Genomic DNA, 57671 nt, shown 5'->3' with positions numbered 1-57671 from the left:
GCCCGGGTCATGGCGTTGGGGTATGGCAGTTGGGCGGCCAGCGACGATTAACTCATGTTCTTGCGCATGAAGTTCTGGATCTCACCCACAATACCCGAGCGGAAGGCCATCACCGTCAGCACGAAGATACCGCCAAGAATGGGATCTACCCAGTCACCCAGCGGCCCCTGGGCCAGCTGATATTCCAGGTTCACCACGAAAGTGGCACCGACCACCGGGCCCAGCAACGTGCCGGTACCACCCAACAGAGTCATCAGGATGACTTCGCCGGACATGTGCCAATGAGCGTCGTTGAGAGACGCAAGCTGGAACACCACGGTTTTCACCGATCCGGCCAGGCCGGCCAGGCCTGCAGAGATCACGAATGCGAGGAGCTTGTAGCGATCCACGTTGTAGCCAAGGGACACCGCCCTGGGCTCGTTCTGCTTGATCGCCTTGAGCACCTGCCCGAAGGGCGAGCCGACAATGCGCTGCACCGCCAGATAGCCTCCGAGGAAGACCGCCAGCACGAAATAGTACATGGCGTAGTTGTTACTCAGGTCAACAAAGCCGAACAGGTGGCCGCGGGGTACGCCGTGCATACCGTCCTCACCACCGGTAAACGGGGCCTGTACGAAGAAGAAGTAGACCAGTTGCGCCAACGCCAGGGTGATCATCGCGAAATAGATTCCCTGGCGGCGAATGGCCACAACCCCGAAGCCGAGCCCCAACACCGTTGCCGCCGCTGTGCCCACCAGAATCCCCATTTCGGTCGTCAGACCGGAGAAATTCGAGAGCAGGTAACCGGTGGTGTATGAGCCCGCCGCCAGGAACGCAGCGTGCCCGAAAGACAGCAGGCCGGTGTAACCCAGCAGGAGGTTGAACGCCACTGCGAACAGGGCGAAGCACAGGATTTTCATCAGGAACACGGGGTACATCACCGCCGGTGCCAATAGGAGCAGCGCCAGCAGCACAAGATTCAAAATCTGCTTCTTGCGTTGCTCGGATTTCTGCTGCTGAATAATGCTTTGCTGGATATCTGTCTGCGTGGTTGCGTTCGCCATGACTATGCCTCCTTACCAAACAGGCCCGACGGGCGAATCAACAGAACAACCACCATCACCAGGAAGATCACGGCTGCCGACCCTTCCGGGTAGAACACTTTGGTGAACCCTTCTACTACCCCCATCATCAGGCCGGTAACGACGGCTCCGGCGATAGAACCCATGCCGCCGATGACGACCACAGCAAACACCACGATGAGTATGTTGGAGCCCATTACCGGCGATACCGAATATATGGGTGCGGCAAGCGCACCGGCGAAGGCGGCGAGCATGACACCAAAACCGTAAGTGAGGCTGATCAGCAGTGGCACATTGATGCCAAACCCCTGCATCAGCTGGGAATCTTCCGTGCCGGCCCGCAGGTAGGAGCCAAGCCGGGTTTTCTCAATCATGAACCAGGTTGCGAAGCACACCAGCAAGGCAGCGACGATCACCCAGGCTCGATAGTAGGGAAGGAACATGAACCCGAGGTTCATACCACCTCTGAACACCTCCGGCATGGAATAACGCAGGCCAGAAACGCCGTAAATATTGGTCAGAACACCTTGAAGGATCAGTGCAATCCCGAAGGTCAACAACAGGCTGTAGATGTGATCCTGGCCCGCGATGCGGCGCAACAGGAAGTACTCCAGCAGAATGCCGAAACAGCCAACAATCACGGGTGCGACGAAAAGCGCTACCCAGTAGTTGACTCCGAAGGCATCAAAAATCAGTACGGTACACATCGCACCGAGCATGTACATGGCACCGTGGGCGAAGTTGATGATTTTCAGCAGGCCAAATATTACCGCCAGGCCGAGGCTCAGCAGAGCGTAAAAGGCACCATTGATCACCCCGAGCATCAACTGGCCAGACAGCACGGCCACGGGGACTCCCAGAATCTCGGTCATGTTACAAACTCCAAAAGCAGCGCAACGGATCATTCACAAGTTGCGTGTCTGCAGGTCAGTGGCCGCCCCGCCAGCACTGCTGGATAGCGCGGGACGGCCCAGTCGGTCAGAACATCAGTTTTTGGTTACGAGCTTGCACTTGCTCTCAGACAGCGGGCGATAGGCCTCGTCCCCCGGGATGGTGCGTACGATGTCGTACAGGTCCCACTCGCTCTTGGACTCCTCGGGCGTTTTCACTTCCGCCAGGTACATGTCGTGAACCATACGGCCGTCCTCACGAATGATGCCGTTCTTGGCAAACATGTCGTTGATCGGCGTATCCATCATCTGCTTGCGTACCGTTTGGGCGGCATCCGAACCGGTGGCCTTCACAGCGTTCAGGTACTGCATGGTGCTGGAGTAGATACCGGCGTGAACCATGGTGGGACGAACGCCGGTTTTTTCCATGAAACGGTCAGACCAGGCACGGGTTTCGTCGTTCATGTCCCAGTACCAGCCGGTGGTGAGCTGGATACCCTGGGCAGACTGAGCACCCAGTGCGTGAACGTCGGTCAGGAACAACAACAGCGCCGCCAGGGTCTGGCCGGACTGGGTCAGGCCGAATTCACCGGCGGTAGTGATGGCATTGGTGGTGTCTGCACCGGCGTTTGCCAGGGCCACCACGTCAGCGCCTGAGGACTGCGCCTGCAGGATAAAGGACGAGAAGTCAGAGGTTGGGAAGGGATGACGCACTGCCTGCATCACTTCGCCGCCATTCTCTTCCACCACACGGGTTACGTCGCCTTCCAGGGCGTGACCGAAGGCATAGTCAGCGGTCAGGATAAACCAGCTCTTGCCACCTTCTTTAACCACCGCGCTTGCCGTACCGTTGGCCAGCGGATAGGTGTCATACACGTAGTGGATGTGGTTCGGCGTGCAGTGCTCGTTGGTAATACTGGACGCGGCAGAACCGGAGACGATACCCAGTTTGTCGTTTTCTTCCAGGATGTTGCTGACGGCAATGGTGACCGAGGAAGCAACCAGGCCGGCGATCAAATCAACGTTCTCGTTCTCCACCCAGCGCCGGGCAGTACTGGAGGCGGAATCCGGGCTGTTACGATCATCCGCGCTGACCACTTCGATCTTGGCGCCATTGACCGTGCCACCGAAGTCCGCGATGGCCATTTCCAGGGCTGTCTGGCCATTGGGGCCGGCCAGGTCACGATAGGTGCCGGACATGTCGGCCAGGTAACCGATTTTAACGGTGTTGTCGGATATCTCAGCCTGGGCAGCACCCACAAACATGGCTGATGCAATCGCTGATGTCAGAAGCTTTTTGGTGATTGTCATTGTTGTTTCTCCGCTACTGTCTTTGCGTTGGTTTTCGGGTTTCGTTCTTATTGCTCTTGTTGCACTCTTTATTTCACTCTCATCCCCAGGCCTTACACACCCAGGTACTTGTCCAGCATCGACTGCTTGGCCTCAAGCTCGTCGGCGCTGATCTCCTCCACAATCTGGCCGTGTTCCATCACATAGTGACGGTCCGCCAGGGGTGCGGCGAAATGGAAATTTTGCTCAACCAGGACAATGGTCAGGCCTTTTTCCTTCAGCTTGACCAACACCTCGCCCAGTGTTTCAACGATGACCGGAGCCAGGCCTTCGGTGATTTCATCCAGCAACAGCATGTTGGCGCCCGTTCTCAGAATCCGGGCCATGGCCAGCATCTGCTGCTCACCACCCGATAGTTTGGTGCCAGGGCTGGTACGGCGCTCGTACAGGTTGGGGAACATGGAGAAAATTTCCTCCAACCCCATGCCGCCACTTCGGACGACCGGCGGAAGCGTCAGGTTTTCCATGACATTGAGTCCGGAAAAAATGCCCCGGTGTTCGGGGCAATACCCTACTCCCAACCTTGCAATGTGGTGAGGCGCACACGTCATGGTCTCCTCACCGTTAATCATGATCGAGCCGGTGCGGCGGCCCACCATATTCATAATCGCTTTCAGGGTGGTGCTACGCCCGGCCCCGTTGCGGCCCAGAAGGGTGACCAGTTCCCCGCGCTGAACCTCCAGATCAATGCCATGGAGAATGTGGGACTCGCCATAGAACGCGTGAAGCCCGGAGATTCGTAGCTGTTCGTAATCTTTCGAGTGGGCCTGGGTCATTCCGCCGCCTCCTGCTTCTTGGTGGCCGTGCCACCCATATACACCTCACGCACACGGGGGTCATCGGACACCTGTTGGTAGTCGCCTTCGGTGAGCACGGCCCCCTGTGCCAGCACGGTGACCCGGTCGCACAGTTTGCTGACCACACCCAGGTTGTGTTCCACCATCAGCACCGTGCGGCCTTGAGCGGCCTTGCGCACCAGTTCAACGACCCGCTCCACGTCTTCACTGCCCATTCCCTGTGTGGGCTCATCCAGCAACAGCAGCTCCGGCTCCATGGCCAGAGTGGTGGCCAGTTCCAGGGCGCGTTTACGACCGTAGGCGAGTTCGACGGTGGTGGTATTGGCGAATTCAGTCAGCCCCACACTGTCCAGCAGTTCCATGCAACGCTCATTGAGCTTGTTCAGGGACTCGCCGGATTTCCAGAAGCGGAAGGAGTTTCCTTCAAAGCTCTGCAGAGCGACGCGAATGTTCTCGAGCGCCGTCATATGGGGGAAAACCGCAGAAATCTGAAAGGAACGGACCACCCCTTTGCGGGCAATGGCCGCCGATTTCATTGAAGTGATGTCCTCACCCTTGAACAGGATTTTGCCTCGGGTAGGAATCAGGAATTTGGTGAGCAGGTTGAATACCGTGGTCTTGCCCGCGCCATTAGGGCCGATCAGGGCATGTATGTGGCCACGCTGCACCTTCAGGTTAACGTCATCGACCGCCACAAAGCCCTTGAACTCTTTGACGAGGCTTTGGGTCTCCAGAACGAACGGGTCACTCATGAGCCATTCTACCTTTGTTATTGTTGTGCGTTTATACTGTGTACAGAGTAGATTGACGTCTACGTAAACGTCAACCGAAAATCGTACTTTTTTGGCCAATCGCCATTCGCAAAAAATCACTGACCAACGTCAGCGCCTGGGCAGGCTGCTGCAAGTGGGGCGAATGCCCCGTGCCAGCCATGAACACCGGTTCAGCCCGATGCCCGATACCCTCCACAATCCGGGTCACCTGCTCTGGAACGCCATATTCATCATCGTCCCCTTGAATGATCATAGCCGGGCAACGAATGGCGTCCAGCCAAGGGCCAAAGTCCATGGACTCTTGAAATCCCTCATCCAGCCAGACGTCCTGCCAGGCGTAGAACAACGCATCAGTGCGTTCGCCGTGATGGCGCAGTAACTTCTCGCGAATACCTTCTTCCAGGTAGCGACGGCGCATGTCGCGGATACCAGCCAGGGTGAGGTGATCGGCCCAGGTATGGGCGGCCATGGTGACCAACCCTTTTACCCGCCCTTCCAACGCTGCTGCGGCAATCAGGGCAATGGAGCCGCCATCGCTGTGGCCCACCAGAATCACCTCATCAATCGCCAGCGCATCCAGCAGCCGGGGCAACCACACGGTGCCTTCCTGCTCCAGATAATCGTAGGGACGGGGCAACGGCTCGTCACTGGAGGCACCGTAACCACGGCGCTCATAAATCAGCGCATCGAGGCCCGTGACCTCCGCCAACTGGCGCGGGAACTGCTTCCACAAGGCAATGTTGCCCAGGGATTCATGCAGGAACACCAACACAGGCCCGGTACGGTCACCGTGGCTCAGGCGCTGGGCCTGAACCCTGACGCCCTCCCCCAGGGAAACCGAAAGATTGCTGACGTTCATGCCGTCACCGCTGCGCCGGAATCGCGTAGGTGATGGTGGCATGGGCAACCGGGTCTTCCAGGCCATCGGAGAGAATATAGACTTCACCCACCCCACTGGTCTTGCCGATTCTCAGCATGCTGGCCCGCGCCCGGATCGGGCTGTGGGCCACGGGCTTGCGCAGGAAGTTGATGTTGAGGTTACTGGTCACCGCCAGCGGCACCAGGCCGATTTTTCCCAGCAGGGCGGCATACAGGGCCACGTCCGCCAACGCCATCATGGCGGGGCCGGACACCGTGCCGCCGGGGCGCAGATGCTCTTCAGCAACCTCCAGCTTCATTTCGGCCCAACCGTCGCCCAGTTCCTGCAGGGTGCCGTAGCGGGCACCCTGGGGAAACTGCTCGGCGAGGAAGGCCTGCAGCTCCTCGAAGGTGACAATCATCCCTGTTTCTCTTCCTTCGCCTGGTTACGCAGAACAAAGCGCTGGATCTTGCCACTGGGGGTTTTCGGCAGCTCATCCACGAATTCAATTTCACGGGGATAGGCGTGAGCGGAAAGGCGATGGCGAACCAGCTCCTGCAGCTCGTCCTTCAGGGCATCTTCGCTTTCAGGCTCCTGGTCACCCTTGATAACCACATAAGCCTTGATAATAGAGCCCCGCTTTTCGTCGGGCTTCGCCACCACACCAGACTCGGCCACCGCCTTGTGCTCCAGCAGGGTGCTTTCCACATCGGCCGGGCCCACACGGTAACCAGCAGTGGTGATAATGTCATCGTCACGGCCGCTGAATGAGAAGCAGCCACCGCCATGATTCACCACCATATCGCCGGTGAGGTAGTAGCCATTCACGAACGGGTCTTTTTCGCCCCAGGTGTAGCCGTCGAAATGGAACAATGGCGAGGCGTTCACATCCACTGCCAACTGGCCGATCTCACCTTCGCCCACAACTTCATTCTTTTCATTGAGGGCAACGACTTTGTGGCCAGGAGAGGAATAGCCCATGGAGCCCTGGCGCACTGGATGATCAAGGCCATGGAAGTTACAGCAGGTCATGCCGGTTTCGGTCTGGCCATAGTGGTCCTTGACCGGGCAGAAATGACGCCGCTCAATCCAGCTCACCACTTCCGGGTTCAGCGGCTCACCGGCACTGCTGGCCACCCGAAGGCCAAGATTCTCTCCTTCCGGAAGAACGTGGTCATTGGCTTTCAGCAACCGATAAGCAGTCGGGGCCGCCGCCAGGTTGGTGATCTTGTACTTGCGGATCATGTCGTAGGTGGTTTCCGGGGTAAACGCGCCCGGGTTGAAATGGGTGGCATGCCCCATCAGCAACGGGCCCACCACGGCGTAGTAAAGACCGTAGGCCCAGCCCGGATCAGCCACGTTCCAGAACACATCATCGTCCCGCAGGTCGATGGCATATTTCATGTACACGTAAAACGCCAGCAACGCCTTGGCAGGAACCGCAACACCCTTGGACTTACCAACCGTACCCGAGGTAAACATCTGCAGGAACGGATCACCACCCTTGATCAGTACCGGTTCAAACTGGCCAGACTGCTCTGCCAGTGTCTTTTCAAAGTCCGGGATATCGCCACTGACTTCGGCCGCGCTCACGCACACCACAGGTGCGCAGTCCTTGACCTCGGTAAGTTTCGGGTAGTTGACGGGGTCAGTGACCACCAGTTTGGTGCTGGCGCGCTCGAAACGATACTCGATGGCACCAGGGCCAAAGGCGGTGAACAGCGGCTGGTAAACGGCGCCAGCGCGAAGGGCGCCCGCGATGACAATCAACAACTCAGGGCTGCGAGGCAGCAGGGCGGCAACCCGGTCGCCCTTGCCGATACCGCGGGAGGTCAGGTAGTTCGCAAAACGGGCGGATTGTTCTTTCAGCTCGGCGAAGGTCAGCTTGCCGGAACCGCCGTCAGCTTTTTCGTAATAAAGCGCAACCCGTTGGGGGTCGTCTGCCCATTTGTCACAGATTTCCGTACAGACGTTCAGGCCATCGTTCAGGTTACCCTCCAGAATCTCGGCTTCGAGGCTGGCGGGGTCGAAATTGTCATAGACCGATTGGTAATCCGGGAGGCTCATAATCCAGTCCTTTTATTGTTGTGGCAAATTCTGAACTCAATGTGTATCACAGGCTATAGTTTACGTAAAGGTAAACTTAAAGCTAAAAATAAGCGCCTTCAAAACCCATCAGCATGAACGAAAAGCTCGGCCCAGATGGCCCTGAAGGCGCTGCCTGTTCAGCCCTGCTCGCGGTAATAGAACTTCTGTATGCTGGAGAAATCCAGCCCGCCATTACCCTCGTTGGCATGGAGCGCAAACAGGTTACGGGCCAACGACCCCATGGGGATGGGGGCCTGATTCTTGACCGCATTGTCGAAGGCCAGCCCCAGGTCCTTGTTCATCAGGTTCACCAGGAAACCGCCTTCGTAGTCACGGGACGCCGGAACACCCTCCATGACACCCGGCCAGGGGTTGTAGACGTTCAGCGCCCAGTTACCACCGGAACTCTGTTTCATGATTTCCGACAGTACCGCAGGGTCCAGGCCGTTCTTCACGCCCAGTGCCAATGCTTCGCTGGTACCGCTCATCAGGATGGCCAGCAGCATGTTGTTGCAGATCTTGGCAACCTGCCCGGAACCGTGGGGGCCAGCGTGGAAGATGTTCTTCCCCATACCTTCAAGAATGGGTTTGGCGCGCTCGAACGCGTCCGCCTCACCACCACAGATAAAGGTCAGCGTGCCCGCCTTGGCGCCACCAACACCGCCGGAGACCGGCGCATCCATAAAGGTGATACCGGCCGCCACAGCTGTTTCGGCCACACCTTTCGCGGTTTCCGGTGCGATGGTGGAGGAGTCGATCACCAATGTGGTGGACGGCAGGTTTTTCAGCAGGCCGTTGTCGCCCAGATAAACCGCTTCCACGTGCTGGCCCGCAGGCAGCATGGAAATCACCACCTCGGCACCCTCCACTGCTTCCTGAATCGTCGCTGCAGATTTCGCACCTTCGCTGGTGAGCGCCTTGACCGCCTCGGAAGACAGATCAAACACCGTCAGGTCGTGTCCCGCCTTAACGAGGTTGGCGGCCATGGGGCCACCCATGTTGCCAAGACCGATAAATGTGATAGTCGCCATATTGTTGTTCTCCATTTTTGATCAGTGTTGGTCTGTTCGGTTTTGTTCAGGGCTCGATAAAGAATCGGTCGATCCATTCCGGGTCCACGCTCTTCAGTGTCGGGAAATGCCAGCGTGGCTTCAGGTCCTTGTCGATCAACAGTGCCCGGACGCCCTCGGCAAACTCACCCATCTTCAGGCAGCGTTTCGATATTTGAAGCTCCTTGTCGAAAACCTGGGACAGGCTGTCGTGCAAGGTGTCGTGATAGTGTTGCCAGGTCAGAGTCAGGGACGCCGGCGACGCCGCCGCGACCGTCTTGACCGCCTTGATCAGCCAGGGATCTTCGCCGGCGTACTGGCTCAGGTTATCCACCACGTCCACCAGCGAATCGCCGTCGGTAAGGACCTGGATCACATCAAAGTGCTCGCGTACCACGGCCTGTGGCATTGCCTCGCGGGAGCCCTCCTCGAATCTGCGCAACACTTTGCTAACAGCGGCATGGGCGCCACCCTCAAGGCCGGCAAAGCCCGACTGCTGCAAGGCCTGCTTGACCTCCTCGCGCATGTCGTGGCGAATAAACCGATCGGCCAACCCGGTAAACAGCGCATCAGCGCCGTTCATCCGCGCCCCGGTCAGCCCCAGGAACAAACCGATCCGGCCCGGCATTTTGTTGAGGAACCAGCCAGCGCCGACATCCGGGTACAGGCCGATACTCACTTCCGGCATCGCCACACGTGAATGCTCCGTCACCACGCGGTGGGAGCCGCCAGACATCAGGCCGATGCCGCCGCCCATCACCACGCCATTGCCCCAGACAATAAAAGGCTTGGGATAGGTGTGAATCTGGTAGTCCAGTTCGTATTCGTCGGTGAAGAATCTATCCCCTTCACTGACGGCACGACTGTCAGAGCGCGGCTCTGTCATGTCGCGATACAGCGCCACAATGTCCCCGCCGGCGCACAGGGCCTTGTCGCCCTCGCCTTCCAGCCACACGGCGCCGATGGTGTCGTCCGCGGCCCACTGGTCCAGCTTTGCCTTCAACAGGTGGATCATCTCCAGCGACAATGCGTTCATGGCGCGCGGAGCGTTCAGCCGTGCCACACCAATGCGGCTACCGCCAGCGGCTTCCAGTTCCTCAAAAATGACTACTTGATCGCTCATACCATTCACTCAGTAATCCGGCCCGATTTATCGATGCTTTTAACGGTTTTTCCATTCCGGCGTGCGCTTTTCAAGGAACGCATTCACGCCTTCGCGCTGGTCTTCGGTGCTGAACAGTTCGATAAACAGTTCCCGCTCCATTCTCCAGCCATCGTCGTGACTGCGACCGTCACGGGCGCTCATCACCAGGGTCTTGCAGCGGGCAACAGACGACGGGCTCTGCTTGCCGGCCATCTCCGCCAGCTCCAGCGCCTTGTCGAGGGCTGCGCCCTGCGGCACCACTTCCTCCACCAGCCCGATGCTCAGGGCCTTGTCGGCCTTGATACGCTCACCACACAGGATCATGCGCTTGGCCCAGCCTTCGCCGACCAGCCAAGGCAGGTTCTGGGTGCCACCGGCACAGGGCAACAGGCCAACGGTGGCCTCTGGCAATGCCATCTGGGCATGCTCCTCGGCAATGCGGATGTCACAGGCCAGGGCACACTCCAGGCCACCCCCCATGGCATAGCCGTTCACGGCCGCAATTGACACGCCACGGAAGCGAACCAGGGCATCGAATGCCTGACCAAACGCCTGCGCCATGACACTGGCGTTACCAATGTCGCCATCGGCGAAGGCCTTGAGGTCGGCACCGGCAGAGAAAAACTTCTCGCCCTGGCCAGTGACCACCAGCGCAAAGATATTGCGATCAGCGTTGAGCGCCTCAATCGTCTCTTCCAGCGCCTTCAAAGACGCCTTGGTCCAGGTATTGGCCGGGGGGTTGTTAATGGTGATGATCGCGGTGTGGCCGCGCTTTTCCAGCTGAATCAGTTCGCTCATGTGAATTCTCGCCTTTTGTTAGTTGGCAGAAGCGTTTATTGAATAGCTTCAGCGACACCAGGCTCCAGTAGCCGGCGGGCTACGATCAGCCGCATGATTTCGTTGGTGCCTTCCAAAATCTGATGCACCCGCAGGTCGCGTACGTAGCGCTCCAGCGGATACTCGCGGATATAGCCGTAACCACCGTGGAGCTGAAGTGCTTCGTTGCACACCTCGAAACACGCATCGGTGGCGAAGCGTTTGGCCATGGCGCAATGCAGCGTGGCTTCGGTATCGCCCTGATCCAGCCGGTAGGCTGCCAGGCGAACCATCTGCCGTGCGGCTACCAGGTTGGTTGCCATGTCCGCCAGCTTGAACTGCAATGCCTGGAAGCCCGCCAGGGCCTGGCCGAACTGCTCGCGTTCGTGCATGTAATTGCGCGCGCGCAGCAGCGCCGCCTGGGCACCACCCATGGAGCAGGTGGCAATGTTAAGGCGCCCACCGTCCAGGCCTTTCATGGCGATCATGAAGCCCTGACCTTCTTCACCCAGCCGGTTATTGGCCGGCACGCGTACGTTCTCGAAGGTAATCTGGCGGGTGGGCTGGCTGTTCCAGCCCATTTTTTCCTCGGCCTTGCCGTAGTGGATGCCATCACTGTCAGCGGGCACCACAAACGCACTAATGCCCTTGGGACCACTGCCCGGCTCACCGGTACGAGCCATCACCACCAGCATCTGAGTGGCGCCAGCGCCGGAAATAAACACCTTGCTGCCATTCAGTACATAGCTGTCGCCGTCCCGTGTGGCCTTGGTGCGCAGGTTACCGGCGTCAGAGCCGGCACCCGGTTCCGTCAGGCAGTAGGAACCCAACCATTCACCACTGGCCATTTTCGGGGCGATCTGTTTCTGGATATCGGCATTGCCAAACTGCGCCACCATCCAGGTCGCCATGTTGTGGATGGTGATGTAGGCGGCCGTGGAAGGACAGGCAGCCGCCAGCTCTTCCACGATCACGCTGGTATCCAGCCGCGACAGCCCCATGCCGCCCTGGGCTTCCGGCGTGTAAATACCGCAAAAGCCCATCTCACCGGCCTCGCGAATCACTTCCACCGGGAACACATGCTCGGCATCCCATTTGGCAGCGTGAGGCGCCATGGCCTTCTCCGCGAAGGCCCTGGCGGCCTCGCGGAAGGCCAGCTGATCTTCAGTCAGATCAAAGTTCATGGGCTCCCCTTACCGCATGCGGATGGAGAAGTTGGTTTCAGCCACCGCATCGCTGCTGAACCAGCGACAGGTAATGGTCTTGGTCTCGGTGTAGAACTTCACCGCCTGCTTGCCGTAGGCGTGCTGGTCACCGTAGAAGGAGCCTTTCCAGCCAGTGAAGGAGAAGAACGGCAGGGGCACCGGAATGGGCACGTTGATACCCACCTGACCCACTTCGATCTCATGCTGATAGCGACGTGCTGCACCACCGGAGCTGGTGAAGATGGAAGTACCGTTACCGTAAGGACTGTCGTTTACCAGGTTGATGGCATCTTCCAGGGTGTCCACTTCCATGCAGGCCAGAACCGGGCCAAAGATCTCTTCCTTGTAGACATCCATCTCCGGCTTGACCCCGGCGAACAGCGTCGGCCCTACCCAGTTGCCGTCAGGCAGACCATCAACGGTGCAGTTGCGGCCATCCAGCAGCAGCTTGGCGCCTTCTTCCTCACCGCGGGTAATCAGCGATTCCACGCGCTGCTTCGCCTGCTTGCTGATAATCGGCCCATAATTGGCTCCCTTGTCGTTCCAGGCACCGGGTCTGACCGCAGCCAGGGCTTCCTTCACTTCCGGAATCCACTCCTGGGCCTCGCCCACGAACACGGCCACGGAAATCGCCATGCAACGCTGGCCGGCAGCACCAACCGATGCGCCTACCAGAGCTTTGACCACCTGATTCTTGTCCGCGTCCGGCAAGATCACCATGTGGTTCTTGGCGCCGGCGAAACTCTGTACACGCTTCATGTTACGGGTGCCGGTTTCGTAGATGTAACGGCCCACCGGTACGGAGCCAACGAAGGACACAGCCTTGATGGCCGGATCGGTCAGCAGCACGTCTACCTGTTCTTTACCGCCGTGGACAACCTGCAACACACCCTTGGGGGCGCCTGCTTCTTCAAACAGCTCCGCCAGACGCATCGGGGTCAGCGGGTCCTGCTCGGACGGCTTGAGAATGAAGGTGTTACCGGAGGCAATGGCCATCGGGAACATCCACAGCGGGATCATGGCCGGGAAGTTGAACGGCGTGATACCGGCACAGACACCCAGCGGCTGGGTGTAGGAATAGGTGTCGATCTCGCGGGCGACGTTCTCAACGGTTTCACCCATCATCAGCGAGGGGATGTTGGCTGCGTGCTCCACAACCTCGATACCACGCCATACGTCGCCTTTGGCATCCTCGAAGGTTTTGCCGGTTTCGCTGGACAGGATCTCGGCGATTTCATCATGGTGTTCTTTCAGCAGGGCCTGGTAACGCATCATCACCCGGGCGCGCTCGGAGACCGGGACCTCTTTCCAGGTCTTGAACACTTCGCCTGCGTTGTCGATAGCGCGACGCATCTCGGCGTCGGTGGTGCAGGGTGCACGGGCAATCACTTCATTGGTAGCTGGGTCAGTAACGTCAATCCACTGCTCAGTCTGGCTTTGGACGAACTCACCACCGATATAAAGGGGTACGTTTTTCATAGCAATATTCCCTGTCATTGTTGTAGGTCTTTGGGCCTGTGCCCTATGGTTGTCATCGATCCTAGCACAGCCTTCTGCCGCTTAATGATTGACTAAGTTTCGACCATGATGGACTATCTTTCGAATCCATCATGAAACAGGCGCCTACGATGACCAAAACATCACAGTGGCCCGTACCGCCGGACAGCATTCGTTATGTCATCCCTGACCCGGTCATACGCGGCCTGTCACGACATCCGCTGACCCGCGACCTGTACCCGCTCGCCTTCGGTCACTATCGCCGCGCCGCAGGCCACCACATGCACCGGGAGCACCACAATGACGATCTTTTGATCCATTGCACGGAGGGGGAAGCCTACCTGAATGTCGAAGACGAACCCTGCCTGATACGGGCGGGCGACCTGGTGCTGATACCGGCCGGCGCCGCCCACCGATACACCGCCGCACCGGAGAACCCATGGACAATTCATTGGGTGCACTATGCAGGCCCATTGGCGGAACACTTTCGGGAACACATGGGATTTACCGACGGCATCCGCGTTCAGCACATCGGTCGGCAACCCCGATTGCTGGTGGACTTCAACGGCCTGCTTTCGGTACGGCAGACCGGTTTCCGCACCCCCGGCCTGGTCCATGTGGCCAACCGGCTACGCCAGTTGCTGGCGGCCGTTCCGCTGAGCGTCGGCGAGGCCGGCCAGGCGCAGCAGCCAGACCTGGACATCATTCATAACTTCATGCGCGAGCATCTGGATGAGCGCATCACGCTCAATCAACTGGCGGACCTGACGGGGCTCTCACCCGCACACTTTGCCACCCGCTACCGGGCCCTGACCGGCGTCTCCCCGATCCAGCATTTCCTGCACCTGAAAGTGGAACAGGCCTGCCAGTTACTGGACACCACGGACCACTCCTTTACCCAGATCAGTAGCCTTCTGGGCTATGACGACAACTATTATTTTTCGCGACTGTTCAAGAAGGTCATGGGCCAGTCCCCCACCGACTACCGCCACACCCATCGTCATTAACCCTTGATGATATTCCTTTCATAAAAGGAACTTGCGGTTGAAAAACTGACTCACACCCGGAGTTACTGCGTATAGGTTTGAACATTTACCGACAAAGAAGGAACACGGACCATGGCGACTGCAAAAGGCTACGCAGCTGAATCAGCCGACTCAAAGCTGGCCCCCATCAGCTTCGAACGGCGCGAACCGCGCCCGGACGATGTCTCCATTGAGATTGACTACTGCGGGGTCTGCCACACCGATATCCACTTCGCCCAGAACGATTGGGGCGTCACGCAGTTTCCGGTAATTCCCGGCCACGAGATCATTGGCCGTGTCACTGCTGTTGGCTCCGACGTGACAGACTATAAGGTGGGCGATACGGTCGGCGTAGGCTGCATGGTGGATTCCTGCCGTAGCTGTTCCGCCTGCGAATCCGGCCTCGAACAGTATTGCCTGGAAGGCATGACCGCCACCTACAATGGCGAGGACCGTTATGACGGCTCCATCACCTACGGCGGTTATTCCGACCGGGTTGTGGTCAGCGAGCGCTTTGTGGTGAAAGTCCCGGAAAAGCTGGACCCAGCCTCCGCCGCCCCCATTCTCTGCGCAGGCATTACCACCTACTCCCCACTACGCCACTACGGCGTTCGACCTGGCGACAAAGTGGGCGTTATCGGCATGGGCGGCCTCGGCCATATGGGCGTGAAATTCGCCAAGGCCCTGGGCGCGGAGGTCACCATCTTCACTCGCTCCGAAAGCAAGGTGGCCGAGGCGAAGAAACAGGGCGCCGACCATGTTGTCGTCTCCACCGACGACAGCCAGATGGAAGCGGCCGCCGAATCCTTCGATTTCATGCTGGATACCGTGCCGGTACAGCATGACCTGAATCCGTACCTGAACTGCCTGACGTTCGACGGCACCCACATCCTCGTGGGCTTACTGGAACCGGTCGATCCGCCCCTGGAAGCCGGCGGCCTGGTATTCAAGCGCCGCGTGCTGGCAGGCTCTCTCATCGGCGGTATGCCCGAAACCCAGGAAGTGCTGGATTTCTGCGCCGATCACGGCATCACCTGTGACGTGGAAATGCTCGACATCAAAAACATCAACGAAGCCTACGAGCGCATGAAGAAAGGCGATGTGAAGTACCGTTTCGTGATCGACATGAAGACACTGAAAGCCGCATAACCAAACGGCCAGCCGCCAGCCACGCTCTGCCGGCGCTGGCGGCTGCGGCTGCTCCCTGTTAGCTTATGCACTAAGAAACGACACACAAAGCTTACTGATCGTAACGTCCCTGGGGGCGTACTCTGTGAAACTGCGAAAATCCGTCACCAGGGATGACTATGGGATTTACCGTTCACCTGCCGACTTTGCTGCTGCTTTCTGTCGCGATCAATCTATTGATCGGTGGGTTATTGTGGGCCATTTTCCGGCTGCGTTCCCGCCAGCATTGTTTCCGGTTGTGGGCACTGGCGTGTATGACCTTCGCGGTGGGTACCCTGTTCGCAGGTACACGCGCCTTTATCGATACGCCCTGGATCACCGTGTTCCTGGCTCACCTGTTTCTCGGCCTTTCCCCGTTGCTGGTATTGGCGGGCCTGCAGCGCTTCTCCGGCAGTGCATCGCGTAAAACCCGCCGCTCCCGCCATGCTCTGCGCTTATCCGCGGCCTGTTATCTGCTGATCCTGCTGCTCACCTTCCAAGGCGATCCGCTGAATGCCCGCCTGCTAACAGCCCTGTTCTCGGCCGCCATTTTCATTTTTGCGGTCTACACCCTGTCGAAACTGGATACCACACCGTCACTGCCCGTCAGGATTCTGAAAGTGCTGTTTACCATGCATGGGGTACTGATGATGTCCCAGGCACTGGTGATCGGCATGGACTGGCTTGGCCTGAACCAGGCCAATACCGGTTTCGTGCTGCAGTTAATCCTCGTCAACCATATTCTGCTGGCTACCGCGACGACCCTGGCACTGCCATTGCTGGCCTTTACCCATTCCGAACAGCGCCTGAGAGTGATGGCGGAGCGCGACGGCCTGACCGGGCTATACAACCGCCGCTCCCTGTTCCGGGAAGGCATCCGGGCCTTTGACCAGGCGACACAGTCCCAGACGCAGTTGGCCGTACTGATGTTGGACCTGGATCACTTCAAACAAGTCAACGACCGCTGGGGACATGCAGCCGGAGATGACGCCCTCCGCCTGGTCGCACGCACGCTGAAAAACGAACTCAGGGATGACGACATCATTGGCCGTGTCGGGGGAGAAGAGTTTGCGATGGTGCTTCGCATCACCGGTGATGACGACGTGCGCATCATCACCCGCCGTCTGCTGGACACCATCGCCACCAACGGCCAGGAAATAGACGGGTTGCCACTGTACATCTCCGCCAGCATAGGGGGTGTTGAAAAAGCCGGCCATCACAAAACCTTCGCAGATATGATGATCGAAGCCGACGCGGCGCTATACAATGCCAAGGACAAGGGCCGGAACCGGGCAGAATTCGGAAGACTGACGCCGGAGACCAGCGTTAGCTGAAACGGCCCGACAACAATAATTCGTTGGAGGCCATGTGACACCCCCACCCGTATACACTCAAGCCAGCGGTCATGTGCTGACCATTGTTCTCGCCCGCCCGGAGAAACGAAACGCCGTCGACCGCGAAACTGCCAACGCCCTGCGCCAGGCGTTCAGCGACTTTGAGGCTGATGACACCCTCAAGGTGGCTGTGCTCTGGGGCGAGGGTGCAACTTTTGCGCCGGCGCCGATCTGGAAGCCGTCGGCGATCCGGAGCGCCGCAACGAGATCGAGGCAACCGGAACAGCCCACGGCCCAATGGGCCCTTCCCGCATGTCATTGTCGAAGCCGGTGATCGCTGCCGTATCCGGCTACGCCGTGGCCGGGGGGCTGGAGCTGGCACTGATGTGTGACCTGCGAGTCATAGAGGAATCCGCCACCTTCGGCGTGTTCTGCCGCCGCTGGGGGGTACCGCTGATCGATGGAGGCACCGTGCGCCTGCCACGCATTGTTGGCCACGGCAACGCCATGGATATGATTCTGACCGGTCGACCGGTTAATGCGGAAGAAGCCAAGGCGATGGGGCTTGCAAATCGGGTGGTGCCTGATGGACAGGCGCGATCCGCAGCAGAAGCTCTTGCCGCCGACATTGCAGCGTTCCCGCAGAAGTGCCTGCGCGCCGACCGACACTCCGCCATTCACCAGTGGGACCTGGAACTGCCCGAAGCCTTGGCGGCGGAAGGCGCTGGCGGCTATCCTGTGGTGTTCGAGGAAGCCATCGAGGGCGCCGGCCGGTTTTCCGCTGGTGCCGGACGCCATGGTGTTTTCCGCGATGGTGTTTTTTATAGTCCCGACGAACCCGGCGAGCCATCATGAGACTGGTCTGCATATCCGATACCCACAGCATGCACCGCCAGGTGGTGGTGCCCGATGGCGACGTGCTGATCCACGCCGGCGACTGCCTGGGAGTGGGCACCCTTGAGGAACTCGAGGACCTGGACAACTGGTTTTCCGAACAGCCCCACCGCCACAAGATCCTGATTGCCGGCAACCACGACTGGTGCCTGCAGGATGAGCCTGCGGACGCCGAAGCACTGATCAGGAACGCCGTTTACCTTCGGGACAGAAGTATCGACATCGAAGGACTGAAATTCTGGGGCAGCCCCTGGACACCGATCTTTTTCGACTGGGCATTCAACCTCGAGCGTGGAGCGCCCATTGCCGAGCGCTGGGCACAGATACCGTCAGACACTGACGTTCTTATCACCCATGGTCCGCCAGCAGGCATCCTCGATAAGGTGAACGAGTCTCTGGCGGTAGGCTGTAACGATCTGGCCAGGGAGCTGGAACGGCTCACGCTCAAACTCCACATCTTCGGGCATATCCACGAAAGCTATGGCCAGCAAATGCTGAATGACTGCCTGCATGTCAACGCCAGCACCTGCACCGGCCAGTTCAAGCCGCTGAACCCACCGATTGTCGTGGATATCTGACGCCCAGCCATGCCCCTCGCATCAGACCAGCAGACTCACATTCCCGGCACCGCGGACCTGGACAATCCGCTGTACTATCTCGAGAACTTCGAGACAGTGGTGCGCTGGGTCCGGCGTTTTCACAGCGATCTGCTGACCGCCGATGAAATCGGAAAGGTAGATGGCCTGCTGAGCCTGGATCAGCCGGCAAGGGCACTGCTGGCTCGTATGGTCATGCGCACCGGCGACCTGTTCCGGGTGGAGAAGTTCAACTACCCGGAGATCGGTGTACCGGTGAATGACGCCGTGAGCGCGCTCGCCACCAAGGGCTGGATTGAGGACAATCCGAGCGTTCCCCTTGCCGAGCTGTTTCGCCTGTTCACGCTCGGCGAGCTTCGCACTGCCCTCGCTAACCAGATCTCAGCGGCCGGCCTGCCAGCGACGGCCGCCAAGGGTCTTCTGAAAGACACCCTGATTCCACTGCATCCCGACATCGCTCCTGTGGACCTCTGGCTACCAGACGTCTCCACACAGGTAATCCGCCTGAACCACATGACCCTGTTTGACCGACTGCGGCTGATGTTTTTCGGCAACCTGCGCCAGAGCTGGTCCGATTTCGTACTGGTGGAGCTGGGCCACCAGCAGTATGAACAGGTACCGCTTTCTGCCGAGTCCCGGGCTTTTGACGAACGTGACGACGTGGATCGTTATCTGGTGATGCACCACTGCCGGGAACGCCTGGATCAGGGCGAGGCGCCAGAAACGGTATGGCAGGACATCCCCACGGCCGATGAGAATGCCTGGTTGGAAAGCCGGCGCGGCCGCTTGCTGTTCGAACTGGGCAAGCTGGCGGAGCGCGGCGGTAACACCGAGCTGGCGTTGAAGGCCTATCGCCTCAGTGGGCACCGCGAATCACGGCTGCGCCAGCTACGCCTTCTGGAACGGCTGAAGCAACACCACGAGGCCTGGAAGATTGCCCAGGCCGCCACCGACGAACCCAGGTTTGGCGCCGAGGAACGCGGACTCGAACGCATCCTGACGCGGTTGGCGAAGAAACTGGGAGAGGCGCTACCCCAGCAAAGCGAACGCCCGCAACTGACGGCGTTCACCCTGGAACTGGACAATCCGGACGGCCAATCGGTGGAGTGGGCGGCCATGCAACACCTGAGCGAACCCGACACCCCCGTTGCCTATGTGGAAAACACCCTCATCAATGGCCTGTTTGGCCTGCTCTGCTGGCCCGCCCTGTTCGAACCATTGCCCGGCGCATTCTTCCATCCCTTTCACACCGGGCCGGTGGACCTGTACCGGGAGGATTTTGTAGAACGTCGTCAGGCACTGTTTGACGACTGCCTCGGCACGCTGGCCTCTGACAATTACAAAACCCGAATCCGCGATACCTGGCAGGAAAAACAGGGCATCGCGTCGCCGTTTGTGATCTGGCCAATACTCTCTGAGGAATTGCTTGAAATGGCGCTGACGTGCATCCCCGCCCAACACCTGGAGCGAATGTTCCGGCGCCTGCTGGGCAACCTGCGCGAACACCGCAGCGGCTTTCCGGACCTGATCCGCTTTCGGCCCGACCACAACGATCCAAACCGGCGCTATGAAATGATCGAGGTCAAAGGCCCTGGCGACCGCCTGCAGGATCATCAGACCCGATGGCTTGAGTTCTGCGTTGACCACGGCATTCCCGTCTCCGTCTGCTATGTGCGCTGGACCGACCGATGACCGACCTCAACGTCGCGGTACGAACGCTGTGTGAATTCGCCGCCCGCAAGGGCGATCTGGACCTGCGCTACACCCCGGCGCCCACGTCGGAAGAAGGCATTGCCGGCCACGGTGCGGTGCAGGCCCGTCGCGGGCCGAGGTATCAAAGCGAAGTGGCGCTGGACGGCCAATGCGGCAAACTGATGGTCAGCGGGCGGGCCGACGGTTATGACCCGATCGCCGGCCGACTGGAGGAAATCAAGACCCACCGCGGTGACCTGTCCCGGGTACGGGAAGCCCAGCGCAATCTACACCGTGCACAATTGCGGGCCTATGGAGCACTACTGTGCCGACAGGAAAAGTTGAGCCAGATCGACCTCGCCCTGATCTACTACGATGTCGGCAAGGACAAGGAAACCCCCATCACCGAAACGGCCTTCGCAGAGGAATTGTGGCAGGAGCTGGAACATCTCTGTGAACACTACAGCGACTGGGCTGAACAGGAAGCCAATCACCGGCATGAGCGCGATCTGGCGCTGAAAAACCTGACCTTTCCCTTCCCGGACTTCCGACCTCAGCAGCGCGCCCTGGCGGAAACCGTCTACAGGAACAGCGTCCGTCAACAGACATTGTTGCTGGAAGCACCCACCGGCCTAGGCAAGACGCTTGGCACCCTTTTCCCGGCCCTGATGGCGATGCCCACGGCCAGACAGGACCGCCTGTTCTACCTGACCAGCCGCAATACCGCCCGGCAACTGGCCGTCGATGCCGTTCACCTGTTGCGGGAAAAGCAACCCGGCCCGTTGCCCCTGCGAACCCTGGAACTGGTGGCCAAGGATCATGCCTGCGAGCACCCGGACAAGGCGTGCCATGGGGACGCCTGCCCGCTGGCGAAGGGCTTCTTCGACCGGTTGCCGGCGGCCCGTAAGGACGCCGCCAATCACAGCGGCGCCCTGACCCAGGCGGTACTGGCAGGCATCGCCCGCCAACACGGCATCTGCCCCTATTTTCTGGCGCAGGAAATGGCCCGCTGGTGCGATGTGGTGGTAGCCGATGTAAACCGAATGTTCGACCAGTCCGCCCTGCTCCATGCCCTGGTTCGGCAGAACGACTGGAAAGCCAGCCTGCTGGTCGACGAGGCTCACAACCTGGTGGACCGCGCCCGCGGCATGTACTCCGTGGAGCTGAGCCAGGCACATCTGCTGCGGGTTCGGAAACAGTCGCCCAAGGCTTTGAAATCAAAACTCGATGGCGTGTCCCGGGCGTGGCAATCGGTGATCCGCGACCATTGCCCCGACATCAGCCGTGAGCCGGTGATACTGGACAATCTTCCAGGTTCACTGACCGGCGCTCTGAATCGACTGGTCTCCGCCATTACCGACTACCTGGCGGACCATCCGCCGGACCTTATCCTGCAGGAACTGATGTTCGAAAGCCTGGCCTTTACCAAGCTGGCGGAGGTGTTTGGCGATCATTCCCTGTGCGAGCTGATCAGGCCGGCGAGAGGAAAGGCCAGACTCACCATCCAGAACCTGATCCCGGCGGACTTCCTGGCCCCGCGCTTCGAAGCCGCCGACAGTACGCTGATGTTTTCCGCGACCCTGTCGCCTGGTGTCTATTACCGGGACCTGCTGGGCATGCCGGAGGACACCTGCTTCCGCTCCCTGCCAGGCCCCTTTACCCGCGACCAGCTTGAGGTGAATTTCACCCCGGACATCAGCACCCGGCAGCCGGACCGGGAACGCTCGCTGACGCCCATCGCGGAACTGATCCACCGGCAGTACCAGCAGCGGCCCGGCAACTACCTGGCGTTTTTCAGCAGCTTTTCCTATCTCAATCGGGTACAGGACACTCTTCTGCAACAGGCTCCCGACCTGCCGCTTCGAGCCCAGCGCCCCGGCATGTCCACCGATGAGCGCACGGCGTTCCTCAAGGCCTTCCATGAGGACAATACCGGCGTCGCACTGGCCGTACTCGGAGGCGTGTTCAGTGAAGGCATCGACCTGCCCGGCGACCGACTCATCGGCGCCTTCGTCGCCACCCTGGGCCTGCCGCCCTTCGACAAGTGGCATGAAATCCTGCGCCAGCGGCTGGAGCAGCGCTTCGGTGCCGGCCACGCCTACACCTATCTGATTCCCGGCCTGCAGAAAGTCGCCCAGGCCGCCGGCCGCGTCATCCGCACGCCGGAGGACCGGGGCGTGATCTGGCTGATCGACGACCGCTTCCTACAACCGCAGATCCGCAACCTGCTACCGGCCTGGTGGGCTTAGGTCGGTTCCACGGAGATCTTCTTCTGGCACATCATCAAGGCAATGGTCAGCAGGCAAAATGCGGCACCGGCATAAAACGTCAGCGCAGGGCCGGCCCAGGTCCATAACATTCCCGCAACCGCACTGGCCAGAAACAGAGCAACACCGCCAACCAGATTGAAAAAGCCAAACGCGGTACCACGCAGGGCTTTGGGTGCGGTATGGGCAACCATGGTAGCCAGCAGTCCCTGAGTCATTCCCATGTGCAGCCCCCAGATAACGGAACCAACGAGCGTCCACAGCCAGTGGTTGCCCAGCGCCAGGACCAGGTCCGCGATGAGCAAGACCACCAGGCCCGTAACCAGTAGCTGGCGATGGTCCATACGATCAGACAACTTGCCGAACGGGTAGGCCGATAGGGAATAGGCAATGTTCATAACGACCAGAACGACCGGCAGCCAGGCAACACCCAGCCCTCCGTCTTCCGCTCGCAACAGTAGGAAGGCTTCGCTGAATCGGGCCAGGGTGAACAAGGCGCCGGTGGCCACCACTGCCCAATAGGCTCGGCTCAGTTGCTTCAGACTCTCACGGCTTATGGGATTGGCCCGCCGCTCAGTAAGCGGCTGTTCCGGCTCGCGAATTCCAACGATCAATAGCAACACGGCCAGAGCTGCGGGCACCACCGCCACCCAGAACACCGCCTGATAGTCGTTTTGCCAAAGCAGCATCAAGCCGATCGCCAGCAGGGGACCGATAAACGCCCCCACGGTATCCAGGGACTGACGCAGACCGTAGGCAGCGCCTCGCATTTCAGGGGGTGCGAGATCCGCCACCAAGGCGTCGCGCGGCGCACCTCTGATGCCTTTTCCGACACGATCGGTAAGCCGGGCCGCCAGAATCCACCCCAACCCCGGTGCGAGGGCAAACACCGGTTTGGTCAGTGCGCCCAGACCATACCCCAAAACCGCCAGCCCCTTGCGCTTACCCAGATAGTCACTCAGGGCGCCCGAAAACACCTTGACGATCGGCGCGGTCGCTTCCGCCGCGCCCTCAATCAGCCCGACCATTAGCGCGCTCGCGCCGAGGACGGAAACCAAATAGATCGGCAACAGGCTGTGAATGATCTCCGAAGAAATATCCATCAGAAGACTGACAAATCCGAGTATCCAGATGCCTGTTGGTAGCTGGCGTTTGGCAAGCGTGGATGTCGTCACACGTGTTCCTTGATGCTGCGATGAGGCTTTTCCGAAAGCGGATCATTGTGCCTCAAATGCAAATGGATATCGATATCATTAATAACTGATTCATAAAACCAACATCCCCTCGTCACAGTCCGTTCCCAGACTGGAACAGGCGGCGCCGATCGCCCCCGACAACTTCAATGACCACTCAGGGAAAGAACCATGACGATAAAACAATCCGTACTGGCTGCAGCCATTGCCAGTACCCTCACCGCCCCCGCCTTTGCGGAGCTGGTGATCAGTGAATACGTGGAAGGTTCCAGCAACAACAAAGCCATTGAACTGCTCAACACCGGCACCAGCGCCGTTGATCTCACCGCCTGGGAACTGCAGGTTTTCTACAACGGCAGCAACGCAACTGGCCTGACCATCAACCTCGACGGCACGGTTGCCCCCGATGGCACTTTCGTTTTCGCCCACAGCCAGTCCGACCCCGCCATCCTCGCGGTCGCCGACCAGACCACCGGTGCCGGGCTTTTCAATGGCGACGACGCGGTGCTGTTGCTGAACGGTGGCGTGGTTGCCGACAGCATCGGACAGGTCGGTGTCGATCCCGGCAGCTACTGGGGCGACACGGTGCGCACCCAGAACCAGACCCTGCGACGTCGTGACGGCACCAACGCAGACAACAACCCCGACGATGCGTACGATCCCGCTGTCGTCTTTGACAGTTTTGCAGTGGACAGCTTCGATGACCTCGGCAACGGTGCGGGCGACGGTGGCGAAGAACCGACAGATCCCGGCCTTCCCGATATGGCGTGCGGTAATCCCGCGAGCCTGATCTCGGACATTCAGGGCGCCGGTGATGTCAGCCCGCTTGCCGGTGAAAATCTGGTTGTGGAAGCCGTCGTGACCGCCGCATTTAACGGCGACGATGGCCTTGGCGGTTTCTATATTGAAGCTGAGGCCGACCAGCGCGACAGCAACCCAAACACCTCGGAAGGTCTGTTTGTCTATGCGCCGGGCGAGAGCGTCACGGTCGGCCAGCGCCTGAGGATCGCTGGCGAAGTGACCGAGTTCGGCAACCTGACCGAACTCACCAATGTGACGAACCTGGCCGACTGTGGCACCGCAACACTTCCGGCACCCGTCAGCATCACACTGCCCTGGGCCTCCGCTGGTGCCCCGGAAGCCTTCGAGTCCATGCGTGTCCAGTTTGACGAGCCGTTGACCGTCAATGACAACTACGACCTGGCCCGCTATGGCAGCCTGACACTCGGCAGTGGCCGGCACTTCATTCCGACCAGCATCGCCGAGCCCGGGGAAGACGCCGCCATTGTGGAAGAACTCAACACCCTGGATCGCCTGATCCTGGACGACGGCAGCAATCGCCAGAACCCGGCGGTGGTCCCCTACCCATCCCCGGAACTGAGCGCAACCGCCACCGTTCGCGCCGGTGACACTGTGAACGACCTCGTCGGTATACTTAACTATCGGTTCTCCGAATGGCGCCTGCAGCCGCTGTCGGCCCCCAGCTTCACTCAGAGCAACCCGCGCAACCCCAGCCCCGAACTGGAAGACAGCGGCAACCTGATCGTTGCCTCCTTCAACGTACTGAACTATTTCAACGGTGATGGCATGGGCGGTGGCTTCCCCACCGCTCGCGGCGCCGACGATGCTGAAGAGCTGAGCCGCCAGACCGCCAAACTCGTCAGTGCCATTACGGCACTGAACGCAGACATCGTGGGCGTGATGGAAATTGAAAACGACGGTTACGGCGACAGCAGTGCGATTGCACAACTGGCGGACAGCCTCGGTGGTAATTGGTCCTACGTCGACCCCGGCCTGCCACAACTCGGTGGCGACGCCATCGCAGTGGGCTTTCTCTACAACGCCGACCGGGTGGAAACCGTTGGCGACGCGGCAACACTGGCCACCGCACCGTTCGACGACCTTAACCGCCAGCCTCTGGCCCAGACCTTCCGTGCCATCGACAGCGATGATGCGTTGACCATTGCCGTTAACCACTTCAAGTCCAAGGGCTGCGGCAGCGCTGAGGGGACCAATGCCGAACAGGGTGACGGCCAGGGCTGCTGGAACCCGGTTCGCACCCAGGCGTCAAACGCGCTGGCGAGCTGGCTGGCCTCGGACCCCACCGGTACCGCCGAGGAAGACGTACTGATCATCGGTGACCTGAATGCCTACGCCAAGGAAGACCCGATCCGCGCACTGATCAACAACGGCTATACCGATCTGGCCGCACAGGCGGACGGGGAAAGCGCCTACTCCTACGTGTTCTTCGGCCAGGCCGGCTACCTAGACCACGGCCTTGCGAACAACTCACTGGCACCGAAAGTGACCGACACCACGGTGTGGCACATTAACGCCGACGAGCCCCGCGCGTTGGACTACAACACCGACTTCAAATCGCCTGAACAGCAGGCCAGCTTCTACGCGCCGGACAGCTACCGCGCCTCTGACCATGATCCGGTGATCATCGCCCTTGAGATGGAAACCGCGTCGATGGCAGACCGGGCGGACCTGAACGGGGATGGTCGCGTTGACGGCCGGGACGTCGCACGATTCATCCTGGCAAGGCTGTTTGGCCGGGCCTCCGTTGAGCATTACGACGTCAATGGCGACGGTCGCGTTAACTACCGCGATCTGCTGGCGATTCTGGAGTCGAAACACCAGCGCTGACAGTCATTGATACTCACAAACGCCCGCCTTCGTGCGGGCGTTTCTTATTTCGGCAACAAAAGCATCACATCACTGACATCCAGGACATGGAACATGCGGGGAATAAATCAAAAAGCAGGAGCAAGGAAATGATCCGCAAGTCAGCCTGGGTATTACTCCCCTTAATCGCACTGGTCGGCTGTAACAGCGACGATGACGACAACGGCAGCAACGACAACACAGCCAGCCCGTTGAGCCTGAACGTACTGCACATCAACGATCACCACTCGCACCTTGAGAGTGGATCGCAGTCCCTGACCATTGCCGGCCAGGAAACTGAATTCTCTGCCGGAGGCTTCCCCCGCGTTGCCGCCAAGATCGCGGAGCGTGAGACGGCTCTGGAGAACGTGCTGAAGCTGCACGCTGGCGACGCCATCACCGGCACCCTGTACTTCACCTCCTACGAAGGTGAGGCCGATGCCGAGCTGATGAACCTGGTGTGTTTCGACGCCTTTGCGCTGGGCAACCACGAGTTCGACCGTGGCGACGAAGGCCTGAAGAAGTTCCTGGATTTCCTGGCCAGCGGCAGTTGCCAGACGCCGGTACTGGCAGCCAACGTAGTGCCCCAGGTCGGCACACCCCTGGCCCCGACCGCCGTTGACGATTACATCAAACCCTATGTGGTGAAGGAGGTCGCCGGCCAGAAAGTGGGTATTGTCGGCATCGACATCGCGAACAAGACCCAGAACAGCTCCAGCCCGCTGGACACCACACAATTCCTGGACGAAACCGAGAGCGCCCAGGAAGCCATTAACGAATTGGAGGCCGATGGCGTCAACAAGATCATCCTGCTAACTCACTACCAGTACGAAAATGATCTGGTACTGGCCGGAGCCCTGTCCGGTGTGGACGTGATCATTGGCGGCGATTCCCACTCCCTGCTGGGTGACTTCGACGACTTCGGCCTGACGTCCTCCGGAGCCTATCCCACCGAGTTGACCAACGCCGACGGTGACAAGGTTTGTGTCGCGCAGGCCTGGCAGTATTCCCAGGTGGTGGGTGAACTCAATGTTCAATGGAACGCAGACGGCGTGGTGGAATCCTGTGTCGGTGTGCCTCACCTGCTATTGGGCGACGACATTGTCCGTGAAGACGGCGGTGGTAACGAATACACACCCGAAGGTGCGGAATTGCAGGCGATCATGGACGCCGTCGAATCTGCTCCGCAGTTGAGCATCGTCACCGAAGACGCCACCGTGGCAAACGCCCTGGCCAATTACACCCAGCAACTGGACACCTTCCGCAATGAGGTGGTGGGTACCGCAACCGAAGACCTCTGCCTGGAGCGCATTCCCGGCCAGGGCACCAGCAGTCTGCCCAGCTGTGCAGGCACGACAGGAGCGCGTGGGGGTGACATCCCCAATGTGGTAGCCCAGGCCTTCCTGTTCCAGAGCAAGAATGCCGATGTGTCGATCCAGAACGCTGGCGGCGTACGCACGGACATTGAGGCCGGCGACATCACCATCGGCGACGGCTATACCCTGTTGCCGTTTGCCAATACCCTGGTCGATCTGACCATGACAGGCGCCGAAATCCGCCAGGTGCTGAACGAAGCTGTCGCCTTTGCCCATGCGCCCGATGGCTCCACCGGTGCCTACCCTTACGCCGCCGGCTTACGCTGGAACGTGGACATGAACCGCGCCGAGGGTGACCAACTGTACAACATCGAAGTGAAAGGCCGCGACGAGACCCAATGGCGCGCCCTCACCGATGGTGAAACCCTGAACGTGGTCACCAACAGTTTCACCGGTGGCGGACGGGACGGTTATGTGACCTTCGGCACCGTCACCGACGACGGCCGCTCGGAGGACACCTTCCTCGACTACGCCCAGTCCTTCGTGGACTACGTCAGCGAGCAGGGCACCATCAGCAAACCCGCGATGGATGACTACTCGACCCAGTCCTACACGCCACCAGCACCGTAACGGCAACCATCCCCTGGCCCGCTTCATAGCGGGCCGGTTTTTGTTATGCTGCCGGATAGTTCAAACCCGGAGCATTCAATGTCGCAGAATTCCAGCGCCCAATTCCCTGTCTATTCCCTTCTTGAGCTGGCCTCCGTTCGCGAAGGCGATTCCGTGGGGCAGACCCTGGCCAACAGCGTCGCCTACGCCCGCCATGCGGAAAACCTGGGCTTTAACCGCTTCTGGCTGGCCGAGCATCACAACATGGAAGGCATAAGCAGCTCCGCAACGGCCGTACTGGTCGGGCACATTGCCGGTGCTACCAGCACTCTCCGGGTAGGGTCCGGGGGTATCATGCTGCCCAACCATCCGCCGCTGGTGATCGCCGAGCAGTTCGGCACCCTGGAAAGCCTCTATCCCGGCCGAATTGACCTTGGCCTGGGCCGAGCTCCGGGCACCGACCCCATAACCAGCCGGGCGCTGCGCCGGGACGGCCTCGGGGCAGAACAGTTCCCCGAGGATGTCGCGCGTCTGCAGTCTTTGCTGGGGCCACTCCAGCCGGGGCAGCCGGTCAAGGCCATTCCCGGCGCCGGCACCAATGTGCCCATCTGGCTGCTGGGCTCCAGCCTTTACAGCGCGCAGCTTGCCGCGATGCGGGGGCTACCCTACGCCTTTGCCGGCCACTTCGCGCCCCGGCTTTACCGTGAGGCGATCCAGACTTACCGGGACAACTTCCAGCCTTCGGACCAACTGGACAAACCCTATGTGATTCTGGCCGTTCCGGCCGTGCCTGCGGACACTGACGAGGAGGCCCAGTTCCTGGCCACCACCAGTTACCAGCGCATTCTTTCCCTGTTCCGGGGCCAACCACTGTGGATGCGGCCCCCGGTCAAGTCCATGGAAGGTTTATGGAACAGCGGTGAGCAGGCAGGCGTGAAGGACTTCCTGTCGCTGCAGTTGCTGGGCAGTGAGGACACTCTCCGGGAGCAGCTGGAGCGACTATTGCAGACTGTGGACGTGGACGAACTGATGTTTACCGTGGATCTGTACGACCCCGAGAAACGGCGGCACGCGCTGGATATCCTGGCCGCCACCCGACACTGACCTCTTACCGGAGACAACCATGGCCACGCCCGAATTTCATGTTTTCCTGTCCCACGGCCTGGAAAGTGGCCCTGGAGGCACCAAAGTACAGGCGCTGAAAGCCGAAGCGGAAACCTTTCCCGGTGTAACCGCGATTGCCGTGGATCATCGCCGCACGAAAGATCCCGCCGAACGCCTCACACAGATGAGAGAAGCCATCTCCGAGGCGGGTGCCGACCCGGAAAGAACCATCCTGGCCGGGTCCAGCATGGGAGGCTGGGTGTGTGCTCGCACCAGTGCAGAAACACCGGTACTGGGGTGCTTCCTTCTGGCGCCGGCTTTGGCGATGTCGGCGTATCCGCAATCCAGCCCCCGGATTCAAGCCCGGCACACCCAGATCATTCACGGCTGGGACGACGATGTGGTACTGCCGATGCCGGTGATTGAGCTGGCACGGGAGCAGAAGCTGCCGTTGCTGGTACTTCCGGACGGACACCGCCTGGAAAACAGCCTGGCGCGGCTGGTGATCGAATTCAGGGGCTTCATGACCGACTGTCTGTCTGACGCCTGACGACCGGCGCCTTATTTCATCCGTGAGGCTTCGAACACTGCCAACTCTTCGCCGGCTTCACCCAACAACCGAAGCTCGATGCCTTCGAGATTGACACCAACGGTCTTCGCCAGGGCCGCGAACAGCAACTGTTCCGTCTGATTATCCGGGCAGGCCCTGCGAGTGCTGCTCATGGAATCAAACAGCAGGTTCTCACCCGTGACCTGATAGTTACCCATGTATTGATTGCAGCCACTGAAGCCACTTACCCGGCCGTCGTCCAGAAACAGAATGTGGGGTTTCTGGTCGGCGTTGGTTTCTGACACCGGTTCACCCCCGATGCTCAACAGCTGCCAATAGGTGTTGGTCAACGGCATCGCCACGATGTCATCGGCTGAACGGCTGGTAGCAGGTGACCCGACGCAACCGGCCAGGAAAAGCAGAGCAAACAGAATTGCCACATGCCCAGGTACCGACACGACTCCTCTCATGTGCTTTCTCCCTATAAGGGTTAACAATAGACGCTTCAAGCCAACAACCCAGCCAGCCCTGACGCCCTGATCACGCTACGCCCCACTGCCTCTTTCAGCACACCGTCCTGGCATACCGCCAGGCTGAGCCAGTGGCGTGCCCGGGTGATGCCGGTGTATACCAGCTCCCGGGTCAACACCGGGGTCAGGCGGTCCGGAATCACCAGGCAGGCGTGGGTGAATTCCGAGCCCTGGGACTTGTGCACGGTCATGGCGTAGACCGTTTCCATCGATTGCAAACGGCTGGGCGATATCCATCGGACACCTCCGCTACCGTCACTGGACGGAAAGGCGACCCTCAGGGTCTCAACCGGCTCACCCGCGTCGTTACGATCCCAGGGCACGCTCAGGGTGATACCGATATCGCCATTCATCAGCCCCAGATTATAGTCGTTTCCGGTGATCAGTACCGGACGACCGGCGTACCAACCGTCGGTGCGCTCGATCAACCCGGCACTATGTAAACGCCCGGCAATGTCATGGTTCAGTCCTTCCACTCCAAACGGCCCCTGACGCAACGCGCAAAGCACCTTGAAGCGATTGAACGCCGCAAGCACCTCGGTTGCCCAGGCGTCCCATGATTCACGCCCATCCGCCTCGACGTCGATGACAGGTTTGCGGTCACGAATCAGCTTTAGATAGTGGCCGTAGCCAACCGGAGGATCAACCGGCGCAGTGCCAACCACGCGCTGCATGCCCTGGCTGTGAAAGCGTTCCGGGCTGCCGGTCAGGGCGTGATTTGCCAACCACCCCATGTCGTTCTCACCAGTCAGCCAGGCCACATCCTCAAAGCCCTGGTTGCGGCATTGGCCGATCAATTCCCTGCTGAGCTGGCCCGCATTGGTGGCCGACGCCAGCACGCCGATACCGCTATGCTCGTCAAACCGATAGCTCTTTCGCAGCATGGCAACCGCCTGGTCCAGGGCCAGGCCTTCGGAGTCCAGCAGCTCTGATGGCAATTGACATCCGGTCACCGCTTGCAGCCATTGCGCCGTTTGCGGCAGGTAGTGTGCGCCTTCGGCGCGCTGGCAGAGCTCCCCCAACACCGCACCAGCGTCCACCGACGCCAGTTGATCCTTGTCCCCCAGCATAATCAGCCTGGCCTTGTCGGGCAGGGCGGCAAAGACCGACGCCATCAGGTCCACATCCACCATGGACGCTTCATCAATCACCAGGATATCCAATGGCAACGGATTGTCCTCGTTGTGACGAAAACTCCGTGAACCCGGGCGACTGCCCAACATCCGGTGTAATGTAGTGACCTGGGTTGGAATGGCGGATTTATCCGGTGCACCCGGCAGGCTTTCCAGCGGCAGACGGTCAACGGCACCCCCGATGGACTCACTGAGCCTTGCGGCCGCTTTTCCGGTTGGCGCCGAGAGGCGGATGCGCAGGTAAGGGTTGGCACCGGCGGTCTCAGCCGATTCACAAGCCATCGACTGCAAAGCCGCCAGCAGGTTGACTACCGTGGTGGTTTTACCGGTGCCGGGACCGCCGGTAATGACACTGAAGCGGTTCCGTGCTGCCAGGGCACAGGCCACTTTTTGATAATCCGGCGGGCCATCGGAATCGTTTTCCGTGCCGAACAGGGTATCCAGTGCCGTTTTCAACGGCGCGGTATCCGTCAACGCCACACGGTTGTCGAGACGTGTCCGAATACCGGCGGCAATAGCCTGCTCATAGCGCCAGAATCGACGCAGGTACAGCCGCGAGCCATCCAATACCAGCGGTGCTGCCTGCTCGCCGTTGCTGACAGCGCAGCTTTGCCCCAGCATCCCAATCAGTTGGTCAGCGTCGACACTGGCAAACAGATCCGACGGCCTAGGGCTGTTTTCAGGTAGAGAACCGACGCCTTCCGGCGGCAGCACCAGCGTTGGTTCCGTGGCACGACAGAGATGACGCACATCCAGGCAAACGTGCCCCCGCCCCACCTGGTGTGACACCATCGCTGACAGCAGCGCAAGCATGGCCACCGGCTGCTCTCCCTGTTCACGGACCATCGTGCAAACAAACGTCGCGAAGGCATGATCGAGGGCACGAATCCAGTCGCGCTCCACCCACTCATCCAGCAGGGCCAGAGCGTCGGCAGCGGTTTGGGGCAACCGTGGTGCCGGTTCGGGCTCAACGGCGTCGAACAGGTCCGCAATGGTTCCGCTTTCTCCGGTCATGCTGCTTTCTCCCCCTGGCCGCTGAACAGCCGGTCCAGTTCCTCAATCAGGGCCCTGTCCGGTCGTTCGGTAAAAGCGCCGGCGCCCGGTGCATCGCAGCCACGCAGGAACAGGTAGACGGCACCTCCCATGTGGCTGTCGTAATCGTAGTCCGGCAGGCGCGCTTTCAACAGGCGGTGCAACGCCAGCAGGTAGATGACGTACTGCAAGTCATACCGTTTCTCAAGGATTTTGTCTTTCATCACGTCAGGGATATAGGCCTGATCGTCCTCCCCCAGGAAGTTCGACTTGTAGTCCAGCACGTAGTAGCGGCCTTCGTGTTCAAACACCAGGTCGATAAACCCTTTCAGCATGCCATTGAAGGTGGCTTGCTGAGCCTCGGGACGCGGATCACCACCCAGCGTATGCCGGCGGACCAGTCTGTCCATGGCGAGGGTGTTCACCTCATGGCTTTCAAACCAGAACTCTAGTTCCGGCCGAAAGGTTTCAAGGCCCGCCAGGGAGCATGTCCTGCTGCTGCCCGGAAGCGGGATGTCCATGGTGATCAGGGTGTAGATCCAGGTTTTCAGGGTGTCAGTCCAATCACTCCAGTTGCGTAACTGGCAGCGTCGCTCCAGCAGCTCGTGGAGATCCTCCGGCGCATCAGCCACCTTATGGAACCCCTCTCCAGCGCACCACTCCAGAATATCATGCAGGAAGGTGCCGGGGCCGGAGCCTTTCGGGAAAGCATGCTGGTTGACCGGTTGCGGCCCTTGCCAGTCGGGAATCATTGCGGCCAGGGTATCGGCCACAACGGGCTCGTCCTCGTCACGCAGGTTCTCCTGCTCCGCATCCTCACTGGCCGGTGCGAAGTCGTTCCCGTAGCCACCGCGAGCGCCATAGGTGATCGCGGAATAGCTTGCGATCCACCAGTTTTCCCGGGCTTCCCGCACTGGCTCCAGGGCGTTGCCAAGCTCCGGCTCCTCGTCGCCCGCGTAAACGTCGTCTCCTGGTTCAGGCATGGGCGCCACATCGATTGCGGGCTCGCCGGTGGCCACGGACTGCAGGAAGGGCATCAGGTCCGTGTCTTCATCGCTGGCATTGCGGCCAATCAGGTGCCCCAGACCACTCTGCCGCCAGCCTTTGATGCCGCTGGCGCCAACCCAGGTGGCGTGACGGGATCGGGTCAGGGCAACGTAGAGTTTGCGAATATCCTCACCCAGTCGTTCGCGGTCGGCCCTGGCCAGGGTGTCTTCATCCGGCTCAAGGGAAATCTGCAGTCGGCCTTCGTCATCGTGGTACTTGATAAACGCCTGGTTCGGCTTTTCCTCGCGGAATTCGGTGGCAAACGGCAGGAACACCAACGGGTACTCCAGGCCTTTGGACTTGTGGACAGTAACCACCTTGACCAGCCCGGCATCACTTTCCAGGCGCATGGTGCGGTGTTCGTCCTCATCGTCGGAATCCTGCAACATCTCGGTGTAGTGGTGAATGAGCGCATGTTCGCCGTCCAGCTGCTGGCTGTCCTGCTGAAGCAGTTCGGCAATATGCAGAATGTCGGTCAGGCCGCGTTCGCCGTCAGGCCCGGACAGCAGCTTCGCCGGCACGTCATAGTCCATCAGCAGGCGCCGCAGCATCGGCAGTACGCCCTGTTGCTGCCAGAGTTCACGGTAGCCCTGAAAGCGGTTGATCTCGCGGTCCAGCGCATTCTCGTCACTGTACAGACGGTCCAGCTCCTGATAAGCCAGGCCCATGGTGGGCGTGGCGAGTGCCGCGCGAATCAGCGGAAGCTGGCCCGGTTCGGCGCAGGCCTGCAGCCACTGCAACATCTCCACTGACTGGACCGACTGCAGCACGGAATTACGGTCTGAGAGGTACACACTGCGAACGCCCCGGGCGCCCAATGATCGCCGGACGGCATTCGCCTCGTCACGTTTGTTGACCAGCACAGCAACGTGCTCCGGTCGCACGGGCTCAAACGGCGTGCCCTCGGCCCCAAAGCCCGCCTCGCCGCTCTGCCCCAGATTCAACAGGCGGGCAATCTCCGCCGCACAGGCCTCGGCCATGGCCTCCCTGCCGGTTTCCTTGGCGATAGGGCGCTCATCGGTCAGGGTCCAGAACGTCAGTGGTGGTCGCGGCTGCCCGTTAACAAGCCATTGCTGGCTGGTACCTTTGGCCTCCACGGGGCTGAAGGGCAACGGGTTGTCGTCCCCGGCTCGAAACAGGAAGGCCCCTTCGGGCAGGGACTGGTCGGCCTGGGCGAATACCCGGTTGACGCCGTTTACCATGGCGACAGCTGAGCGGTAGTTGGTCCCCAGCGTGTAGGTTCGGCTGCTGACCGCCCGACGGGCATCCAGATAGGTGTAGATATCAGCGCCACGGAAACCGTAAATCGCTTGTTTGGGGTCGCCAATCATCAACAGGCTGGTGTCTTGGTCGTTGCTGGCCACCCGGTATATACGGTCAAAAATCCGGTACTGCACCGGGTCGGTATCCTGGAATTCATCGATCATCGCCACCGGAAACTGCCGACGAATAGTGCCTGCCAGGCGTTCGCCCTGGGGGCCGCCCAACGCGGCATCCAGTCGTGTGAGCAGGTCGTCAAAGCCCATACTGGCCAGGCGCTGTTTTTCGCTGTCCAGGCGACGGGCGATCCAGCAGGCGGCATGATTGAGAATGTTCGCTTTCGCCACCGGCATGGTTTTCAATGCCGGTTTGAGTTCGGTGATGGCGTCCATGGCAGGATGATGCGGAGGCTCATCCTCGCCGGTCCATTTTTCGGCAAACGCGTCCGCCTCCAGGGTATCGAAACCCTTGGTGCGCTTGCTCGACAAGAACTCATGCGGTTCAGCCGCATCGGTTGTGGCCCATTCTCGAAGGTGTTCCACGGCTTTTTGAAGGGAGTTTTTGGTGGTGCCATGCAGCGGTTTCGGCTTTCGCTTCGTGGTTTCCGCCAACAGCTCTTCCAGTTCGTCGCACCAGGCCGGCCAGGGGGCTTTCAGAGCCTGCAGTTCCACCTCCCGCAGGCGTTTCGCTTCCTCCGCAGCGGCCAGTGGGTCACGTTCCGGCACTGGCAGGGCATCAACGTGTGGCAACAGGTTGCGCACTGACTGGCGCAGGCTTTCCGGGGTTTTCCAGGTGTCCAGCACCTCCCCCATCAACTCCGGTGGCATGGGGTAGATAAAGGTACGCCAGTAATCCCTCACAACGTCATCCAGCAGGTCCGTCTGACTGGTCTCCAGGGTCTGACGGAACAGGCTGCCGCTGTCGAAGGCATGCTCGCTGAGCATGCGATTGCACCAGCCGTGGATGGTGGACACGGCAGCCTCGTCCATCCATTCCGCGGCCAACAGCAGTTTGCGGCGGCAGGCTGGCCAGTCGGCCGCTGGGCAGGCATTGCGCAGATTCACCAGTGGGTCTTTTGACATCGCCGCGGTGTCGACGGTGTCCGGTTCAGCCGCGAATAACGCCGCTGCTTCGGTCAGGCGGGCGCGAATCCGGTCCCGGAGTTCCTTGGTGGCGGCCTCGGTAAAGGTCACCACCAACAGGTTGGGCGGCATGATGCCCTCACCGAGTGGCTCCTCCACGGTGCGATGGCCCAGTACCAGGCGCACGTACAGCAACGCCAGGGTAAAGGTCTTGCCGGTGCCGGCACTGGCCTCTATCAGCTGGCTGCCACGCAACGACAGTGTGAGGGGGTCGAGCTTGCGGATCTCTTCCATCATTTTGTCGACCCCCGTCCCGCACCGCCAGGCTTGGCCCGACCGGCCTGTTCGGCGTGCCAGAGTGGCTCATACAGTGCCGACACCAACAGCGGAAATTCGTCATCCGCCAGCAGTTGTTCTACCTCCGGATAGGCCCGGCGCAGGTAACCACTGTCGCGCTCCAGAGCCTTGCCGTAGGCGTCCGTCGCCTTCAGCAGTGCTTTGTCTTCACTGCCCTCGCCCCTGGCGGGAAAAAGGCCCCGCAAATAGCCGAAGGCCGCACCCGACTCTATCGGCAGCGGCCGCGTCTGGCCCTGAATCCAGTAGCCCAGGATGCCGGCCAGGTATTCCCTGGCCTGGTCGGTGTCCAGAGGCAACAGGTTGACGACACGCTTTTCCTCTTTGGCGATCACCAGGGTGTGGAAAGCGTTGTAGCGAATATTACCTGCCAGGTGTGCCACCCAGTGTTCCAAGAGGGCCGGGAACTTTAGCTGGCGAGCGCTTCCGGACCCTTCCAGCAGGTTGCTACTGGCAATCACCACCCGGCAGAAGTCACCGCCCGGGCGGGTACGCAGGTTGCCCAGCCTGTCGTTAACGGTGACCGTCGCGTCGCCATGCTCATGGCGGCACTCAAAGCCTGAGATATCCTCCACCGGCTCAGGCCAGAGCGCCACGGCCTCCTGATAACGCCGGTACAGGTCTGGCATGCGGCTTTCCAACTGCCGGGTCAGGGCGGTTTCGGTCACTCCCATGCCCAACTCGCCTCGCCGGGCCATGCTCGCCAGGGCAGCCTCCAGCCGCTGATGCAGTTCGTCCTCGGTGCCCGATTTCATTACCGCATGACGGATCAGTTCGTCCTCCAGACGCCAGTGGTGCAAGCCGTCCATGGCGAACGCCTCGTTGTCGGTGTCCAGGCTCTCCACATCGGTAAACCGGACCTGCAGCCGGCGCTGGTAAAAGGTGTCCACTGGTCGTTTGAGGAAAGCGCCAATATCGGCAATCGTCAGTGGCTCCGCCGCTGGCAGGAAAGGCAGTTCGGCTCCCACCACATCGGTTTCCCGTTGCTGGTGCGCACTGAGCCATTCACTGTCATAGGTGAACAGGCGCCGCGTTGCCAGCACCGCGTTCACGTCCGGCGAGCCATTGTGCCCGGCTCCGCGATTTCCGGCGGGAAAATACTCACGGCTGAACGGCTGCAGCGGGTGTTTGATCGTCAGGGCCGGAGAGGCTTTTCGGTCCGACTTCTCCACCTGCCACACCGCATCAAGATGGTCACAGAGCTGGCTGACCAGTACCGAGGGCGGCCGTTCCGAATCATCACGGATGCTGCGCCCTACCCAGCTGATGTAAAGCTGCTCCCGCGCGGAGAGCAATGCCTCCAGAAACAGGTAGCGGTCGTCCTCCCGGCGGGAACGGTCGCCCGGCCGGTAATCCACGGCCATCAGGTCAAAATCCACCGGCGGTCGCGAGCGCGGGTAGTCACCGTCGTTCATGCCCAACAGGCACACCCGCCGAAAGGGGATGGCGCGCATGGGCATCAGGGTTGCAAAATTGACCTTGCCGGCCAGGAAGCGCTGATTGAGGCCGCCTTCTTCCAACCCTTCCAGCAGAATTTCCCGCACGATGCTCAGGGGCAGTTCCACGTCTTCCATGCCCGCACTGTTGCAATCCTGGAGCCACTGCTCTGCCTGTCGGCGTAGCCGGTTCACCAGCAGTAGATCGTCGTCAGACAGTTCAGCGAAGAAGCGTTCGAGGATGGACTGCAGCCGATCGAGCCAGCCGGCAGGCGTCGCAGTGCACCTGAGCTCGTGCCAGAGCTCTTCCAGCCGATCCACAAAGCGGTAGAGATTGCCCGCCACACCTGCCTGCAGGCCGCCGATTTCCTCGAACGGTTCGATGCCCTGCCAGGGATCATCACGGCCAGCGCCATAGCCCAACAGCATCCGCCGCAGCCCCGCCTGCCAGGTGTTGCGTTCCAGCCCCTCAGGCAAGTCGAGACTGCTGCGATGTTCGCTGTGCAGACCCCAGCGAATGTTGGCGCCGTCCACCCATTGGCGTACCAATGGAAGATCGCCCTCGGCGATACCGAACCGGCTGCGTACGGCCGGCACTTCCAGCAGGCTGATGATCTCGCTGACGCCAAAACGGCTTTCGGGCAGCGCCATCAACGTGTCCAGTGCAATCAGCACCGGCTGACGATGCCGCTGGCCCTGGTCGGAAATGGTGAACGGGATGTAGCGCCGGGACGACGACGGGTAACGGCCAAACACCGCCTGGATGTGAGGTGCGTAGGTATCAACGTCTGGCACCATGACAATCACGTCGCGGGGCCGAAGCTGCGGGTTGCTGTTGAATGCCGCCAGCAACTGGTCGTGAAGAATCTCCACTTCCCGTTGCGGGCTGTGGGCATTGTGAAACACCACGGAATTGTCCTGGAACGGATCGAGGGTCCGTGCCTGCCCCAGCATCTCTGCCTGGGAAGTGAGCGAACGAATGTCGTTCTGGATCTGGTGCAACAGCGCAGGCTTATCCGGATCTCCGTGGGGCGTGAAAATATCGATCCGGCCCTCCGGAGTTGCCACGCGGCCCTGGTACGCCTCGGGGTTGTCGAATTCGTCCAGCAGGCGAATGTAGTCCCGCCCCTGTTTGCCCCAGGCCGCCAGCAGGGGGTTAGCGTGCTGGTGGAGGGCATCAGGGTCGGTCAGTGCCGCCAGTTCCGGGTGGGTCTTGCCGCGCTTGCGGTCCGCCGTCAGCAGGTCACGGTCGCTGATGATGTCGGCCCAGTAAAATTCGCTGGGATTATGGACACAGAGCACCACCTGGCTGACCCGGCTGAGAACGGACAGGGCTTCCAGCGCCTGCTTCGGCAGGGATGACACACCGAAGACCACAATACGACGGGGCAGGTTTGGAGGCCGGTCTGCGGCTGTCAGTGCCTGCCCTTGCGCCATGAACCGGGTGTGAATGCGTGAACGGCTGGTACCCGCGAGTTCGCCCACATCGGCCACCAGCCTGCGCCACAGTACCGCCTGCCAGCGCAGCTCATCGCCCAGCTCACGGTATTCGCCGCGCGCCATCCGCAGCCGGTCATGGCCGGCTTCCCAATCCGCCAGCCAATCGGCGCGGAAAACCTGATACTGGTCGAACAGGTCCGCAATCTTGCCGGCGAGCTGGTAGCGTCGGGTTTCAGTATCCGTTCCGGCCATGAATCGTCGCAACGGCGCAAACACGTCGTCGTCCGCGATCAACTCCGGCAGTAGTCGGAACAGGCGCCAGACCAGTCGGGACTTATCAAACGGGGACTGTTCCGGTACGCCCTCCGAGGTCAGTACCGCACGGTAGGCCTGCCAGATAAAGCGGGCGGGAAACAGAAAATCCATGCCGGCCGCAATCCCCAGGCCGCCGACCCCGACATCAGCACCCTCCTCGGACGGGTCTTCAGCCAGTGCCAGCTTGAGCCATTGGGCAATACCATTGCTCTGCACAAGAAAGGTTTCACTTTCCAGCGGTGGCAGGGGGCTTTGCCGGCTGATCCAGACCACAGCCCGGCGCAGGTCTTCCAGATGATTCGCGTGGATGGCGTGAAAGCCGGGCTCGATGGATGGCGTTACTGGCATACCTGCCCTGTGTGTTGTTTCCGGTAAGAAACAAAAGCCTACCACAACTTGCATGGGCGACCGGAACGCGTCGCTTTCGGCCCCAGGTAAATTCGCCAATTTCTTGCGAAATCGGGATTGTTTTGCCAGTCTAAATAAATGTAACAGATCATTTCAGCAAAAAAATAAGCGGAGACAACGCGATGAGCACCATGAGCAAGTTCAAGAAACTGGCCGGATTTTCTGCGTTTGCCTTTGCCGCAATGACAGCGGCGAATTCGGTGAATGCTGCCAACTGGCGCTATGCGCACGAAGAATATGAAGGTGATGTCCAGGACGTATTCGCTTACGACTTCAAGGAATACATCGAAGACAACTCCGACCACACCTTGCAGATTTATCGTTTTGGTGAGCTCGGCGAATCCGACGACATCATGGAGCAGACCCAGGCTGGCATCCTTAACTTCGTCAACCAGTCTCCCGGCTTCACCGGCTCGCTGATTCCGGAAGCGCAAATTTTCTTCATTCCTTACCTGATGCCGACCGACATGGACACGGTGATCAAGTTCTTCCGTGAAAGTGAGGCGATCAACGAGGACTTCCCGGAGCTGTATGCCCAGAATGGTCTGGAGCTTCTGCAGATGTACCCGGAAGGCGAAATGGTTGTAACGGTGGACGAGCCCGTCAGCAAACCGGAAGACTTCAACAACAAGAAGATCCGTGTCATGACCAACCCGCTGCTGTCGGAAACCTATTCAGCGTTTGGTGCAACCCCCACGCCGCTGCCCTGGGGTGAAGTTTACGGTGCCCTGCAGACCAACATGATCCAGGGTCAGGAGAACCCGATTTTCTGGATCGAATCCGGCGGTCTTTATGAAGTTTCCCCGAACCTGGTCTTCACCAGTCACGGCTGGTTCACCACTGCCATGATGGCCAACAAGAACTTCTACGACGGCCTGTCCGACGAAGACAAGAAGCTTGTTGAGGACGCTGCGGATTACGCGTTCGAGAAAATCATCGTTCACATCGATGGTCTCGCTGAAGAAGCCCTTGAGAAGATCCAGAAAGCCAGCGACGAAGTCACCGTCACTCGCCTGAACGACGAACAGATCGAAGCCTTCAAGGCCCGCGCGCCGCAGGTTGAAGAGAAGTTCATCGAGATGACTGGCGAAAGCGGTAAAGAACTGCTGAACCAGTTCAAGGAAGACCTCAAGGAAGTTCAGAGCAACTGATCCTGAAGGAACCATTCCCGCCGGCCCTGCCCGGCGGGAATCTGTTTTAACCCCGCCCCGCCGGGGACCTCCTGCCGGCTGGGAGCGATATGTTCTGGAGCAACCCCCCATGTCCGAGAACTCCCCGGATCTAGAAGACGATACCGGCACCTACGAGTCCGGCCTGCCCGGGTTTCTGGGAACCATTGATGAAGTTATTGCTAAAACTGAGGCCGTGATGCTCGCGGTTGGCGTCATCCTTATGGCCGTCAACACATGCATCAACGTTATTGCACGCTTTGTCTTTGGAGAAGGCCTGTTTTTCTCCGGCGAGATTAACCGGATTCTTATTATCCTGATTACGTTTGCCGGCATCGGCTACGCGGCCCGCCATGGCCGCCATATCCGCATGTCTGCGGTTTATGATGCGATCCCGCCAAAAGGGCGCAAAGTACTGATGATTTTCATCGCCCTGTTTACCTCTTTGGTAATGTTCTTCCTCTGCTACCACTCCTATGGATACGTCGAGACCCTTTACAGCCGTGGGCGAATTCTCCCTGCGTTGGGCTTTGAGATCTGGTGGATTTACGTTTGGGCGCCAGTGGGCTTTGCGATTACCGGCATTCAGTATTTCCTCACAGCGATCAAGAATCTCACCAGCAAGGATGTTTATCTCTCCACTGGTGTGATCGACGGCTACTCTGATAGTGAGTCGGAAGTCTGAACCTGCAGCTGCTTTAACAAAGGATAGAAACTCATGGCGACTATAATGATGGTAATCATGATCGGGCTGCTGCTCCTGGGCTTCCCGATGATGGTTCCGCTGATTACCGGTGCGGTGGTCGGTTTTGTAATGATGTTTGATGGCTTCGGCCAGATGGGCACGTTCGTCCAGCAAATGATGGGAGGTATCCGTCCAGCCTCTTTGATTGCTGTGCCCATGTTCATTCTGGCGGCTGATATCATGACTCGCGGGCAGTCCGCCGACCGCCTTATCCATATGGTGATGGCCTTTATCGGGCACATCAAAGGCGGGCTGGCGATCAGTACAGCCACCTCGTGTACCCTCTTTGGTGCGGTATCCGGCTCCACCCAGGCGACGGTTGTGGCTGTTGGTTCTCCCTTGCGTCCCAAACTGCTTAAAGCGGGCTATTCCGACTCGTTCTCCCTGGCGCTGATCATCAATTCCAGTGACATTGCCTTTTTGATCCCCCCCAGTATCGGCTTCATTATCTACGGGGTTATTTCCGGAACCTCCATTGCCGAACTGTTCATTGCAGGCATCGGCCCGGGCGTCATGATTCTGATGATGTTTTCAATCTACTGCCTGATCTATGCATACATTAACAAGGTCCCCACCGAGGAAAGGGCCGGCTGGAGAGAACGGGGGGTCGCCGTCCGCGAAGCACTATGGCCTCTTTTCTTCCCGGTCATCATTGTTGGTGGTATCTACGGCGGTATTTTCAGCCCTACGGAGGCCGCCGCTGTGTGCGTGCTGTACGCCTTCTTACTCGAATTCGTGGTGTTCCGCTCGCTGAAATTGCCGGATATCTATCGGATTGCCAAGTCCACCGGCCTGATTACCGCTGTGGTTTTCATACTGGTTGCCGTGGGCAACGGCTTTTCCTGGATTATCTCGTTTGCACAGATTCCACAAACAATACTGGAAGCAGTTGGCGTCAATGAAGCCGGCCCGGTAGGTGTCCTGATTGCGATCTGTATCGCCTTCTTTGTTGCCTGCATGTTTGTTGACCCGATCGTGGTGATACTGGTGCTGACGCCGATCTTTGCACCGGCGATCGAAGCCACCGGTCTGGACCCAGTGCTCGTCGGGGTTCTGATTACACTGCAGGTCGCCATAGGCTCTGCAACGCCACCCTTTGGTTGTGACATATTCACCGCCATCGCCATATTCAAGCGCCCATACTGGGAAGTAATCCGTGGTACGCCACCGTTCGTCTTTATGCTGGTGGCAGCGGCCGGGCTGATCATCGCCTTCCCGCAAATTGCGCTGTTCCTTCGTGACGTTGCGTTCCGCTGAGGGATATAGAGACCGGACTTCAGGGAGAGTGAAATGTTCAAGAAAATTCTGGTGGCCGTTGACGGTTCCAAGTCATCCTTCAAGGCCATGGACAAGGCCATTGAGCTACAAAAACTCATGGACACCGAGATCTATCTGATCTGTGTTTACAAGCATCACAGCCTGTTTGAGGCATCTCTGTCGATTGGCCGGCCGGATAGCATGGATATCCCTGACAAGGTGCTATCGGAATACGCCAAGGAGATCGTCAACCATGCCAAGGAAAAGGCCAAGGAAAAGGGGGCGGTAAAGGTTCGGGGCTTTGTTAAAGCCGGCCGTCCTTCCAGCGTGATCGTCAAGTTTGCCAAGGACAAGGAAGTAGACCTGATTGTGGTCGGTACCCGGGGCACTCACAGCGATAAAGAGGGTATGCTGCTTGGCAGCGTGTCCCACCGCGTCGCTTCCAAGGCGAAATGTCCAGTGCTGGTAGTTTAACGACAACTGTTTAAGGAAGAACTATGACCACTATCGTAGATTCGCTGAACTCCATTCTGTGGGGCTACGTTCTGGTCTACGGCCTGCTGGGCGTTGGTGTCTTTTTCACCATCCGTCTGGGTTTTCTGCAATTCCTCAATTTTGGGGAAATGATCCGCGCCATTCGTGGCTCCCGTGACAGCGATGTCCACGGTATATCGCCGTTCCAGGCCCTATGCACCAGCCTTGCCTCTCGCGTGGGCACCGGCAACCTCGCCGGTGTCGCGGTGGCCCTGTATCTTGGCGGTGCTGGCGCCATCTTCTGGATGTGGATGGTCGCCCTGGTCGGCATGGCAACCGGCTACGCGGAGAGCACGCTGGCACAGCTCTACAAGGTACGTGATGGCAAAGGCCAGTATCGGGGTGGGCCTGCGGTCTACATAACCAAGGGCCTGAAGGCGCCGTGGGCGGGCAGTATTTTTGCCGTCTGCCTGATCCTGTCCTTCGGACTGGTCTTCAACGCTGTTCAGGCAAATTCCATTGCCGATGCCATGCAGGGTGCCTTTGGAGTGCCCAAGATTTGGGTTGGCATTGTGATCGCTGTTCTCGCGGGCATTGTCATCTTTGGTGGCCTGCGCTCCATCGTCCGGTTCGCAGAACTGGTAGTGCCGCTGATGGCGGGTCTCTATGTGCTTATTGCTCTGGTGATTATGGCCATTAACATCACTGAAGTGCCGGGCGTGCTGATGACCATCGTAAAGAGCGCCTTCGGGCTGGAAGAAGCCGCCGGCGGCGCAGCGGGTTCCATTACCGCCGCCATGCTCAATGGTATCAAGCGCGGGCTGTTCTCCAACGAGGCCGGCATGGGCTCGGCGCCCAACATTGCGGCAACGGCCACACCAGCGCCCCACCACCCGTCATCCCAGGGATTGGTGCAGGCGTTTGGCGTGTTTGTCGACACCATCATTATCTGCACCGCAACAGCAGTGATGATTTTGCTCTCCGGCGTCATGGAACCGGGCTCCGGCATTACCGGAACCCAGCTTACCCAGGATGCCATGCAAAGCCACATTGGCGAGTCTGGCGCCTATTTCATCGCCATTGCCATCCTGTTCTTTGCATTCACGTCCATTGTCGCCAACTACACCTACGCAGAGAATGCCCTGATTCACCTTGGCGGTGACAGTACCATCGCCATTACACTGCTTCGCTCTGCCGTCCTGGGGATGGTTGTATGGGGCAGTTACGAGGCGGTGGTGACTGTTTTCAACGCCGCTGACGCATCCATGGGTCTGATGGCAACCATCAACCTGATTGCCATTGTCATGCTTTCAGGTACGGTGGTGAAGCTGACAAAAGACTATCTTGCCCAGCGCAAACAGGGCGAGGTACCCCACTTCAAATCAAAAGACTACCCTGAGCTGCACGAAAAGATCGACGGCAACATCTGGCATTAGTACCCGTTCCGGCGCCTATGAAATTTCTACCCGGTCCCTGCCCGCCTCCTTGGCGCGGTAAAGGGCCCGGTCGGCAAGTCCCAGCAAGCTGTCTGGGGAATCGCTGCACTCGGGCCAGCTGGACACCCCCACCGATATGGTTACATGGCCCAACTCAAAGCCACCATGTTCCACCGGCATGGCACGGACGGCATGGGCCAGTTCTCGCGCCTTATCGTAAGCGGCTTTTGCGGTGGAGCCAGCCATGATGATGACAAACTCCTCGCCTCCAAAACGACAGACCACATCGCTGTCGCGGAAATGCCGCGCCAACACACCGGCCACGGCTTTCAGAGCGGAATCGCCGGCTTCGTGGCCATGAGTGTCGTTAAAGCGTTTGAAATGATCGATATCCACCATCAGCAGTGACAGCGGCTGGTCACCACGCAAGGCCACCGCCGACTCGTGCTCCAGAAGCTGATCAAAATAACGGCGATTCTTCAGGCCGGTGAGCGCATCCTCATACGAGTATTTCTGCAGTTCCTCCCGCAAGCTGATGCTTGAGAGCGCGATACCGATTTTCTGCACCCCCTGACTTAACGTCTGGAACAAGCGGGCCACGCCGTAATCCGTGCCGTCAGCCGCAAACTCGTCCGGCACTTCCACAAACAACAGCGCCATTGTCACCGCCCCCTCGGTTGCCGACTGCAGATTGATCCACAAACACAATGACTCATCCTCGTCCTTCTGCCACCCGGACCAGGACTGATCCAGGTCCTGAACATGGCGGGCCGGTATCTGGCTATGGGGCGGCGGGCCCTCAGGAGTTTCGATGCGTAATGGTGATTCCGGTTCCCCTGCATACCCCCAGCGAGTCAACAGTTCATAGGCGCTGCCGTTTTCCACACGCTGATATAGCCTTCCCCGCAGAGGACTGCACAGGTCAGGAAGTCGTCGCGCCAGGATATGGAACGTCTGGTTGAGGCTGATGCAATCCTGCAGTTCCCCGTTGATGTCGTTCAGAACACGGGTTTTTTCATTCTCGAACGTGAGCAGCCTCACCCTGGCCTGCTCACGGCGAGCCAACGATTCCGCCTTCTGGGTTCGCTCTGTTACCTGCTGCTCCAGCGACAGGTTCAACCGATGGAGCGCCTGTTGGGTTCGTGCATAATGCCAGAGGGAAATCATCACTACGGCCAGCGAGAAGACCAGCGTTCCCCAACTGACCGGTACCCGCCCCCAGGGCAGGACGCCGTGGGCAACGGCCATATCCACCACCAACAAGCTGCAGAACACGCCATAAGCGGCGAGGATGATCTGCTGTTCAATCTTCAGTTGTCTGAACCGCTTTACGACAACGACCGTGACGGTTGCAAGGGACGCTAACAGCAGCGCATCAAACGGCGGGTACGTTGATGACAGGTCAACCACACCCATTAATGCCAGCCCTATCGCCACCACCGCGTAGACAAGGTGAATCTTCCAGACCAGATTAATCAACCAGGGCCGGCGATCACTGAACCACTGCTCCAGCAACAATGCCATGGCCACCGGCAGCATGTAGTAGGAACCAGCGGCCAGATAGTCCCACATCATCGGCAGGTTCCAGATCAACTGACTGGCCTGGCTGTCGGACAGAAGCAGAACAGCGGACGACAAAGAGAACAGGGCAATGCTGCCGAAACTCTTCTTTTCCGTTTGCAACAGGGCAAAGATCATCGCTAGCAGGGCAATCAGGGCTGAAAAGCCGGAAATGACCAGGGCTTCGAGGGAGTTTTTCACGATAAACAGGGTCAGGGCCGGCTGCTCCATAATGGAGACTTCACCCCACAGACCAATGTCGGTGTAATCAGAGAAAATGCGAAAGTAGATCGGCGTACCCGCAAACTCTTCAGGCAGCGGAATCGCGTGCCAGGGCCAACCTTCAAAACGCCCCCGGCCCTGATCATCAAACGTGCCGTACTGGTAGATGTTCTCGCCGTCGAGCCAGACCTGGACAATCAGATCGACACTGTAGATATACAGAACCGGCTCCTGCCACTCGCCCTCCGGAAGGGTGATGCGATACCACACATGTTCTTGTCCGTTGCGACCAGGCGGGTTGGATGGAAAGCTGATAGCGTTCCATTGCCAGGGGGCCTGACCCAGAGTCCACTCCGGCACCCCCTCCTCGGTCAATGGAGAATCGCCCCACCGATATTCCCATCCCTCGTCCAGGTCCACTGCCGCATACGCCGCCGAAGGCACCAAAAAGCTCAAAGCGATCAGGAGCATCAGCCTTACGGCGTTTAGGGAGTACAACATCTGCATACAGTGGGCTTGCCTGTCGCCAAATAGTACAGTAGTGCAATTATACAACATCTATGGAGTTAAACTCGCTCAGGCGCGCCATAAAAACAAGTGCTAACTGAAGCCATAGCAACGCTTTCGCGTTTTTGCCCGTTCTACCTGTCACAAAACCATCACACAGTTTCCGTAGTGTCATATTCACGTCATCAACAGGACACAAGGAACTGCCTCATGAACCGTACCATTGCTGCTATCACCATTGCCTCAATACTCCTGCCCGTCGCTGCCCACAGCGCCTTCAAACTGGATTCACGATACCAGGATCGTGATGGCGACCTTGTTGCCGACATCCCGGAACAGACCGAAAAGCAGACCGACCCGTCCACCCTCGTATTTGCCTATACACCGGTTGAAGATCCAGCGGTCTATCGTGAGGTGTGGTCCGGTTTCCTGGACCACCTGTCGGACATCACCGGCAAGCAGGTGCAGTTCTTCCCGGTTCAGTCCAACGCCGCCCAGATTGAAGCGATGCGTGCGGGTCGCCTTCACATTGCCGGCTTCAACACCGGTTCCAACCCCCTGGCCGTTGCCTGCGCTGGATTCCGTCCATTCACCATGATGGCTGCCGCCGATGGCTCCTTCGGATACGAGATGGAAATCATCACCTACCCGGGCTCTGGTGTTGAAAAGGTGGAAGACATTCGCGGGGGAGAGCTGGCGTTCACCTCCCAGACCTCCAACTCCGGCTTCAAAGCGCCGTCAGCCATTCTCAAGGCCGACTACAACATGGTTCCTGACCAGGACTTTGAGCCAGTGTTCTCAGGCAAACACGATAACTCCATTCTTGGCGTCGCCAATAAAGACTACCAGGCCGCGGCGATTGCCAATTCGGTACTCAACCGAATGTTGCAACGGGATGTCGTGAGTGACGAACAGATCGTCAGCGTCTACAAATCACAAACCTTCCCGACCACCGGCTACGGCATTGCCCATAACCTGAAACCGGAGCTCCAGGAACAGATCCAGGAAGCCTTCTTTACCTTCGACTGGAAAGGCTCCGAACTGGAAGAAGAGTTCTCCAAATCCGGCGAGGCACAGTTCATTCCCATCACCTTCAAGGAACACTGGGAAGTGATCCGCAAGATCGACGATGCCAACGGCGTTGAATACAACTGCCGTTAATCCGGCCACGGCAGGTTACTGTGCTCGAACTCAAACACCTTTCGAAAACCTACCGCACCGGCGACCAGGCCTTGACCGACATCGGCTTTACCGTGCCGGCAGGGCAGGTCGTTGGCCTGATCGGCCCGTCCGGTGCGGGAAAATCCACACTGATCCGCTGCATCAACCGGCTGGTTGAACCGTCCCGGGGCTCAGTCGTCCTGGGCGATACCGAACTGACAACCCTCCGCGGCCGGGCGTTGCGCAAAGCCAGAAGGCGTATCGGTATGATTTTCCAGGAGTACGCCCTGGTGGAACGACTGACCGTGATGGAGAACGTCCTGTCGGGGAGACTGGGCTACGTGGCCGGATGGCGGTCGTTTTTGCGCCGTTTCAATCGCGAGGACATTGCCCTGGCCTTTTCGTTGCTGGAAAAAGTCGGCCTGGCAGAGCACTACAATAAGCGCGCGGATGCCCTGTCGGGCGGCCAGCGACAGCGTGTGGGAATCGCACGGGCGCTGGAGCAGAACCCGGAGCTGCTTCTGGTGGATGAACCCACCGCCTCCCTGGACCCCAAAACCTCCCGTCAGATCATGCGCTTGATCCAGACGGTTTGCCGGGAACGCAACCTGCCCGCGATCATCAATATCCACGATGTCATGCTGGCCCAGCAGTTCTCCGACCGTATCATCGGCCTGCGCGCAGGCGAGGTGGTGTTTGACGGCAAACCGGAAGAGCTGACGGACGACGTGCTAACACGCATCTATGGTGAGGAAGACTGGGCCCAGGTACGCAAGGACCAAACAGATGAAGACAACGACAGGGCATCCCCAGCCGTTGATCTGGCGGAGGGTGTCTAGTTTTGTCCAACGCCACGCCCTCTACCTGGAGACGCCCGCCCGTTCTGCTGAAAAACCCGCTCTGGCGACGGGCATTCTACCTTGGCGCGATTGTCTATCTGGCACTGGCCCTGCAAAGCGTCGAGGTCAACTGGATGCGGGTGTACGATGGCCTTGAGCGCGGCTGGCGATTTGTGGAAGGCTTCCTTGTACCCGATTTCACGTCTCGTTGGACCGATATCCGGGCAGGGCTGATCGAAAGCCTGACCATGACGGTTACTTCTACAGTCGCAGGCATCCTGATCTCGGTGCCCATCGGCATAGGCGCTGCCCGCAACCTGGCGCCTGCACCCGTTTACCTCGCCTGCCGGGCCATTATTACCCTATCCCGTTCCTTCCAGGAGGTGATCATCGCCATCCTGCTGGTGGCAATGTTCGGATTTGGCCCCTTTGCCGGCTTCCTCACCCTGGCGTTTGCCACCATCGGCTTTCTATCAAAGCTGTTGGCCGAAGATATCGAGGCCTGCGATCGCAACCAGATTGAGGCGATCCGCGCTACCGGCGCAGGCTGGTGGCAAGTGGTTAACTACGCGGTGCAGCCCCAGGTGATGCCCCGCCTTGTGGGTTTGTCCCTGTACCGTCTGGATATCAACTTCCGAGAGTCAGCGGTGATCGGCATTGTCGGGGCCGGAGGCATAGGCGCCACCCTCAACACCGCCATTGATCGTTACGAATACGACTCCGCTGGCGCCATCCTGATTATCATCATCGCCATTGTACTGGCGGTTGAGTATTCCTCTTCACATATCCGCAGGTGGGTCCAGTGATAGACGTGAGCGCACGACACCACGCAGACTGGCAGTTCCATTCCGGTAAACAGCAACTGGCGCGATGGATCGGATGGTTTTGGCTGGTGGCCCTGACGGTATTCTGCTGGGAGTTGATGAACCGGAATACCATTTGGGCTTTCGTATCGGACGCACCGGACCAGGCCGCCGATATTGGTGAACGGATGTTTCCACCCGCATGGAGCTACGTGAACCAACTCTGGACGCCACTGTGGGACACTCTCAATATCGCAACCCTGGGCACGATTATCGGTGTGATTATCGCCATCCCAGTAGCCTTTCTGGCCGCCAGCAACACCACGCCCAGCCGTCGTTTCGTGCGGCCAGTGGCACTGCTCATCATCGTCTCCTCCCGCTCCATCAACTCGCTGATATGGGCGCTGTTGCTGGTAGCCATAATCGGTCCTGGTCTATTGTCGGGTATTGTCGCTATCGGACTGCGCTCCATCGGGTTCGTCGCAAAGCTTCTGTACGAAGCCATTGAGGAAATCGACGTCAAACAGGTTGAGGCGGTGCGCGCCACCGGAGCCTCCGGAGCGCAGGTCATTGACTATGCGATTGTGCCGCAGATCCTGCCCGCCTTCTGGGGCATCAGTGTTTTTCGCTGGGACATCAACATCCGCGAATCCACCATCCTTGGGCTGGTGGGCGCGGGCGGGCTCGGCCTGCAGCTGCAAGCATCCCTGAGCACCCTGGCGTGGAATCAGGTCACCATGATTTTCGTGGTGATACTGGTCACGGTGGTGGCCTCGGAATGGGTTTCCGCGAGGGTGCGCCAAGCGGTACTCTAGGCCAATGATCGATACCCACCCCATCTCGTTTAATGGCATAACACCCACTCCAGCCTGGGCTTTCCACCAGTATGAGCAGATCCGTCGCTGGCTGCCTGCGGGCCTGCCGACCTCAGAACAGCCTGGACCAGTCACGCTGGAGGATATGGCGCCGCTGGCGGACCGGTTCCAGGTATACGTGTTCGATGCCTTTGGGGTACTGAATGCCGGACCCAGGGCCTTCCCCGCAGCCATTCAACGGTTTCGCGAGCTGCAACGAATGGGCAAACACGTCCAGATTCTCTCCAACGCGGCTACCGCCAGCCACGCCAAACTGGTGGAGAAGTATCGGCGCATGGGGTTCGACATCACGCCGGAACAGTTGATCTCCAGCCGCTGGTTGTTGGAGCAGTCTCTGTCCGACCGGGGACGCGAAGGGCTATGGGGTGTCATTGCCCCGGAGAATTCCGAACCGGACACGCTGCCGCTAGACTGGCAACCGGTGCGGCCCCCCGTCACGGAGCAACTGAAACGAAAACTGGATAGCTATGACGGCCTGATCATGCTCAGCAGCGAGGATTGGAACGAGGAGATGCAGGCGGCACTGGAGGCCACACTGACAGAACGGCCGAGGCCACTGGAAATCGCCAATCCAGATCTGGTGGCCCCCCGCGGCGACTGCCTGACGCTGGAACCCGGATTCTTCGCCCACCGGGCGCGGCAGGCCAGCGGTGTCCAACCGCAGTTCTACGGCAAGCCCTATGCACCTGCTTTCCAGGCTGTGCTTGAGCGCTTCGCGGACGTGCCGCCGGGGCAGATACTCATGGTGGGCGACACCCTTCATACGGACATCCTGGGCGGGCAGAACGCCGGCATGAAAACCCTGCTGGTTACGGCCGAGGGCTCCCTGCAGGGTATGGATATACCGCGCTGCATCGCGCAGTCTGGTATCGCGCCTGACTTTATCGCCCCGGAGATCTGATTTCCGGGGCGGATCAAGCCGTTTGCGGGTTTACTGCCCGGACTTCAGCATTTCCCAGTATTTGGTATAGACCTGCATGGCATCGTCACCCACGTCCTTCTGGAACTCGGCGTTGGTCAGGTCTTCCGGTGTCGGGTAGCTGGTGCGGTCGTTGGCCACTTCATCGCTCAACAATTCGCGGGCCGCAAGGTTGGGCGTGGCATAGCCGATGTCTTCACTGATCAGCGCGGAGATTTCCGGCCGCATGACAAAACTGATGAATTGATGGGCAGCGTCTGCATTCTCGGCGTTCTTGGGAATCACAAAGCTGTCGAGCCAGACAATGATGCCCTCTTCCGGATAGACGTATTCAAGGGACGGCATGTCCTCCTCACCCATCACGGCTTCACCATTCCAGATCATGCCGATGTCGGTCTCGCCTTCAAGATAGGGCATTCGCGGTGCATCCGAGTTGAAGGTACGCACCGCAGGCATCAGTTCGGTCAGCTTGTCATAAGCCGCCTCGATCTCTTCGGGATCGGTGCTGTTGCCAGAGTATCCGAGCACTCTCAGCCCGATGTGGAACACCTCGCGCATGTCGTTGGTGAGCATCACGCGGCCTTCGTATTTCTCGTCCCACAGATCCGACCAGGCCGTTACCTCTTCGCCCTCAACATCATTGGCATCGTAGGCCAGCCCTGTGGTGCCCCAGAGGTAGGGAACGCTGTATTGGTTTTCAGGGTCGATATCCAGGTTCGTCAGCTCGGGGTCGAGCTTTTCGAAGCCTTCCAGTTTCTCGTGGTTGATCTTTTCCAGCAGCCCTTCCTCACGCATTTTGTTGACGTAATAGGTGGAGGGCAGCGCAAGATCGTACTGGCCGCTGTCATCCAGAAGTTTCAGCCGCGCATACATAGCCTCATTGCTGTCATAGGTGGTGTAGACCACCTGGATACCGGTTTCCTCCTCAAAGCGGTCCAATACCTCCTGGGGCATGTACTCAGACCAGTTGTAGAGGTTCAGTACCTGCGGCTCTTCCTGCGAGCTGCATCCGGTCAGGGTTGCAGCCATCAGGCCCGCCAACGCCAGTTTCTTCATCGTTTGCTCCTTGTCAGTATCCATTGGGACAGCATCAACATTGCCAGGGAAAACACCAGCAGCAGGGTGCCCAGGGCATTCACTTCCGGCTTAAGGCCCACACGCACCATAGAGTAGATGCGAAGTGGCAGAATTTCATAGCTGGGACCACTCACAAAGGTGCTCACCACCACATCGTCCAGTGACAGGGTGAAGCCCAACAGCCATCCAGCCAGCAATGCTGGCATGATTACCGGAATCAGTACCGTGCGGGTCATGGTGAAATCATTGGCGCCCAAATCCCGCGCCGCTTCGGGCAGGCTTTCATCGAACCCGCTCAATCGTGCCATTACGGTGATCACCACAAATGGCAGGCAGAAGGTAACGTGGGCCAGCAGAAGAGAGACAAACCCCAGTTGCAGGCCCACCAACAGGAACAACGCCAGCAAAGAGATGGCCAATACAATCTCGGGCGACATCATCACCACAAACAGCATCCCGCGCAGCACACGCTTGCCACGAAAGCGATACCGGTGAAGAGCCAACGCTGTCAGCGCGCCAATAATGGTCGATACCGTGGCCGCCGCCAGTGCCAGCCAGAGGGAATTCCACATGGCCTGGACCATGGCGTGGTTATTGAACAGCGACTCGTACCATTGCAGACTGAGCCCGCCCCAGCGGTAACCGGTGCGGGAACTGTTAAACGAAAACACCACCAGCACCAGGATCGGCAGGTAGAGCAACACATACACCAGGGTGAGATAGGTTTTCGGCAGCCAGCGATTCATGCCCTGGCCTCCTCACCGAGCCGCCGCTGGCTGAGCCGGTGCGCAAACAGCAGGACAGCCATGGCAACCGTCAACAGAATGCTGGCGGCGGCACCGAAGGGCCAGTCACGGGCGTCCAGAAACTGGTTCTTGATGACATTGCCGACCAGCAGATTGCGGGAACCACCCAGTATGTCCGCCACGAAGAACAGGCCCATGGCGGGCAACAGCACCAGCATCACGCCCGCCAGCACGCCCGGCAAGGTCAGGGGTATCGTCACGTGCAGGAACGTCGAAAGCTTGCCCGCTCCCAGGTCGTGCGAGGCCATCAGCAGCTCTTTCCTCAGGTCATCGAACACGGAGTACAGAGGCAGGATCATGAACGGCAGCAGCAGGTATACCAACCCGATGATCACAGCACCTTCGGTGTAGAGCATTCTCAGCGGCTCGTCGATCAGCCCCAACCCCATGAGTGCATTGTTGATCAGGCCGTTGGTGGCCAGCAGCAGTTTCAGGGCGTAGGTGCGCACCAGGGAATTGGTCCAGAAAGGCACAATCAACAGGAAAATCAGCAGCATCTGGCGCTGTTTGCCCAGGCCCGATAATGCCCAGGCAAAGGGATATCCTATCAGCAGGCAGAAGACGGTCGTCATGCCGGCCATGTAGAGGGAGTTCAGGAACACGTCCAGGTACAGCGGGTCGAACAACTGCCGGTAACTGTCCAGGTTCAGCGGCAACGAGAGGAAGGTGCCGGGGTCTCGTGTCATCACACTGGCACCCACCACCAGTAGGTTCGGGGTGAGCACAAGAAGCAACAACCAGCCCCAGACCAGAATCAGCACTGCGGTTTTGAAGGGCTGCTGTAACACCCTATGCATTCGTACTCAGCCCTTCTTCTGTGTCGTTGTTGACGGGCTCCAGTTCAACCGGCAACAACCATTCCCAGCCGTCGACCCAACTGACCCGCACGGGCTCGCCCAGTTTATAGTCAAAGGCAGGATCGTCCTCATCAAAAAACTCACTGGCCAGCACTTCAGTACCGTCCTCAAGATGAATCACTGAGTCCAGCGTGCTGCCCTTGTAGTTTCGCTCCACAATCCTGCCGGCCAGACCCTTTTCGTCTTCAGGAGCCAGCACACGAATATCCTCCGGACGCAGCAGGACATTCACCTGCTCACCTTTGCGCAGCGTAAACCCGGGCTTCTGAAGGGTACGGCTCAGGCCCAGGATATCCAGGGTAATGCCAGTATCTTCAACCGAGGTCAGATATCCCGGAAAGAGGTTGGTCTCCCCAACGAAGCGCGCCGTAAAGAGATTGGCGGGCCGCTCATAGATTTCCCGGGGCGTACCCAGCTGTTGAATCGCGCCGTCTTTCAGGACCACCACCCGATCCGACATCGACAGGGCTTCTTCCTGATCGTGGGTCACGAATACAAACGTGATGCCCAGTTCCCGTTGCAGTCGCTTCAACTCCACCTGCATGGTCCGGCGCAACTTGTAGTCAAGCGCAGACAGAGGCTCATCCAGCAACAGAAGTTGCGGACGCTTGACCACGGCACGGGCAATGGCCACCCGTTGCTGCTGTCCACCAGAGAGTTGATGCGGTTTGCGGCGGGCGAAATCCTGCAGTTGCACCATGGCAAGCACTTCATCCACGCGCTGGCGAATTTCGTCCCTGGGCCGTTTCTCCATCTTCAGGCCATAGGCGACGTTGTCGTACACCGACATATGGGGAAACAACGCGTAGTTCTGGAACACGGTATTCAGGGGGCGGTGTTCGGGGGCGGCATGGGTAATGTCATGGCCAGACAGGCTGACTGCCCCGGTGTCTGGCTGCTCAAAACCCGCCATCAGGCGCAGCAGGGTGGTTTTGCCGCAACCCGACGGCCCCAGAAGGGTGATGAACTCGCCGTCCAGGATGTCCAGGTCCAGCGAGTTCAACACGGTTTTGTCGTCAAACGCCTTGGAGACGTTTTTCAACGAGAGAAGCGTCTCTTTCATTCACCCGAAACGCTGTTCAGATAGGCCTTATCGGAAATGTTGGTCCACTGACGAACCTGCTTCAGATAATCCTGCTGGGAAGTGATGATTTCCCGTGCCAGTTCATCCTTCTCCGCCTCTTCGGCCAACAGCTTCTCTGTGGCATCACGAAGCGCTTCAATGACCTCTGGCGGGAAGGTTTTATGGGTGACATCCGGATAGTCTTCCTTCATACGATCCCAGGCCACGCCACTTTCATGCATGCTCTGGATGTACATGTCGTAGGCGGCGGTCCGCATAGCCACCCGCAGTACTTCCTGGAGCTCTTCGGGAAGCTTGTTCCAGGTTTTCTCGTTAATCAGGAACTGAACTTCAGCGCCAGGCTCCTGCCAGCCGGAGTAGTAGTACTTTGCGATCTGATGGAAGCCCATCTGAAAATCCAGTGCCGGGCCGACCCACTCCAGAGCGTCAATCGTGCCTCGCTCCAGCGCGCTGTAGAGCTCCCCGGGAGGGATGTTGGTCACCGCAACGCCCACTTCGGACATCACTTCGCCGGCGAACCCGGGTGTGCGCATTTTCAAACCCTGGAGGTCCTCAACACTGTTGATTTCCTCGCGGAACCAGCCACCCATCTGGTTGCCGGTATTGCCACCGGGGAACGACAGCAAGCCATGGGGACGATATACCTTTTCCATCAATTCCATGCCGCCACCGTAGTAAAACCAGGCGTATTGTTCAGGTGCAATCATCCCGAAGGGAACGGTGGTGAAATACATGGCATTGGGAATCGAGCCTTTGTAGTAATACGAGGCGGTATGCCCCATATCGTACTGGCCCGCCTTCACCATATCGAAAATACCGAATGGCGCCTTGTGCTTGTTGGATGAGTCAATGCGGAACTGCAGGCGGCCGCCCGACATCTTCTCAGCCATCGAGGCCATGTGGCGCGTTGTTTCACCCAGAATCGGAGAGTTGGGCCCCCAGGTTTCTGCGAGGCGAAGCGTATAGGTTTCCTGGGCCGACAGCGACGCGCTTGCCAGCGCGAACACCAATGCCAGGACGGTCATGAAAGATTTGCGAATAGTCATAGCGAGGTCAGGTTCCGTTTTTTGTAGTGGTCGGATCAGATCGCCCACATCATAGCTTGCTGGCCGGCTGACGCCAATCGTCGACCGACCAGAAGCAACGGTTCTATACCTTGAACTGGCCTACCAGCTCACGCAGACTCTCACCAAGCCGCGCCAACTCGTGGCTCGCCTCGTTGGTCTGGTTCACACCAGTATCGCTACGCTGCGCCGCGTCCACGATGCGCACCACGTTCTGGTTGATTTCCTCGGCCACCTGGCTTTGCTGTTCCGCCGCGGTGGCAATCTGGGTCACCTGATCATGAATATGGCCCACAGACTTCTCAATGGTGCGCAGGGCGTCAGTGGCGTGGTTAATGCGCTCAACCGTTTCGCTGGAGCGTTGGCGGGACGCATCCATCCGCTCCACCGCTGCGCGGGACTCGGTCACGAAGCCGTCAATCATACCGCGAATCTGATCAGCGGATTCCGCACTGCGTTTGGCCAGCTGGCGGACTTCATCGGCAACCACCGAGAAACCACGGCCATGCTCACCGGCCCGGGCGGCCTCAATGGCTGCGTTGAGGGCCAGCAGGTTGGTCTGGTCAGTGACGGCGTGGATGACGTCCAGCACCTGGGTAATCTCGTCGGTTTTCTCAGCCAGATTACTGATACGGCCAGAGCTGGACTCAATCTCCTCCGACAACTGATTGACGGACGCCTGTGCGTTGGCAATGGTCTCGCCGCCATCCCGTGCAAGCCTGTCGGCGTCAGAGGCGGCGCTTTCCACCGAGTTGGCATTGCCGGAAATCTGCTGGATCGTGGCCGCCATCTCATTAATGGCGGAGGCAATCTGATCGGTTTCCGAACCCTGCTCC

46 protein-coding genes and 1 pseudogene (2 of these 47 only partly in view) are annotated in these 57671 nt (G+C 59.3%); 22 read left to right on the top strand and 25 right to left on the bottom strand.

Annotation, left to right across the window (positions count from 1 at the left end):
• Positions 1-51: the 3' end of a hypothetical protein gene (locus tag JJO78_RS03330; RefSeq protein WP_075195406.1), read on the top strand. It extends 1902 nt beyond the left edge of the window; only the last 51 of its 1953 coding nucleotides appear in the window; the start codon falls outside the window, past its left edge; it ends in the stop codon at positions 49-51.
• On the opposite strand, the gene JJO78_RS03325 is transcribed toward JJO78_RS03330, so the two are convergent.
• The 13 genes from JJO78_RS03325 to JJO78_RS03265 all read right to left on the bottom strand — a co-directional run bounded on the left by JJO78_RS03325 (position 48) and on the right by JJO78_RS03265 (position 13511).
• The gene (locus JJO78_RS03325) at positions 48-1043 is read right to left on the bottom strand and encodes a branched-chain amino acid ABC transporter permease (protein WP_041333636.1); all 996 of its coding nucleotides are present in this window, start codon (positions 1041-1043) and stop codon (positions 48-50) included. The genes JJO78_RS03330 and JJO78_RS03325 overlap by 4 nt on opposite strands.
• Before the next feature lie 2 nt (positions 1044-1045).
• Positions 1046-1933 carry a branched-chain amino acid ABC transporter permease gene (locus JJO78_RS03320; protein ID WP_075195407.1) on the bottom strand — a complete coding sequence of 296 codons (888 nt, stop codon included), beginning with the start codon at positions 1931-1933 and terminating at the stop codon, positions 1046-1048.
• A 114-nt stretch (positions 1934-2047) separates the two neighbouring features.
• A complete protein-coding gene (locus JJO78_RS03315) occupies positions 2048-3262 on the bottom strand; it encodes an ABC transporter substrate-binding protein (protein ID WP_075195408.1) in 1215 nt (404 codons plus the stop codon).
• A gap of 92 nt (positions 3263-3354) precedes the next feature.
• Positions 3355-4077 (bottom strand): ABC transporter ATP-binding protein, encoded by a 723-nt coding sequence (locus JJO78_RS03310; protein ID WP_036202479.1) that lies wholly within the window; start codon positions 4075-4077, stop codon positions 3355-3357.
• The gene (locus JJO78_RS03305; RefSeq protein WP_036202477.1) at positions 4074-4850 is read right to left on the bottom strand and encodes an ABC transporter ATP-binding protein; all 777 of its coding nucleotides are present in this window, start codon (positions 4848-4850) and stop codon (positions 4074-4076) included. The genes JJO78_RS03310 and JJO78_RS03305 overlap by 4 nt, the downstream gene beginning before the upstream one ends.
• Positions 4851-4920: 70 nt before the next feature.
• Complete coding sequence (locus JJO78_RS03300) at positions 4921-5730, bottom strand: alpha/beta fold hydrolase (protein ID WP_075195409.1); 810 nt, start codon at positions 5728-5730, stop codon at positions 4921-4923.
• A gap of 4 nt (positions 5731-5734) precedes the next feature.
• The gene (locus JJO78_RS03295; protein ID WP_075195410.1) at positions 5735-6151 is read right to left on the bottom strand and encodes a PaaI family thioesterase; all 417 of its coding nucleotides are present in this window, start codon (positions 6149-6151) and stop codon (positions 5735-5737) included.
• Positions 6148-7797, bottom strand: a complete 1650-nt coding sequence (locus JJO78_RS03290) for an AMP-binding protein (protein WP_075195411.1) — start codon at positions 7795-7797, stop codon at positions 6148-6150. The genes JJO78_RS03295 and JJO78_RS03290 overlap by 4 nt, the downstream gene beginning before the upstream one ends.
• 158 nt (positions 7798-7955) lie before the next feature.
• Positions 7956-8849: a 3-hydroxyisobutyrate dehydrogenase gene (gene mmsB / locus JJO78_RS03285; RefSeq protein ID WP_075195556.1), complete on the bottom strand. Its 894-nt coding sequence runs from the start codon at positions 8847-8849 to the stop codon at positions 7956-7958.
• A gap of 46 nt (positions 8850-8895) precedes the next feature.
• The gene (locus JJO78_RS03280) at positions 8896-9990 is read right to left on the bottom strand and encodes an enoyl-CoA hydratase/isomerase family protein (protein WP_075195412.1); all 1095 of its coding nucleotides are present in this window, start codon (positions 9988-9990) and stop codon (positions 8896-8898) included.
• A 39-nt stretch (positions 9991-10029) separates the two neighbouring features.
• Positions 10030-10809: an enoyl-CoA hydratase gene (locus JJO78_RS03275; protein WP_036202464.1), complete on the bottom strand. Its 780-nt coding sequence runs from the start codon at positions 10807-10809 to the stop codon at positions 10030-10032.
• A 35-nt stretch (positions 10810-10844) separates the two neighbouring features.
• Positions 10845-12011, bottom strand: a complete 1167-nt coding sequence (locus JJO78_RS03270) for an acyl-CoA dehydrogenase family protein (RefSeq protein WP_041333630.1) — start codon at positions 12009-12011, stop codon at positions 10845-10847.
• Positions 12012-12020: 9 nt separating this feature from the next.
• On the bottom strand, positions 12021-13511 hold the full coding sequence (locus JJO78_RS03265) for a CoA-acylating methylmalonate-semialdehyde dehydrogenase (protein WP_075195413.1): 1491 nt from the start codon (positions 13509-13511) through the stop codon (positions 12021-12023).
• A 149-nt stretch (positions 13512-13660) separates the two neighbouring features.
• Here JJO78_RS03265 and JJO78_RS03260 point away from each other — a divergent pair, with 149 nt between their 5' ends.
• From JJO78_RS03260 to JJO78_RS03230, 7 genes and pseudogenes are all read left to right on the top strand, one after another.
• On the top strand, positions 13661-14536 hold the full coding sequence (locus JJO78_RS03260; RefSeq protein ID WP_041333627.1) for an AraC family transcriptional regulator: 876 nt from the start codon (positions 13661-13663) through the stop codon (positions 14534-14536).
• A gap of 111 nt (positions 14537-14647) precedes the next feature.
• The gene (locus JJO78_RS03255; RefSeq protein WP_075195414.1) at positions 14648-15703 is read left to right on the top strand and encodes an NAD(P)-dependent alcohol dehydrogenase; all 1056 of its coding nucleotides are present in this window, start codon (positions 14648-14650) and stop codon (positions 15701-15703) included.
• 158 nt (positions 15704-15861) lie between these two features.
• Positions 15862-17055: a GGDEF domain-containing protein gene (locus JJO78_RS03250; protein WP_075195415.1), complete on the top strand. Its 1194-nt coding sequence runs from the start codon at positions 15862-15864 to the stop codon at positions 17053-17055.
• A gap of 34 nt (positions 17056-17089) precedes the next feature.
• Positions 17090-17910: pseudogene (locus JJO78_RS03245) on the top strand (crotonase/enoyl-CoA hydratase family protein).
• Complete coding sequence (locus JJO78_RS03240) at positions 17907-18527, top strand: metallophosphatase domain-containing protein (protein ID WP_085681837.1); 621 nt, start codon at positions 17907-17909, stop codon at positions 18525-18527. Before JJO78_RS03245 ends, JJO78_RS03240 begins: the two are co-directional and overlap by 4 nt.
• Before the next feature lie 9 nt (positions 18528-18536).
• The gene (locus JJO78_RS03235) at positions 18537-20237 is read left to right on the top strand and encodes a VRR-NUC domain-containing protein (protein ID WP_126810750.1); all 1701 of its coding nucleotides are present in this window, start codon (positions 18537-18539) and stop codon (positions 20235-20237) included.
• Positions 20234-22486: an ATP-dependent DNA helicase gene (locus JJO78_RS03230; protein ID WP_151982944.1), complete on the top strand. Its 2253-nt coding sequence runs from the start codon at positions 20234-20236 to the stop codon at positions 22484-22486. The genes JJO78_RS03235 and JJO78_RS03230 overlap by 4 nt, the downstream gene beginning before the upstream one ends.
• Here the strand turns inward: JJO78_RS03230 and JJO78_RS03225 are convergent.
• A complete protein-coding gene (locus JJO78_RS03225; protein WP_198324878.1) occupies positions 22483-23679 on the bottom strand; it encodes an MFS transporter in 1197 nt (398 codons plus the stop codon). The genes JJO78_RS03230 and JJO78_RS03225 overlap by 4 nt on opposite strands.
• 189 nt (positions 23680-23868) lie before the next feature.
• On the opposite strand from JJO78_RS03225, the gene JJO78_RS03220 reads away from it, so the two are divergent.
• From JJO78_RS03220 to JJO78_RS03205, 4 genes are all read left to right on the top strand, one after another.
• The gene (locus JJO78_RS03220) at positions 23869-26346 is read left to right on the top strand and encodes an ExeM/NucH family extracellular endonuclease (RefSeq protein ID WP_151982945.1); all 2478 of its coding nucleotides are present in this window, start codon (positions 23869-23871) and stop codon (positions 26344-26346) included.
• Positions 26347-26474: 128 nt separating this feature from the next.
• Entirely contained in the window at positions 26475-28310 is a 1836-nt protein-coding gene (nadN, locus tag JJO78_RS03215; RefSeq protein ID WP_151982946.1) for an NAD nucleotidase, read from the top strand.
• A gap of 78 nt (positions 28311-28388) precedes the next feature.
• Positions 28389-29393: an LLM class flavin-dependent oxidoreductase gene (locus tag JJO78_RS03210; protein WP_151982947.1), complete on the top strand. Its 1005-nt coding sequence runs from the start codon at positions 28389-28391 to the stop codon at positions 29391-29393.
• 19 nt (positions 29394-29412) lie between these two features.
• Positions 29413-29943, top strand: a complete 531-nt coding sequence (locus JJO78_RS03205) for a YqiA/YcfP family alpha/beta fold hydrolase (protein WP_075195422.1) — start codon at positions 29413-29415, stop codon at positions 29941-29943.
• Positions 29944-29954: 11 nt separating this feature from the next.
• Here the strand turns inward: JJO78_RS03205 and JJO78_RS03200 are convergent, their stop codons facing one another.
• Genes JJO78_RS03200 through recC form a run of 4 tightly spaced genes read right to left on the bottom strand, consistent with a single transcriptional unit; the run spans position 29955 to position 39920 of the window.
• Entirely contained in the window at positions 29955-30413 is a 459-nt protein-coding gene (locus tag JJO78_RS03200; protein WP_075195423.1) for an META domain-containing protein, read from the bottom strand.
• 35 nt (positions 30414-30448) lie between these two features.
• A complete protein-coding gene (gene recD / locus JJO78_RS03195; protein ID WP_075195424.1) occupies positions 30449-32620 on the bottom strand; it encodes an exodeoxyribonuclease V subunit alpha in 2172 nt (723 codons plus the stop codon).
• Complete coding sequence (gene recB / locus JJO78_RS03190) at positions 32617-36324, bottom strand: exodeoxyribonuclease V subunit beta (RefSeq protein WP_083637191.1); 3708 nt, start codon at positions 36322-36324, stop codon at positions 32617-32619. Before recB ends, recD begins: the two co-directional genes overlap by 4 nt.
• Positions 36321-39920 carry an exodeoxyribonuclease V subunit gamma gene (gene recC, locus JJO78_RS03185; protein WP_075195425.1) on the bottom strand — a complete coding sequence of 1200 codons (3600 nt, stop codon included), beginning with the start codon at positions 39918-39920 and terminating at the stop codon, positions 36321-36323. The genes recB and recC overlap by 4 nt, the downstream gene beginning before the upstream one ends.
• A 182-nt stretch (positions 39921-40102) precedes the next feature.
• Between recC and JJO78_RS03180 the strand changes: the two genes are divergently transcribed.
• The 5 genes from JJO78_RS03180 (at position 40103) to JJO78_RS03160 (ending at position 45061) form a co-directional block, all read left to right on the top strand.
• A complete protein-coding gene (locus tag JJO78_RS03180) occupies positions 40103-41131 on the top strand; it encodes a TRAP transporter substrate-binding protein (protein ID WP_075195426.1) in 1029 nt (342 codons plus the stop codon).
• A 109-nt stretch (positions 41132-41240) separates the two neighbouring features.
• Positions 41241-41834 (top strand): TRAP transporter small permease, encoded by a 594-nt coding sequence (locus JJO78_RS03175; RefSeq protein ID WP_036202413.1) that lies wholly within the window; start codon positions 41241-41243, stop codon positions 41832-41834.
• A gap of 33 nt (positions 41835-41867) precedes the next feature.
• Positions 41868-43151, top strand: coding sequence for a TRAP transporter large permease (locus tag JJO78_RS03170; RefSeq protein ID WP_075195427.1), 1284 nt, complete (start codon positions 41868-41870; stop codon positions 43149-43151).
• 33 nt (positions 43152-43184) lie between these two features.
• Positions 43185-43625 carry a universal stress protein gene (locus tag JJO78_RS03165; RefSeq protein ID WP_041333611.1) on the top strand — a complete coding sequence of 147 codons (441 nt, stop codon included), beginning with the start codon at positions 43185-43187 and terminating at the stop codon, positions 43623-43625.
• 23 nt (positions 43626-43648) lie between these two features.
• On the top strand, positions 43649-45061 hold the full coding sequence (locus JJO78_RS03160; protein ID WP_075195428.1) for an alanine/glycine:cation symporter family protein: 1413 nt from the start codon (positions 43649-43651) through the stop codon (positions 45059-45061).
• Between the two features lie 15 nt (positions 45062-45076).
• Here JJO78_RS03160 and JJO78_RS03155 read toward each other — a convergent pair whose 3' ends face one another.
• Complete coding sequence (locus JJO78_RS03155) at positions 45077-47314, bottom strand: sensor domain-containing diguanylate cyclase (protein ID WP_226909965.1); 2238 nt, start codon at positions 47312-47314, stop codon at positions 45077-45079.
• A gap of 246 nt (positions 47315-47560) precedes the next feature.
• Here JJO78_RS03155 and phnD point away from each other — a divergent pair, with 246 nt between their 5' ends.
• From phnD to JJO78_RS03130, 5 genes are read left to right on the top strand one after another with little or no spacing between them, the layout of a single operon-like run.
• Positions 47561-48511, top strand: a complete 951-nt coding sequence (phnD, locus tag JJO78_RS03150; RefSeq protein ID WP_075195430.1) for a phosphate/phosphite/phosphonate ABC transporter substrate-binding protein — start codon at positions 47561-47563, stop codon at positions 48509-48511.
• A gap of 20 nt (positions 48512-48531) precedes the next feature.
• Entirely contained in the window at positions 48532-49350 is an 819-nt protein-coding gene (gene phnC, locus JJO78_RS03145) for a phosphonate ABC transporter ATP-binding protein (protein WP_126810761.1), read from the top strand.
• Positions 49351-49352: 2 nt separating this feature from the next.
• Positions 49353-50156: a phosphonate ABC transporter, permease protein PhnE gene (phnE, locus tag JJO78_RS03140; RefSeq protein ID WP_075195432.1), complete on the top strand. Its 804-nt coding sequence runs from the start codon at positions 49353-49355 to the stop codon at positions 50154-50156.
• 5 nt (positions 50157-50161) lie between these two features.
• Positions 50162-50968, top strand: coding sequence for a phosphonate ABC transporter, permease protein PhnE (phnE, locus tag JJO78_RS03135; RefSeq protein WP_201296217.1), 807 nt, complete (start codon positions 50162-50164; stop codon positions 50966-50968).
• 4 nt (positions 50969-50972) lie between these two features.
• Entirely contained in the window at positions 50973-51929 is a 957-nt protein-coding gene (locus JJO78_RS03130; RefSeq protein ID WP_083637192.1) for an HAD-IIA family hydrolase, read from the top strand.
• 30 nt (positions 51930-51959) lie between these two features.
• Here JJO78_RS03130 and JJO78_RS03125 read toward each other — a convergent pair whose 3' ends face one another.
• From JJO78_RS03125 to JJO78_RS03100, 6 genes are all read right to left on the bottom strand, one after another.
• Positions 51960-53003 carry an ABC transporter substrate-binding protein gene (locus JJO78_RS03125; protein ID WP_075195434.1) on the bottom strand — a complete coding sequence of 348 codons (1044 nt, stop codon included), beginning with the start codon at positions 53001-53003 and terminating at the stop codon, positions 51960-51962.
• Entirely contained in the window at positions 53000-53770 is a 771-nt protein-coding gene (gene potC / locus JJO78_RS03120; RefSeq protein ID WP_041333605.1) for a spermidine/putrescine ABC transporter permease PotC, read from the bottom strand. The genes JJO78_RS03125 and potC overlap by 4 nt, the downstream gene beginning before the upstream one ends.
• Positions 53767-54627, bottom strand: a complete 861-nt coding sequence (gene potB, locus JJO78_RS03115) for a spermidine/putrescine ABC transporter permease PotB (RefSeq protein ID WP_075195436.1) — start codon at positions 54625-54627, stop codon at positions 53767-53769. Before potB ends, potC begins: the two co-directional genes overlap by 4 nt.
• Complete coding sequence (gene potA, locus JJO78_RS03110) at positions 54620-55750, bottom strand: spermidine/putrescine ABC transporter ATP-binding protein PotA (protein WP_075195437.1); 1131 nt, start codon at positions 55748-55750, stop codon at positions 54620-54622. The genes potB and potA overlap by 8 nt, the downstream gene beginning before the upstream one ends.
• Positions 55747-56817, bottom strand: coding sequence for a TRAP transporter substrate-binding protein (locus tag JJO78_RS03105; RefSeq protein WP_075195438.1), 1071 nt, complete (start codon positions 56815-56817; stop codon positions 55747-55749). The genes potA and JJO78_RS03105 overlap by 4 nt, the downstream gene beginning before the upstream one ends.
• Before the next feature lie 103 nt (positions 56818-56920).
• On the bottom strand, positions 56921-57671 hold the end of the coding sequence (locus JJO78_RS03100) for a methyl-accepting chemotaxis protein (RefSeq protein WP_075195439.1). It continues 926 nt past the right edge of the window; 751 of the gene's 1677 nt are visible here — the last part of the coding sequence; the start codon falls outside the window, past its right edge; the stop codon is at positions 56921-56923.

Origin of the sequence: Marinobacter sp. DS40M6 (assembly GCF_028581595.1) — a bacterium.
Lineage (GTDB): Bacteria > Pseudomonadota > Gammaproteobacteria > Pseudomonadales > Oleiphilaceae > Marinobacter > Marinobacter salarius.
Note: the sequence above shows the minus strand (reverse complement) of the source record. Positions and strands in the feature narration are given on the sequence as shown.

What these genes read in the sequence shown, in the direction of transcription:
- JJO78_RS03155 (WP_226909965.1), bottom strand. Translation starts at nt 47,314, where the DNA reads ATGCTCCTGATCGCTTTGAGCTTTTTGGTGCCTTCGGCGGCGTATGCG.
- JJO78_RS03325 (WP_041333636.1), bottom strand. Translation starts at nt 1,043, where the DNA reads ATGGCGAACGCAACCACGCAGACAGATATCCAGCAAAGCATTATTCAG.
- JJO78_RS03170 (WP_075195427.1), top strand. Translation starts at nt 41,868, where the DNA reads ATGGCGACTATAATGATGGTAATCATGATCGGGCTGCTGCTCCTGGGC.
- potB (WP_075195436.1), bottom strand. Translation starts at nt 54,627, where the DNA reads ATGCATAGGGTGTTACAGCAGCCCTTCAAAACCGCAGTGCTGATTCTG.
- JJO78_RS03235 (WP_126810750.1), top strand. Translation starts at nt 18,537, where the DNA reads ATGCCCCTCGCATCAGACCAGCAGACTCACATTCCCGGCACCGCGGAC.
- JJO78_RS03130 (WP_083637192.1), top strand. Translation starts at nt 50,973, where the DNA reads ATGATCGATACCCACCCCATCTCGTTTAATGGCATAACACCCACTCCA.
- JJO78_RS03180 (WP_075195426.1), top strand. Translation starts at nt 40,103, where the DNA reads ATGAGCACCATGAGCAAGTTCAAGAAACTGGCCGGATTTTCTGCGTTT.
- JJO78_RS03305 (WP_036202477.1), bottom strand. Translation starts at nt 4,850, where the DNA reads ATGAGTGACCCGTTCGTTCTGGAGACCCAAAGCCTCGTCAAAGAGTTC.
- JJO78_RS03300 (WP_075195409.1), bottom strand. Translation starts at nt 5,730, where the DNA reads ATGAACGTCAGCAATCTTTCGGTTTCCCTGGGGGAGGGCGTCAGGGTT.
- JJO78_RS03320 (WP_075195407.1), bottom strand. Translation starts at nt 1,933, where the DNA reads ATGACCGAGATTCTGGGAGTCCCCGTGGCCGTGCTGTCTGGCCAGTTG.
- JJO78_RS03260 (WP_041333627.1), top strand. Translation starts at nt 13,661, where the DNA reads ATGACCAAAACATCACAGTGGCCCGTACCGCCGGACAGCATTCGTTAT.
- JJO78_RS03200 (WP_075195423.1), bottom strand. Translation starts at nt 30,413, where the DNA reads ATGAGAGGAGTCGTGTCGGTACCTGGGCATGTGGCAATTCTGTTTGCT.
- recB (WP_083637191.1), bottom strand. Translation starts at nt 36,324, where the DNA reads ATGATGGAAGAGATCCGCAAGCTCGACCCCCTCACACTGTCGTTGCGT.
- JJO78_RS03205 (WP_075195422.1), top strand. Translation starts at nt 29,413, where the DNA reads ATGGCCACGCCCGAATTTCATGTTTTCCTGTCCCACGGCCTGGAAAGT.
- JJO78_RS03240 (WP_085681837.1), top strand. Translation starts at nt 17,907, where the DNA reads ATGAGACTGGTCTGCATATCCGATACCCACAGCATGCACCGCCAGGTG.
- JJO78_RS03230 (WP_151982944.1), top strand. Translation starts at nt 20,234, where the DNA reads ATGACCGACCTCAACGTCGCGGTACGAACGCTGTGTGAATTCGCCGCC.
- JJO78_RS03290 (WP_075195411.1), bottom strand. Translation starts at nt 7,797, where the DNA reads ATGAGCCTCCCGGATTACCAATCGGTCTATGACAATTTCGACCCCGCC.
- potA (WP_075195437.1), bottom strand. Translation starts at nt 55,750, where the DNA reads ATGAAAGAGACGCTTCTCTCGTTGAAAAACGTCTCCAAGGCGTTTGAC.
- JJO78_RS03280 (WP_075195412.1), bottom strand. Translation starts at nt 9,990, where the DNA reads ATGAGCGATCAAGTAGTCATTTTTGAGGAACTGGAAGCCGCTGGCGGT.
- JJO78_RS03275 (WP_036202464.1), bottom strand. Translation starts at nt 10,809, where the DNA reads ATGAGCGAACTGATTCAGCTGGAAAAGCGCGGCCACACCGCGATCATC.
- JJO78_RS03160 (WP_075195428.1), top strand. Translation starts at nt 43,649, where the DNA reads ATGACCACTATCGTAGATTCGCTGAACTCCATTCTGTGGGGCTACGTT.
- JJO78_RS03270 (WP_041333630.1), bottom strand. Translation starts at nt 12,011, where the DNA reads ATGAACTTTGATCTGACTGAAGATCAGCTGGCCTTCCGCGAGGCCGCC.
- mmsB (WP_075195556.1), bottom strand. Translation starts at nt 8,849, where the DNA reads ATGGCGACTATCACATTTATCGGTCTTGGCAACATGGGTGGCCCCATG.
- JJO78_RS03125 (WP_075195434.1), bottom strand. Translation starts at nt 53,003, where the DNA reads ATGAAGAAACTGGCGTTGGCGGGCCTGATGGCTGCAACCCTGACCGGA.
- JJO78_RS03250 (WP_075195415.1), top strand. Translation starts at nt 15,862, where the DNA reads ATGGGATTTACCGTTCACCTGCCGACTTTGCTGCTGCTTTCTGTCGCG.
- JJO78_RS03310 (WP_036202479.1), bottom strand. Translation starts at nt 4,077, where the DNA reads ATGACCCAGGCCCACTCGAAAGATTACGAACAGCTACGAATCTCCGGG.
- JJO78_RS03255 (WP_075195414.1), top strand. Translation starts at nt 14,648, where the DNA reads ATGGCGACTGCAAAAGGCTACGCAGCTGAATCAGCCGACTCAAAGCTG.
- recC (WP_075195425.1), bottom strand. Translation starts at nt 39,920, where the DNA reads ATGCCAGTAACGCCATCCATCGAGCCCGGCTTTCACGCCATCCACGCG.
- nadN (WP_151982946.1), top strand. Translation starts at nt 26,475, where the DNA reads ATGATCCGCAAGTCAGCCTGGGTATTACTCCCCTTAATCGCACTGGTC.
- JJO78_RS03265 (WP_075195413.1), bottom strand. Translation starts at nt 13,511, where the DNA reads ATGAAAAACGTACCCCTTTATATCGGTGGTGAGTTCGTCCAAAGCCAG.
- JJO78_RS03165 (WP_041333611.1), top strand. Translation starts at nt 43,185, where the DNA reads ATGTTCAAGAAAATTCTGGTGGCCGTTGACGGTTCCAAGTCATCCTTC.
- JJO78_RS03175 (WP_036202413.1), top strand. Translation starts at nt 41,241, where the DNA reads ATGTCCGAGAACTCCCCGGATCTAGAAGACGATACCGGCACCTACGAG.
- JJO78_RS03220 (WP_151982945.1), top strand. Translation starts at nt 23,869, where the DNA reads ATGACGATAAAACAATCCGTACTGGCTGCAGCCATTGCCAGTACCCTC.
- recD (WP_075195424.1), bottom strand. Translation starts at nt 32,620, where the DNA reads ATGACCGGAGAAAGCGGAACCATTGCGGACCTGTTCGACGCCGTTGAG.
- phnD (WP_075195430.1), top strand. Translation starts at nt 47,561, where the DNA reads ATGAACCGTACCATTGCTGCTATCACCATTGCCTCAATACTCCTGCCC.
- JJO78_RS03105 (WP_075195438.1), bottom strand. Translation starts at nt 56,817, where the DNA reads ATGACTATTCGCAAATCTTTCATGACCGTCCTGGCATTGGTGTTCGCG.
- JJO78_RS03210 (WP_151982947.1), top strand. Translation starts at nt 28,389, where the DNA reads ATGTCGCAGAATTCCAGCGCCCAATTCCCTGTCTATTCCCTTCTTGAG.
- JJO78_RS03315 (WP_075195408.1), bottom strand. Translation starts at nt 3,262, where the DNA reads ATGACAATCACCAAAAAGCTTCTGACATCAGCGATTGCATCAGCCATG.
- potC (WP_041333605.1), bottom strand. Translation starts at nt 53,770, where the DNA reads ATGAATCGCTGGCTGCCGAAAACCTATCTCACCCTGGTGTATGTGTTG.
- JJO78_RS03295 (WP_075195410.1), bottom strand. Translation starts at nt 6,151, where the DNA reads ATGATTGTCACCTTCGAGGAGCTGCAGGCCTTCCTCGCCGAGCAGTTT.